Source organism: Corallococcus sp. AB049A (genome assembly GCF_003668885.1).
GTDB lineage: Bacteria > Myxococcota > Myxococcia > Myxococcales > Myxococcaceae > Corallococcus > Corallococcus interemptor.
In genome coordinates, this window is record NZ_RAWL01000004.1 from 1 (window position 1) to 57671 (window position 57671).

Annotated in this window: 41 protein-coding genes and 3 pseudogenes (1 of these 44 running past the window's edge); 31 read left to right on the forward strand and 13 right to left on the reverse strand. The window is 71.6% G+C overall.

What is annotated here, in order from left to right; genetic code table 11:
- Positions 1 to 22 precede the first annotated feature (22 nt).
- Positions 23 to 523, reverse strand: a complete 501-nt coding sequence (locus D7X55_RS00785; RefSeq protein WP_120548475.1) for a GNAT family N-acetyltransferase — start codon at positions 521 to 523, stop codon at positions 23 to 25.
- Positions 524 to 689: 166 nt separating this feature from the next.
- Here D7X55_RS00785 and D7X55_RS00790 point away from each other — a divergent pair, with 166 nt between their 5' ends.
- The 8 genes and pseudogenes from D7X55_RS00790 to D7X55_RS00820 form a co-directional block, all read left to right on the forward strand.
- The gene (locus D7X55_RS00790) at positions 690 to 6158 is read left to right on the forward strand and encodes a hypothetical protein (RefSeq protein ID WP_121721902.1); all 5469 of its coding nucleotides are present in this window, start codon (positions 690 to 692) and stop codon (positions 6156 to 6158) included.
- A 33-nt stretch (positions 6159 to 6191) separates the two neighbouring features.
- Positions 6192 to 7118: a CHAP domain-containing protein gene (locus D7X55_RS00795; protein ID WP_233609439.1), complete on the forward strand. Its 927-nt coding sequence runs from the start codon at positions 6192 to 6194 to the stop codon at positions 7116 to 7118.
- Positions 7119 to 7195: 77 nt separating this feature from the next.
- Complete coding sequence (locus tag D7X55_RS00800) at positions 7196 to 7606, forward strand: hypothetical protein (protein ID WP_233609440.1); 411 nt, start codon at positions 7196 to 7198, stop codon at positions 7604 to 7606.
- A gap of 71 nt (positions 7607 to 7677) precedes the next feature.
- Entirely contained in the window at positions 7678 to 7839 is a 162-nt protein-coding gene (locus D7X55_RS43195) for a hypothetical protein (RefSeq protein WP_158616210.1), read from the forward strand.
- Between the two features lie 12 nt (positions 7840 to 7851).
- Positions 7852 to 8025: pseudogene (locus tag D7X55_RS00805) on the forward strand (hypothetical protein); the annotation flags it as partial.
- A gap of 435 nt (positions 8026 to 8460) precedes the next feature.
- A complete protein-coding gene (locus D7X55_RS00810; RefSeq protein ID WP_120548472.1) occupies positions 8461 to 9471 on the forward strand; it encodes a hypothetical protein in 1011 nt (336 codons plus the stop codon).
- A gap of 50 nt (positions 9472 to 9521) precedes the next feature.
- Positions 9522 to 12023, forward strand: a complete 2502-nt coding sequence (locus tag D7X55_RS00815) for an Orn/Lys/Arg decarboxylase N-terminal domain-containing protein (RefSeq protein ID WP_120548471.1) — start codon at positions 9522 to 9524, stop codon at positions 12021 to 12023.
- A 157-nt stretch (positions 12024 to 12180) separates the two neighbouring features.
- A pseudogene (locus D7X55_RS00820) lies at positions 12181 to 12435 on the forward strand (DUF6444 domain-containing protein); the annotation flags it as partial.
- Here D7X55_RS00820 and D7X55_RS45620 read toward each other — a convergent pair.
- From D7X55_RS45620 to D7X55_RS00835, 3 genes and pseudogenes are all read right to left on the reverse strand, one after another.
- Positions 12360 to 12530 (reverse strand): annotated as a pseudogene (locus tag D7X55_RS45620) (head morphogenesis protein); the annotation flags it as partial. The pseudogenes D7X55_RS00820 and D7X55_RS45620 sit on opposite strands and share 76 nt — an antisense overlap.
- Before the next feature lie 167 nt (positions 12531 to 12697).
- A complete protein-coding gene (gene bla, locus D7X55_RS00830) occupies positions 12698 to 13354 on the reverse strand; it encodes a subclass B1 metallo-beta-lactamase (RefSeq protein WP_233609441.1) in 657 nt (218 codons plus the stop codon).
- A 167-nt stretch (positions 13355 to 13521) separates the two neighbouring features.
- The gene (locus D7X55_RS00835; RefSeq protein WP_233609442.1) at positions 13522 to 15969 is read right to left on the reverse strand and encodes a protein kinase domain-containing protein; all 2448 of its coding nucleotides are present in this window, start codon (positions 15967 to 15969) and stop codon (positions 13522 to 13524) included.
- Between the two features lie 168 nt (positions 15970 to 16137).
- Here D7X55_RS00835 and D7X55_RS00840 point away from each other — a divergent pair, with 168 nt between their 5' ends.
- From D7X55_RS00840 to D7X55_RS00900, 13 genes are all read left to right on the forward strand, one after another.
- Positions 16138 to 25677: a flagellar hook-length control protein FliK gene (locus tag D7X55_RS00840; RefSeq protein ID WP_121721905.1), complete on the forward strand. Its 9540-nt coding sequence runs from the start codon at positions 16138 to 16140 to the stop codon at positions 25675 to 25677.
- Between the two features lie 13 nt (positions 25678 to 25690).
- Positions 25691 to 26305: a hypothetical protein gene (locus D7X55_RS00845; protein ID WP_121721906.1), complete on the forward strand. Its 615-nt coding sequence runs from the start codon at positions 25691 to 25693 to the stop codon at positions 26303 to 26305.
- A 57-nt stretch (positions 26306 to 26362) separates the two neighbouring features.
- On the forward strand, positions 26363 to 27058 hold the full coding sequence (gene queC, locus D7X55_RS00850; protein WP_121721907.1) for a 7-cyano-7-deazaguanine synthase QueC: 696 nt from the start codon (positions 26363 to 26365) through the stop codon (positions 27056 to 27058).
- Entirely contained in the window at positions 27058 to 27663 is a 606-nt protein-coding gene (ddpX, locus tag D7X55_RS00855) for a D-alanyl-D-alanine dipeptidase (RefSeq protein WP_121721908.1), read from the forward strand. Before queC ends, ddpX begins: the two co-directional genes overlap by 1 nt.
- A 98-nt stretch (positions 27664 to 27761) precedes the next feature.
- On the forward strand, positions 27762 to 29000 hold the full coding sequence (locus D7X55_RS00860) for a serine/threonine-protein kinase (RefSeq protein ID WP_121721909.1): 1239 nt from the start codon (positions 27762 to 27764) through the stop codon (positions 28998 to 29000).
- A gap of 34 nt (positions 29001 to 29034) precedes the next feature.
- A complete protein-coding gene (locus tag D7X55_RS00865; RefSeq protein ID WP_121721910.1) occupies positions 29035 to 29847 on the forward strand; it encodes an alpha/beta hydrolase in 813 nt (270 codons plus the stop codon).
- 123 nt (positions 29848 to 29970) lie between these two features.
- Positions 29971 to 30600 (forward strand): methylthioribulose 1-phosphate dehydratase, encoded by a 630-nt coding sequence (locus D7X55_RS00870; RefSeq protein ID WP_120548462.1) that lies wholly within the window; start codon positions 29971 to 29973, stop codon positions 30598 to 30600.
- Positions 30597 to 31142 (forward strand): acireductone dioxygenase, encoded by a 546-nt coding sequence (locus D7X55_RS00875; RefSeq protein WP_120548461.1) that lies wholly within the window; start codon positions 30597 to 30599, stop codon positions 31140 to 31142. Before D7X55_RS00870 ends, D7X55_RS00875 begins: the two co-directional genes overlap by 4 nt.
- On the forward strand, positions 31139 to 31840 hold the full coding sequence (gene mtnC, locus D7X55_RS00880; protein WP_121721911.1) for an acireductone synthase: 702 nt from the start codon (positions 31139 to 31141) through the stop codon (positions 31838 to 31840). The genes D7X55_RS00875 and mtnC overlap by 4 nt, the downstream gene beginning before the upstream one ends.
- A gap of 21 nt (positions 31841 to 31861) precedes the next feature.
- Positions 31862 to 32746, forward strand: coding sequence for an S-methyl-5'-thioadenosine phosphorylase (locus tag D7X55_RS00885; protein ID WP_121721912.1), 885 nt, complete (start codon positions 31862 to 31864; stop codon positions 32744 to 32746).
- A 26-nt stretch (positions 32747 to 32772) separates the two neighbouring features.
- Positions 32773 to 33888 (forward strand): S-methyl-5-thioribose-1-phosphate isomerase, encoded by a 1116-nt coding sequence (gene mtnA, locus D7X55_RS00890; protein WP_120548458.1) that lies wholly within the window; start codon positions 32773 to 32775, stop codon positions 33886 to 33888.
- The gene (locus D7X55_RS00895) at positions 33885 to 34529 is read left to right on the forward strand and encodes a class II aldolase/adducin family protein (protein ID WP_120548457.1); all 645 of its coding nucleotides are present in this window, start codon (positions 33885 to 33887) and stop codon (positions 34527 to 34529) included. Before mtnA ends, D7X55_RS00895 begins: the two co-directional genes overlap by 4 nt.
- Before the next feature lie 105 nt (positions 34530 to 34634).
- Entirely contained in the window at positions 34635 to 37841 is a 3207-nt protein-coding gene (locus D7X55_RS00900; protein ID WP_121721913.1) for a tetratricopeptide repeat protein, read from the forward strand.
- Here the strand turns inward: D7X55_RS00900 and D7X55_RS00905 are convergent.
- Both D7X55_RS00905 and D7X55_RS00910 read right to left on the reverse strand, forming a co-directional pair.
- Positions 37823 to 38500 (reverse strand): hypothetical protein, encoded by a 678-nt coding sequence (locus tag D7X55_RS00905; protein ID WP_121721914.1) that lies wholly within the window; start codon positions 38498 to 38500, stop codon positions 37823 to 37825. The genes D7X55_RS00900 and D7X55_RS00905 overlap by 19 nt on opposite strands.
- Positions 38501 to 38779: 279 nt before the next feature.
- Positions 38780 to 39952, reverse strand: a complete 1173-nt coding sequence (locus tag D7X55_RS00910; RefSeq protein WP_121721915.1) for a metallophosphoesterase — start codon at positions 39950 to 39952, stop codon at positions 38780 to 38782.
- A gap of 159 nt (positions 39953 to 40111) precedes the next feature.
- Here D7X55_RS00910 and D7X55_RS00915 point away from each other — a divergent pair, with 159 nt between their 5' ends.
- On the forward strand, positions 40112 to 40759 hold the full coding sequence (locus D7X55_RS00915; RefSeq protein ID WP_158626293.1) for a TIGR02269 family lipoprotein: 648 nt from the start codon (positions 40112 to 40114) through the stop codon (positions 40757 to 40759).
- A 3-nt stretch (positions 40760 to 40762) separates the two neighbouring features.
- On the forward strand, positions 40763 to 41482 hold the full coding sequence (locus D7X55_RS00920) for a double-CXXCG motif protein (RefSeq protein WP_121721916.1): 720 nt from the start codon (positions 40763 to 40765) through the stop codon (positions 41480 to 41482).
- On the opposite strand, the gene D7X55_RS00925 is transcribed toward D7X55_RS00920, so the two are convergent.
- The 3 genes from D7X55_RS00925 to D7X55_RS00935 form a co-directional block, all read right to left on the reverse strand.
- Positions 41483 to 42019, reverse strand: coding sequence for an FHA domain-containing protein (locus D7X55_RS00925; RefSeq protein WP_120548451.1), 537 nt, complete (start codon positions 42017 to 42019; stop codon positions 41483 to 41485).
- Positions 42020 to 42104: 85 nt separating this feature from the next.
- Positions 42105 to 43739, reverse strand: a complete 1635-nt coding sequence (locus tag D7X55_RS00930) for a long-chain fatty acid--CoA ligase (protein WP_121721930.1) — start codon at positions 43737 to 43739, stop codon at positions 42105 to 42107.
- Positions 43740 to 43843: 104 nt separating this feature from the next.
- Positions 43844 to 44881, reverse strand: a complete 1038-nt coding sequence (locus D7X55_RS00935; RefSeq protein ID WP_120548450.1) for a 6-phosphofructokinase — start codon at positions 44879 to 44881, stop codon at positions 43844 to 43846.
- A 225-nt stretch (positions 44882 to 45106) separates the two neighbouring features.
- Between D7X55_RS00935 and D7X55_RS00940 the strand changes: the two genes are divergently transcribed.
- Entirely contained in the window at positions 45107 to 45868 is a 762-nt protein-coding gene (locus tag D7X55_RS00940) for a glucosamine-6-phosphate deaminase (RefSeq protein ID WP_121721917.1), read from the forward strand.
- Here D7X55_RS00940 and D7X55_RS00945 read toward each other — a convergent pair.
- The 3 genes from D7X55_RS00945 to D7X55_RS00955 all read right to left on the reverse strand — a co-directional run bounded on the left by D7X55_RS00945 (position 45832) and on the right by D7X55_RS00955 (position 47831).
- Positions 45832 to 46578 carry a lytic transglycosylase domain-containing protein gene (locus tag D7X55_RS00945; protein ID WP_121721918.1) on the reverse strand — a complete coding sequence of 249 codons (747 nt, stop codon included), beginning with the start codon at positions 46576 to 46578 and terminating at the stop codon, positions 45832 to 45834. The two genes, D7X55_RS00940 and D7X55_RS00945, sit on opposite strands and share 37 nt — an antisense overlap.
- A gap of 82 nt (positions 46579 to 46660) precedes the next feature.
- Positions 46661 to 47212: a hypothetical protein gene (locus tag D7X55_RS00950; protein WP_120548447.1), complete on the reverse strand. Its 552-nt coding sequence runs from the start codon at positions 47210 to 47212 to the stop codon at positions 46661 to 46663.
- Between the two features lie 19 nt (positions 47213 to 47231).
- On the reverse strand, positions 47232 to 47831 hold the full coding sequence (locus D7X55_RS00955) for a hypothetical protein (RefSeq protein ID WP_233609443.1): 600 nt from the start codon (positions 47829 to 47831) through the stop codon (positions 47232 to 47234).
- 361 nt (positions 47832 to 48192) lie between these two features.
- Here D7X55_RS00955 and D7X55_RS00960 point away from each other — a divergent pair, with 361 nt between their 5' ends.
- The 7 genes from D7X55_RS00960 (at position 48193) to D7X55_RS00990 (ending at position 56389) form a co-directional block, all read left to right on the forward strand.
- A complete protein-coding gene (locus tag D7X55_RS00960) occupies positions 48193 to 48834 on the forward strand; it encodes a carboxypeptidase regulatory-like domain-containing protein (RefSeq protein WP_233609444.1) in 642 nt (213 codons plus the stop codon).
- A 2-nt stretch (positions 48835 to 48836) separates the two neighbouring features.
- Positions 48837 to 49490 (forward strand): hypothetical protein, encoded by a 654-nt coding sequence (locus D7X55_RS00965; RefSeq protein ID WP_120548444.1) that lies wholly within the window; start codon positions 48837 to 48839, stop codon positions 49488 to 49490.
- 10 nt (positions 49491 to 49500) lie between these two features.
- Positions 49501 to 50817, forward strand: a complete 1317-nt coding sequence (locus tag D7X55_RS00970) for a hypothetical protein (protein ID WP_121721921.1) — start codon at positions 49501 to 49503, stop codon at positions 50815 to 50817.
- A 74-nt stretch (positions 50818 to 50891) separates the two neighbouring features.
- The gene (locus tag D7X55_RS00975; protein WP_121721922.1) at positions 50892 to 53696 is read left to right on the forward strand and encodes a hypothetical protein; all 2805 of its coding nucleotides are present in this window, start codon (positions 50892 to 50894) and stop codon (positions 53694 to 53696) included.
- Positions 53697 to 53925: 229 nt separating this feature from the next.
- Positions 53926 to 54480: a hypothetical protein gene (locus D7X55_RS00980; RefSeq protein ID WP_120552408.1), complete on the forward strand. Its 555-nt coding sequence runs from the start codon at positions 53926 to 53928 to the stop codon at positions 54478 to 54480.
- 107 nt (positions 54481 to 54587) lie between these two features.
- Complete coding sequence (locus tag D7X55_RS00985; RefSeq protein ID WP_121721923.1) at positions 54588 to 55481, forward strand: hypothetical protein; 894 nt, start codon at positions 54588 to 54590, stop codon at positions 55479 to 55481.
- A gap of 44 nt (positions 55482 to 55525) precedes the next feature.
- Positions 55526 to 56389 carry an alpha/beta fold hydrolase gene (locus D7X55_RS00990; protein ID WP_121721924.1) on the forward strand — a complete coding sequence of 288 codons (864 nt, stop codon included), beginning with the start codon at positions 55526 to 55528 and terminating at the stop codon, positions 56387 to 56389.
- A 3-nt stretch (positions 56390 to 56392) separates the two neighbouring features.
- Here D7X55_RS00990 and D7X55_RS00995 read toward each other — a convergent pair whose 3' ends face one another.
- Positions 56393 to 57671: the 3' portion of a hypothetical protein gene (locus D7X55_RS00995; protein ID WP_233609445.1), read on the reverse strand. Its footprint extends 524 nt past the window's final position; the window shows 1279 of its 1803 coding nt (coding positions 525–1803); its start codon lies off the right edge, out of view — the gene reads right to left on this strand; its stop codon occupies positions 56393 to 56395.

A 57671-nucleotide genomic window follows, 5' to 3' on the forward strand; every position in this document is an offset into this window, starting at 1 on the left:
GACTTGCCGGGCCGGTGGGGAGTCAGGCGGGCGGGGTGAGGTTCAGCGCGTACCAGCGGTCGCAGCCGAAGTGGCCGGTGCGGCCCATGGGGGCGCACAGCGGTTCGAAGCCGACCTTGCGGTAGAGCTTCTGGGCCTGATCCATGCCGGCCAGCGTCTCCAGGTAGCACTGCCGGAAGCCGGCGCTTCGCGCGAACTCCAGACAGTGTCTCAACAGGCGCTCGCCCATGCCGTGGCCCCGGGCGGTGGGGAGGAAGTACATCTTCCGCAGCTCGCAGACGTCCGGCGCTCCTCCGTCCAGCGGCGCGATGCCCGCGCCCCCCACCACCTGGCCGCCATGCTCCACCACGAAATACACGTGCCTCGGACGGCTGTAGGCCGCGCTCATCGCGTTGACCTCCGGGTCGTGGATCGCGAACCCCGGACCGTCCGCTCCGAACTCCGGCATCACCGCGCGGATGACCGCCGCCATCGCCGCGTCGTCCCGGGCCTCGATGGGCCTCAACGTCAGTTCCGTGCTCATGGCGCGCACGGTCCCATGACTCTCGTCCGCCGGCCAGCGGCGCCGGGTGTGCACCTGTGCAGCGCCCTGCACAACCGCCACGCGCCCGACGCACCCCGGTGGGTTTCAATCCCTGGCCGTTCCAGGGCATTCTCCGTGGCACGGTCGTTGTAGAGGGGGAAGTTCCATGTACTGTCCTGACTGCCGGCAAGAACGCCTGGGAAGCGCATCCCAGTGCGTTGTCTGTGGCAATCGTCTCGCCGCCCGCGAGCGCTCCGCCATCGAGGCCGAGCTCTCGCACGTCCACTTCCTCCTGGACGAGGTGCGCCGCTGGGACGTCCACGACGTGCCGCCCCACGTCGCCCGCCTCCTCTCCGAACGCTACGAGCGGCAGGCCCGCATCCTCCTCTCCGTCCTCACGGAGTCGCCCATCGGCGCTCAGGCTCCCGAGCCCGTCGCGGCCCCTGTCGAGGCTCCCGTCGCACAGAGCGTGAGCGCCGACGTTGAAGTGGCTGCTGTCGCGGAGGTCTCCGCTGCTGTCACCGACGCTGCCGTCACTCCGCCTGACACCACCGAATCCGCCGTCCGCTTCACCACGCTCGACCTGGCCGCGGCCCTGGGCATCTCTCCTCCGAACCCCGGTGCCCACGCGGCTCGCGCCCCCGCTGAGTCCCGCGCTCGCGCGGTGAACGCCGCGGCCCGCCGGCTGCCCCCGAATCCGGCCGAGCCGTTCATGGAGCCTCCCGCTCCCAACGGCCGCACCGCCCGGCTCGTGGAGAAGACCTCGACGTGGAGAAGCGTGTGGCGGCCGTTCCTCTACGAGAGCATCGCGTGGTTCATCGGCGCGTTCCTCATCCTCTCCGGCACGCTCTACTTCGTCTTCGAGTCGTGGGACGGGATGACGTCCGTCACCCGCTCGCTCACCGTCTTCCTCATGACCGTGGGCTACTCGGTCGGCTTCTCCGTGTGGGGCGGCTACCTCGCCCGCCGCGAGTCGCTGCGCAAGCCGGGCCACATCCTGGGCCTCATCGGATCCGCCGTGGCCCCGCTGGGTGGCGTCGCGCTGGGGCCCCTGGGCTTTGGTGAAGCGCTCCACCTGGACGGTGTGAGCCCCCTGTTGCTCGTGCCGCTGCTCTTCGTCTGGTCCGGCGCCGCCGCGTGGCTCGCCCGCAAGCCCATCGAGTCCTTCGACGCACCCTCCCGGCCGTTCATCCAGCTGGGCCTCGTGGGCGCCACGCTCATCATGGGCCTGGCCTCCCTGGCCGCGCGCATGGGCGCCCCGGCGGTGTGGCTCAACGCCCTGCCGTGCATCCTCTTCTTCCTGCTGTCGAGCAAGGCCACCGCCACGCCCCGGAAGGGCGGTGCGCTCGCCTTCGCCATCGCCGCGCCCCTGTTCCTCACGGCGATGTTCGCCATCCGGTTGCACCTGGCCCTGGGCGCCGCCGGCACCGCCGTTCCTCCTGGCACCTACGCGCCCTTCGCGGCGTTCCTGCTCGCCACCTGCCTGCGCTTCCGCACGCTCGATGAGAAGCGCGCCGCGGATCCGCTCGCGGTCCTCACCATCGCGCTCCAGGTGGCCTGCCTCGCGGGCGCCATCGTCGGCACCAAGCCCGCCTTCTTCTTCACCGCCGCCATCTTCACCGGCACGCTCGTGTCGCTGTCTCGCGGCCCGCTGAACCGCCTGCCGTGGCTCTACCCGGCGTACGCGGGCGCGTACTTCAGCTACGCGACCAGCGCGCAGCTGATTCCCCACGCGCTCACCCTGCTGCTCAATGCCATCAAGACGCGCATGGGCTACCCACCCTCGGCGCCGCTGCCCTTCCAGTACGGCGCGCTGACGGCCCTCCCGTTCGTGCTCGCGGGCCTGGTGCTCGCGTACTTCTCCCAGCGGCGCGGCGAGCGCACCGGTGACGCCCGCTCCCTGGGCATCGCGGATGTGCTGCTGCGCGCCACCACCTGGGCCGCGCCCGCGTTCGCGCTCTTCTCCCACCTGGGGCCTGACTCGCGGCCCTCCTTCCCCGCCACGCTCGCCCTGGCCGTGATGTCCCTGGGCGCGGGCCTGCTGTTCAAGCGCTTCCCGCTGTCCGCCGTGGGCTCGGTGCTCTTTGGCCTGCTGCCCTTCAGCGCCTTCCGCGTCTATGGCGCGGGCCCCGCGGCCGTCGTGTCCGGCGCCCTCGCCCTGGGCCTCGCGGTCCTCGTGTGGCGGCTCACGGACGAGCGCACGCGGCGCTTCATCTCCGCCGTGGTGGGCGTCATCGCGACGTGCGGGTTCGCCATCGCGCTCGGCACGACGCCTGTCACCGCACCCGTCGTGGGCATGACGCTGGGGGCCGCGGGCGTGCTGGTGGCCGCGTTCCAGTTGCGCGACGAGCGCTTCCTGGCCTACGGCGCCTTCCTCGCGGGCGCCATCCTGCCGAAGCTGGCCTCGGCGCATTCCTCGCAGGCGCTGGTCGCGGCGATGGTGGGCGGCTCGCTGGTGCTGGCGCTCCTGGGCGAGCGCGGTGGCCTGCTCAAGCGCTTCGGCGTGCCGGGCCTGCTGTACGCGGGGCTCGCGGTGCCGTGGGGCCTGATTGACATGACGTTCATGGGCCCCGTGTTCCTCACCGCCGCCGCGACGGTGGCGGTGGCCTCCCGCACCTTCCCGGGCGTGCGGCCGGTCGCGGTCGTGTTCGTGGGCCTCTCGCTGCTGCCGGACGTGCCCCACGTCTTCACGTCGTGGGGGCTGTCGCCGGGGCTGTCGCTGGTGCTGCTCGTCGCTGGTTCTCTGCTGGGCTCCGTCGTCGCCGCGCGCAAGGGCAGGAGCGCGAGCACCACCACGGCGGGAATCCTCGCGCTCATCCTGCCGCTGGTGCCGGTGGCGCTGGCTCCCCGGAGCGAGCAGTCCGTGTTCCTGCTGGGCGCGGCGCTGGCGGCGCTCCTCACCGCCCGCGCGCTGCCCGTGACACTGGGCATGCTGCTGGCCACCCTCGAGGCGCTGGGGGCACTGCACGCGTCCGGCCCGCTGCCCCTGCTGGGGCTCGCCGCGTTCCTCAGCGTCCTGGCCCTGCTGGACGAAGTGCCCGCAGTGCGGCGCGTCGCCGCGGGCGGCGAATCCTTCGTCAGCGTCTCCACGCTGGGCGCGATGGCGGCGCTGGGGTTCGCCTCCTTCGCGTGGCACGAGCACGCGCTGTCCACCAGCGCCATTCCGCTCGCGCTCATCGGGCCCGTGCTGCTGCCGCTGTTGTGGACGCGCGCGCTGCGCCAGCCCTTCGTCGCGGCGCTGATGGTGCCCTACAGCGCGTTGACGCTGGCGGCCTGGAACCTGCCCGCATGGACCGCGCTGCTGCCGCTGCTGCCGCTGCTCGTGGTGCGCGCCGTGGAGCACGTGCCCGCCGTGGCCTCGCTGCTCCTGCGCTCGCAGGACGAAGGCCCGCGCCATGAGCTGTCCAAGTGGATGCAGGTGGCGGTCGCGTGCCTGGGCGGATTGGTGCTGCTGGTGCCGGAGTACCCGCTCAGTCAGCGCACGGCCCTCTTCTGCGCCATCGCGCTGGTGCTCATGACGGGCCCGCTGCCCTCCGTGCGCGTCATCGCCGCGTCGCTGCTGCTGCTGTTCATCCCGGAATCGCGGCCCTGGGCCACCGGCCTGCTGCTGGCCCTGGCGCTGGCGGAGCACCACGCGCCCCAGGCACTGGCGTCCTTCTTCCGCGGCCCGCGTGACACGGCGCTGCGCGCCTCCGCCACGGGCTCGGCGCTGACCCTGGCGGCGCTGTCCACGCTGCTGTCGCCGACGCCGGGCGCGCTGACCGTGCTGGGCGCGGTGGTCCTGATGTCCGCGTTCCTGCTGTCGCAGCGCTGGCTGCTCACGGCGGCGGTGGCGGCGTTCGCGCTGGCGCCGCTGGGCCAGACGGCGGACCTGCCGGTGGGCACGTGGCGTCCGGAGGCCGGCGTGCTCGTCGCGGCCGTGGGCCTGGCCGCCGCGCTGCTGTCCGCGCTGTGCCAGTCCGGCGCCGTGCAGCGCAGGCTGACGGACGTCACCGCGCGCCTGACGCCCGGCATCGAGGGCACCTGGAGCGAGCCCCTGTGGGCCGGCGGCGCGGGCACCGTGGCGCTGCTCGTGGGCGTGCGGCTCCTGGACGCGGGCCCGGGTGCGCTGCCCCTGTCCGTGGCGCTCATCGCGGGCATCGCGTCGCTGACGCTGATGGTGACGCGCGAGCGCTGGATGGCGAATGCCGCCACGGCGCTGCTCGGCGCGGTGCTTGTCGCCGCCGTTCCTCCGCTGTGGGCTCCGGCGGTGCTGGCGGCCACGGGCCTGCTGCTGGCCGTCGTGGGCTTCGCGCTGGAGACGCGCGGCGTGGAGGTGGGCGCGGCGCTGCACCACAGTGGCGCGCTGCTGGCGCTGCTGTCGCTGGCGGGCCTGCGCTCGCTGAAGCACCCGGGCATGCCGCTGTGCGTGTTCTTCGCGTGGGTGACGGCGTGGGTGGTGGTGCTGCGCCGCCGCGACCGCGAGTGGATGGGGTGGCTGGCGTCGCTCTTCGCCGTGCACGCCTTCATCCTCCACTACGGCGCGACGCACTCCACCGGCCGGGGCGCGGAGTTCATCGTCCCGTACTTCGGCGCGGCGACGGCGCTGCTGGCCACGCTGGTGCTGTCCGTGGCGGGCAAGGCCGTGCGCGGGCGCATGGGGCGCGCGTTCTCCATCGTCGCGCTCACGGAGGTGCTGTTCGCGGTGCTGGCGGTGCGCCTGCCCGGCGGCGCGGCGCGCGAGGCGTGGGTGGCGTGCGGCGGGCTCGTGTTCCTGCTGTTCGCCCTGGTGCGCCACGCGGCGCGCGAGAAGGACGAAGGCGCAGCGTGGCTCGCGCAGGCGGTGGTGGCGGCGGGCTACTTCAGCGTGCGCTTCATCGGCCTGAACGCGAGCCCCGACGCCGCGGACAGCCTCGCGTCCATCTTCGGTGGCGCGGTCTTCATCGGCCTGTACCTCTTCGTGCGGCGCGAGGGCTCGGGCCTGGAGGTCTTCCGCCGTCCCGCCGTGGCGGGCGCGTGGCTCTTCCCGCTGGCGGGCCTGTTGACGGTGCCGTGGAGCCAGCCCTCCGTGGCCATCGCGCTGCTCGTGGGCTACGCGGCGCACTTCGCGGCGCTGGGGGCGTTCACGAAGCAGCGGGGCGCGGCGTCCACGATGTCCGTCGCCGCGTTCAACACGGCGCTGTACCTCGTATGGCTGAGCACCGGCTCCGGCGAGCCGCAGTTCTACGTCATCCCCGCGGGCCTCTCCCTGCTCCTGCTCCTGCGCGTCTTCCGCAAGAGCCTGTCCCGGGACGCCTACGCGCAGCTGCGCGCCCTGGCGGTGACGGGCATCTACGTGGCCGGTGCGTGGAAGCCGCTGCTCTTCAACGACGGCGGGGCCATGCTCCTGTGCGTGTTCCTCTGCCTGGTGGGCGTGGGGGCGGGCATCGCGCTGCGGATCCGCTCCTACGTGTACCTGGGCTCGGCGTTCCTGGTGACGGCGGTGGCCGCCAACCTGGTGCGCTTCGGCATGCGCGACCACCGCATCGGCGCGCTCTTCCTGTCGCTCCTGGGCCTGGGGGTGGTGGGATTCATGGTGGTGCTCAGCGCCCACCGCGCCGCCCTGCTCCAGAAGTACTCCCGGGTGCGCGACCTGCTCGCGACCTGGGAGGGATGATCGCTGTTTGACGTAAAACGAATCCGGGGTTGAATGCGCACGCGTTCACCCCCGGAGGACTTGTTGCTGCTGCGCCGTTCGTCGCTCGTCACCCTGATGTCGCTGGGCTGTCTGGTGGGGTGTGCGCACGTCCCGGACGGCGCGCCCCGTATGGCGGTGGAACTCCCGAACGGGGCGCCTGTCACGCGGCCTGCCGTTGAAACAGCAAGCGTCGCGCAGGTGGGCGCGGCGGGCGCACTGGGCGTGAAGGCGGAAGCGCCTCCGCCGCTGGCCTTCGTGACGCCGGAGGGCAGCGAAGGGCTGGCGGCGCTGCTGGAGGCGGATCCGCGACCGATGTCGGAGGAGGCGGGCGTCATCGCGGCGGCGCTGGAGGCCGCGGCGCTGCTCACCGGGTCCTCGCAGGGGCCGGGCGGGTTCTGGGACGAGCTGCTGCCTCCGCCGTCGAAGCAGGCGCGCGGCATCGTGGCGCGCGCGGCGCAGCTGGTGGGCGCGCGGCGGTTGGACCGCTCGGTGCCCAATGACTGTTCGGGGCTGGTGCGGCTGGCGTACCTGCAGGCCGGCATCGACCTGGTGGCGCACGGCTTCCTCGCGGGCGAGAACGCGGTGACGGGCATCTTCCGTCGCGCGCAGGCGGCGGGCGCGGTGCACCGGCTGAACCCGCGTCCGGGCGACCTGGCGTTCTTCAAGGAGACGTACGACCGCAACCGCGACGGCAAGCGCAACGACGGCATGACGCACATCGCGGTGGTGGAGGCGGTGGCGCCGGACGGCACCGTGACGTTCATCCACCGGGGCGGCAAGGGCGTGGCGCGCAGCCGCATGAACCTGGCCTTCCCCACGGTGCACCGGCTGAACTCCGGTGCGCTGCTCAACGATTTCATCCGACCGGCGAGCAAGGGGATGCGCGCGTACCTCGCGGGCGAGCTGTTCGTCGCGTTCGCTTCACCTGGAGGTTTGTAGTCTCACGGCAGTCCGTCGCAATGGCTCGCACCGCGAGCGCGTTTGAATCCCTGCGCGGGTGTGGCGTCATCTCTCGCATGAGATTGCCCCTGCTCCTGGGAAGCCTGTTGCTGTCGTCCGGCTGCATCGTCGCGGAGACGCGTCCCTCGCATCCGCACCGGCCGCCCCCGAGGCCGCCGCCCTCGCGTCCCGTGGCGATGGGGTACGACGAAGCGGTGCGGCGCGGCTTCGACCAGTGCCGCGCGCGCGGCTACCGCTGCGACTTGCAGGAGGCGAAGCTCACCGGCAACGACGTGTGGAAGGTGAAGTTCCGCGTGGACGGCCGGGGTGAGAAGGGCCACCTGCACCTGGACTACGACGCCTACTCGCGCAACCTCATCAAGGTGCACGACAAGGTGAAGGACAAGGGCGGCCGGGGCTGGGACGACGACGACTGGGACGGCCCGGGGCGTGGCAAGAAGAAGGGCCACGCGCGCCGGGACGACTGAGGCGCTAGGAGCCTGTCGCGGTAATCACTGGGTGCCTGCCCGGAAGGAGGCCCCCATGGTCAATGCCCGGCATGAGCAAGAAGTTCCGCCCCTGGAATGTGCAGCAGGACTACCTGCTGCCGCCGTCGCTGCTGGACTGGCTGCCGGAGCACCACCTCGCGCGCTTCGTGCAGGAGGTGGTGGAGGAGTTGGACTTGGGAGCCATCTACGAGGCGTACGAAAAGGAGCTGTGAGGCGACCCGCCGTACGGGCCGAAGATGATGGTGGCGCTGCTCTTGTCCGCGTACTGCACGGGGGGGACGTCGTCTCGGAAGATTGAGAGGAAGACGCAGGAGGACGCCCTGTACGGCAAGGGCAAGCGAGGCGACGAACTGCCCGCCGAGTTGCGGCGCGCGCAGACGCGGCTGCAGCGCATGTGAGAGGCCCGGCAGGCGCTGGAGGCAGAAGCCAAGGCCGCCCGGCAGGAGTGGGCGCTCCTCTGCGCTACCCACAACCTCCTCAAGCTCTTCCGCATGACGGCGGCGTAGCGGTCCGCCGCACCCAGCGGCGGACCGGCGTCTCTCGTCCGGTCTCGCCCCCAACCCCATTACCGCTACACACTCCTGGCGCGGCCGCCGACACCTGCCTCATGGCCTCCCGGCGCTCGGCGCGAGCGGGAGCCACTCTGCCCCAGGTCGCCGGCCCCCTGTCAGCCGCTCCCCACCCGAGCCCGCGTCCCGAGGACACGCACCCGCGTTCGGGGGGGACGCGGGCGCGCTCCCGCCTCGTGGCAAGTGCCTGGAGGCACGTCTCCCTCCAGCGGGCACAGCGCGTGCAAACCGCTGGCGCACCCGTCCTTCCCCGAGGAGCCCTCCATGAACGTGCTTGTCCCTCACTCCCAGGCGCCGCAGCACTCCGAGTTCGAGCCGGCCTTCTGCCAGGCCACGCATCGGATGACGAACCTCAACACCATCAAGGTCTCGTCCACCGAGCAGCACACGCAGGAGCGCCAGCAGCTCCTCCTGCGGCTCTCCGAGGCGTTCGAGCACCTCAAGCGCACCCTCCAGGCCGAGGACCTTCCCGCCTACTTCCGCACCCCCGCGGAGCGCGAGCAGTACCTGGCCTACCTGCGCAACCTGCGCGTGAGCTCCACGGTCGTCGAGGGCTTCTACTTCATCAACAACATCGAGGGCACCATCCAGCTGGGCTCCCACGTGCTGGAACTCGTGCGCAAGCAGTTCAGCGACGAGCAGGTGACGCTCTTCATCCAACTGCTCATCCTCCACGAGTGCGTCCACATCAAGCAGGGCCTGCTGAGCTCCAACTGGCGCGGCATCACCAACGCCTCCGTGGTGCTGGAGGACATGGACTACATCTGTGACTCTGTCTCCATCGCGACGGCCATCGCCTGGGACTCGCGCCTCAACGGCTTCAGCCGCGACATCGCGAAGAAGTGGAGTGACTTCCAGGTGCTTCAGCTGGGCATGTTCGCGCGCGTCTTCGACACGGGTGACGTCATGACGACCCTGGACGAGGGCTTCCTGCGGCGCCTGCTCATCTGGAACTTCCAGCACGTCCGCATTGGCTCGGCCCGCTCGGTGAAGGACGTCTTCGACCTCCTGGAGAAGAAGGTGTCCGTCGAAATCCAGGGGCTCGAGGGGGAACTGGATCAGGGCTTCTTCAAGGTCGTCCGGCGGGCCGTCCCGGACGCCGAGTGCTTCGTCTCCCACGGGGGAGACCTCTTCCGCTCCGTGTCCCGCAAGGATGTCTTCAACGTCCCGCGCATCGTCGAAGCGGTGATGCGCTACGACTGGGCCACTGTTCGCCGGGAGATGCTCTTCTTCGTGGAGCTCTACGGCCAGGCCTTCCTGATTCCACCCGCGTAGCGCCCCCTGCCGCCGCCGCGTCCCAACCGCCCTTCCCCGGGAGTGCACCCATGCGCCATCACGCGCTCATCGTCAGTCCAGACACCCGAGCCGACCTGCGGACCACCACGCCTGGAGCCGCCCTCCAGAGAATCATCGACCGCCTCCAGGAGCGCGGCTTCGAGGTGACGAGCTCCGCCACCCTGAAGGATGGCCGGGCCGGACTGGAGGCCTCCCAGGACTTCTCCGTCGTGGTGCTCGACTGGGAGCTCATCCGCGACGAGGCCCAGCGCATCGAGGCGCTGTTCCAGCGCCGCCGGAGCCTGGGCGCGCACTCGGCCCGGGCCCCGGAGGGCCTGCTCAAGGCGGGTCCGAGGGGGGAGTCCATGGATGCGCACGCCGTGGACGACGAGCTACTCCCCTATCTGAAGTTCCTCCCGGGCGCCCCGCCCGAGCCCACCGCGCCGATGGCGCTGCGTGCCCTGCGCTCGGAGGGCGGGGCGCTCGAGCACGGCCGCCCACTCCCGGAGACGTTCCGCGAGGGCTTCGTGTCCGTCGAGCTCCAGCGCATCCGGGCGCGCAACAAGGAACTGCCCCTCTTCATCTGGACGGCGCGCATCGACCTGGGAGAGCTGCCCCTCAACCTCCTGAAGGAGATTGAGGGCTACATCTGGAAGACGGAGGACTCCCCCACCTTCATCGCCGGGCGGCTGGAGGCGGCGAGCCGCACCTTCCACGAGCGCATCACCCCCTCCTTCTTTGGGGCGCTCACGAAGTACGTGACGGAGAGCAACTACTCCTGGCACACGCCCGGCCACATGGGAGGCATCGGCTTTCTCAAGTCCGCCGTGGGCCATGGCTTCCACGCCTTCTTCGGCGAGAACATGCTCCGCGCGGACCTGTCGGTGTCCGTCCCGCAGCTCGGCTCGCTGTTGGACCACAGCGCGGTGGTGGGGACGGCGGAGGCAGAGGCGGCGCAGACGTTTGGCGCCGAGCGCACCTACTTCGTCACCAACGGCACCTCCACATCCAACCAGATTGTCTTCCACGGCACCGTCAACCGGGGAGACGTGGTCCTCATCGACCGCAACTGCCACAAGACGTCCATGCAGGCCATCGTGGCCATCGGCTGCATCCCCATCTACCTCAACGCCACGACGAACGAGCTGGGCATCATCGGCCCGGTGCCCGCCTCCGAGTTCAGCCGGGAGAGCATCCGGCGGAAGATTGAGGACTGCCCCCTCATCCCCGCCGAGCGCAAGGAGCACGCCGCGCGCAACCTCCGGCTGGCCGTGCTCACCAACAGCACCTACGACGGCCTGTGCTACGACGCCGTCAAGGTCGAGCAACTGCTGGCGGACCTGGGCGTGCGCAACATCATGTTCGATGAGGCGTGGTCCTGCTACACGCGCTTCCACCCCTTCTACGCGCGGCGCCACGGCATGCTCGCCCCGGAGCAGGCCCCGAGTGACACGCGGCCGGATGCCCCCCGCGTCTTCGCCACGCAGTCGACGCACAAGGTGCTCACGGCCCTCTCCCAGGCCTCCATGATTCACGTGCGCAACGTGCGCGACGAGGAGGGCTTCCACGAGCGCTTCAACGAGGCGTTCATGATGCACACCTCCACCTCGCCCCAGTACACCATCCTGGCCTCGCTGGACGTGGCGTCACGGACGATGGCGCTGTCGGGCAGGAGCCTCGTGGAGGAGGCGCTCGTGGAGGCGCTCACCTTCCGGGACAACATGGAGAGCATCTCCGCGCGGCTGGCGGCCCAGGGCGACTGGTGGTTCCAGGTGTGGCAGCCGCCGGGGCAGGCGCAGCGCACGCTGAGGCAGCTCAGGGCCCAAGAAGACGCGAAGCTCAGCGAGGGCTGGTGCCTACACGCAGGGGAGAGCTGGCACGGGTTCCAGCCTGTCTCGCCCGCCGGGGAGGGCGCCACGCTGCTGGACCCGACCAAGGCGACCCTCTACACGAAGGACATCCCCGCCTCCGTGGTGGCCAACTACCTGCTGCGCGAGGGCATCGTCGTGGAGAAGACCGGAGCCACCTCGTTCCTCGTGCTGTTTACCCTGGGCATCACCCGGGGCAAGCTCGGCACGCTCGTCTCGGCGCTGTTCGACTTCAAGCAGGCCTATGACGAGAACCGACCGGTGGCGGAGGTGCTGCCGGACGCCGCGAAGACGCCCGCGGCGAGAGGCGGCCGGGTGGGCCTCAAGGACTTCTGCCGCGCTTTGAAGGAGATGCTGCCGCATGCCCTGCCGCCCGAGCAGCTCCCGTCCCAAGTCATGCTCCCCTCGACGGCGTACGAGCACATCGTCTCCAACACGCTGGAGCGGGTGCCGGTCAGCGAGGCGGCGGGGCGGGTGGCGGCGAAGATTCTCGTCCCCTACCCTCCGGCGATTCCCCTGGTGATGCCGGGAGAGCGCATCTCCCAGGAGGTCGCGGGGCTCCTGCGGGACTGTGAGCGCATCGCCAACGAGTTCCCGGGCTTCGGCATCGACCTGCATGGCATCGAGCCGCAGGTCGAGGCGAATGGGCGCACGCGCTACTTCATCCGCTGCGTGAGGACGTAGGCCGGCCCCCGCTCACCAGCGCATGTCCTGGCTCTCCTCGGTGACGACGGACCGTGCGGAGAGCCTGTACGTCCGCCCATAAGCGTTCAGGGGGATGCGCGGCTGAAGAAGGCGCAGGCCAGCAGCCGGCGGGAGGCCTGTCGCTCGCAGAGGCGGCGTGGGATATCGGACACTACATGCCGTGGCCGAGGTCGACCCCAAAGATGCGCGCATCGCGGAGTTCGAGCGTCAAGTCGAGGAACTGACTCGACTGGTGCACGAGTCGCGGGAGCAGTTACGGCGCAACTCGGGCAAGTCGAACCGGCCACCGTCGAGCGACACGCCGGGGCAGAAGGCAGAGCGGCGCAGGCGCGCGGCAAGCAGGGCCACGGCGTGGTCCATGCCTGCAGCGGTGCCGACGTCCAGGGCCTTGGCCACCGGCAGCCGGAGGACGTCCCCTGCGAGGGTGTCCGTCACCGCCCGCGCTTCGTGGATGAGGAGGAGGCTGTCAGCGGGAACTGTGCACATGGGCCACCTCCTGCGTCACCGACTCCACGGAACCGCGGCGCCTGGAGCGCACCTTGTTCGCCGTCTGAAGAGGCTCAAGCGCCAGTGGCCTCGTGCGGTGCAGTTCGTCATGGACAGCACTGTGCTGCGTTGGTTTCCACCGCTGCGCGCAGCTTCTGGCGACCTACTTAGCCCTTCGAGGTCTGCTTCAGCAGGGCCTCGGTGTGGTCGAGCAGCTCCAGCCCACCGGGCTGCTCGTGACCGGGGATGATGATGCGAGCGTTGGGGAAGTGCTCGCGCTCGCGCTGGAGGCTTGAGGGCCACGCGGCGACATCCGCGTCCTCCAGGTTGCCCAGGGTCTTCGCGCGGGCGTCCTTGATGAAGCAGCCTCCATAGAGGATGCCCGACGCCGGGTGCATGACGACGAGGTTGTCGGGCGAGTGCCCCGCGCCGGGGAAGAACACCGACAGTGGCCCGAAGTCCTGCGCATCCGCCAGCCGCTGGGAGGGCACGGGGTTGCCCTGCTTGCCCGCACGCAGCGCGGTGTCCTCGCGAGCGTGAACGGGGATGCCCTGCGCGTCGAGCGTGGGGATGCCGCCGGTCCGGTCCAGGTGGAAGTGCGTCACCACCGCTGCGCGCACGGGGTGGTGGAGTGTGTCGCGGGCCCAGGTGAGCAAGGCCTTGGAGTGCTCCGGAGTCCACCCGGTGTCGACGAGGATGGACGCGTCACCGTCCTCCACGAGGAGCCCGTTCGCGGTCACGCCCGCCCAGTCTCCGCCCGCTTCCGTGACATGCATCCACACGCCAGGCGCCAGGCGCCGCACCCGCACGTCCTTCGCGAGCACGAACTCCTCCTGGGATGGCGGAGGAGGCACGGAGGGAGCGGAGGCACAGGCCGTGAGGAGAAGCAGGAGGGCGGAGGTTCTGAGGGAAGTCATGGGGAGGGCGAGTGCAAGATGGATGCACGGCGGATCCGCGGCCCTCGTGACACACGCGCGTCCATGGAGCCACGTTACGGCGCGGTCTTCTTCTTCAGCTCTTCCAGGGCCCGGTTGAACGCCTGCGGGTTGCAGCCCTTGCCGCCGGGAGGATTCTCCGCCGCGCGCGTGAGGGCGGGCAGGGCGGCGGCGTCACCCAGGCTCGCCAGCCGCTGGGCTGCCTTCGTGCGCACGCCGCAGTCGCTGGACTCCAACGACCGGGAGTAGAGCCCCACCAGGTCCAGGCCCGCGGTGTCCTTCGCGTCCAGATAGCGCAGCGCGCCCCACTGCTTCACCGAGGGTGCTTCCCGGGCCAGCGACTCCAGACGGGAGCGCACCGTCGCGGGGGGCAGCGCCTCCAGGGCCCGGCGCGCGGAGAGGTCCTTCTCGTTGTTCCCGAAGTCCTCGGCCAGCCCGTCCATGAGCCGGGGCTCCGGTGCCTTCCGGCCCTCCTCGTCGAGGCCCAGGATGAGGCCGTGCTCCTCGTTGTGCCGGTTCAGCGCGTGCTTCACCACCGCGCGAAGCCGCGTCGCTTCCGCGTCGTTCGGCGCGTCGGGCGCCTCCAACCGCTGGAGCGCCTCCTTGGGCTTGTCGTCATCCAGCAGCCCGCGCGCCTGCACCAGCGGATCATTCGCGTGCACCATCCAGGCGCCACCCGCCAGCACCAGCGCCGCCAGAGCTCCCGCGGCGCCCGCCGCCACGCGCGGACGCTGCCGCAGGAACGCGATGCCCTGACTCGCCTTCGTGCGCAGGGTGTCCAGCGGTGACGGCTTCGTCCCGGAGTCGGGGATGCCCAGCGCCGCGCCGAAGGGTGAGCCCTCCGTCGCGCGCGTCACCCGGTACAGCTGCACCTTCTCGTCGCGGCCGGGCAGGGGGATGGCGCCGCAGGGCTCGGCGGTGGCCTCGGCGCGGTTGCGCACCATGTTCACGGCTTCGGTGAAGGTCACCTCGTCCGCGGCGGCCACGTGCTCCACCGCCTTCACGACCTCCATCGGCTCGCCGAGCACCGAGTCGTTCGTCACCAGCACCTCGCCCGCGTGCAGGCACACGCGGACGTGGAGCTGCTGCTCCTCCGGCACCGTCTGGTTGTAGCGCCACAGCGCCTGCTGCATCGCCATGCCGCAGCGGATGGAGGCGGAAGGGGCGCGGAAGATGGCCAGCAGCGCATCGCCGCGCTTCTGCACCAGCTTCCCGTCGTACTCGCGCACCAGCGGCGTCAGCAGCCGGTCGTGCGTGTCCAGCATCCGCGCGTTCTCCTCGTGCGTCTGCCGGCTCATCCGGTCGGTGAAGCCCTGGATGTCGGTGAGCATCACCGTCACGTTCTGCGCCTTCGCCACCCCCGCGCCGCCCGTCACCGCCGGGCCACCCGTCAGCCGGACCGTGCCGAACGCCGCCGTGCCCGTGCGCGGCTGCGCCTGCACCGGAGGCGCCGTCACGGAAGGGACCACCGGCGCCGGCGCCACGCCGAACGCCGCCGTGCCCGAGCCCGGACCCGGGGGCGCGGGGTTCACGCCGAACGCCGCCGTGCCCGAACCCGCGGGCGCCGCCGGATCCACCCCGAAGGCCGCCGTGCCGCTGGCGGGCGTCGTGTTCGCATGGACGATGGGCGTGCCCTGGCTGGGCGTGAACGCCATCAGCGCCGCGTGCGCCAGACCCAGCGCGTCCGCCAGCTCGTTCGCCGTCTGGGGACGCTTCGCCGGGTCCTTGTCCAACAGCCGCATCACCAGCGACAGCAGCCCTACGTAGCGCGACAGCTGCGGCGCCGCGCGGTCCAGCGGCAGCGGCGCGTGCGAGGCGTGCTGCGACAGGAAGTGGCGCGGCGTGGGGCCGTCGAACGGCAGCCGTCCGGACAGCACGCGGTAGGCCAGCACTCCAAAGGAGTACAGGTCGCTGCGCGTGTCCACCTTCGCGCCCACGGCCTGCTCCGGGGACAGGTACTCCGGCGTGCCCAGCACCACGCCCACCTGGCTGAGCGCGCTGCCCGCCTCCGGCTCCACCAGCCGCGCGATGCCGAAGTCCAACAGCCGCGCCTGTTCCCCGCGCGCGGACGGGGAGATGAGGACGTTCTCCGGCTTCAGGTCGCGGTGGATGATGCCCTTGTCGTGGATGGCCGCCAGGCCCTCCGCCAGCTGCTGGAGCAGCGCCAGCGCCCGGGGCGCGAGCAGCGGGCCGCCCTGGAGCGCGTCATAGAGGCTCTGCCCCTCCACGAACTCCATGACCAGGCACGCGGCGTCGCCGGACTGGCCGAAGTCCACGATGCGCACCACCGCCGGGTGCTCTACCGCCGAGAGGAGGCGGGCCTCGCGCTTGAAGCGCTCGGCCATGCCGGCCTGGGCGTGCAGGTCGTGGTGGAGGACCTTGATGGCGACCTTGCGGCCCAGGGAGACCTGTTCGCCCAGGTACACCTCACCCATGCCCCCGGAGCCCAGGGGCTTGAGAACCCGGAAACGACCATCGAGGACCAGTGCGTCGGGGGCCAGCACGGCGCGGCATATTGCACGGCTTCCCCATTGGGCGCATGACGTTCCTCCAGGACGGAATCGCCTGGACAACGCCTGGGTGCGCCGTGCCCCTCCGCCTGCCTCCCAGCCAAGGGTTTGCCTAAAAATTCCAGGGCTTAGGGGGCATGGTAGCCTCCCCACCCTCCACCGATGGCCACCGACAGCGAGTCCCCCAAGCCCGTCGCGCCCGCATCCGGCGCCGCCCCCGAGCTGCGCCTGCTGGATCGGCGTGCGTTCGTGGGCTTTCCGGCCTTGGAGGTCCAGCCCGGGCTGCGCATCGCCGACTTCGCGCTCCAGATTCCGGACGTCAGCTTCCCGTTCAACGTCAGCGCGGGCGCCACGCGCTACCAGCGCAAGAAGCTGCTCTTCGGCTTCCTGGAGCTGACGGTCGACGCGGACCTCGTCACGCGCAAGGTGGCGGAGCTGGCCGGGCGGCTCGCGGGCGTGGAGGAGCTGCGGCTGCACTTCCGCCCCGGCTACCTGGAGGGCCAGGGCCGGCTGCCCGCGCCGGAGCGCACGCCCTTCACCTTCAAAATCGCCTTCGACGCGGATGGGGACCGGCTGGCCGTCTACGTCTACGACGTGCGGCTGTATGGCTTCTCCGCCACGCCGTCGGTGCAGCTGCCGGGCCTGTTGTCGGAGGCCGTGGGCGCGCTGGGCCTCTTGCCGGACGTGGAGGTGCGCGGCGCCACCGGCTTCTCCACCCGCGTGCTGCCCGCGCTGTGTGAGCTGGCCGCGCTGAGCCGTGGCTACAAGGTGCCCACGCTGGACACCGCGCGCCTGTCCGCGGCGGAGGTCTCCAGCACGGGCCTGCGCCTGCGCTTCGCCGCCGGAGGGCTGCCCCCGCCCGCCGCGCCGGACGAGGAGCTGATGCTGGCGCTGGAGGGTGCCCGGGCCTTCGCGGACGCGGAAGGTCTGGTCGCGCAGGGACGGCTCGCGGAGGCGCGGCAGGCGTACCTCCAGGCCGGAGACGCGCAGGACGCGCACCCGTTCGCGGCGGAGCGGCTCTTGGCGCTGCTGGTCGCGGATCCGCAGGCGCACGACCTGGCCCTGGACGTGGCGGCCACGCTGTCGCGCCGTCGTGACCGCAGTCCTGCCGCGCTGTGGGGCGAGGCCGTGGTGCGCGAGCGCCGGGGCGAGGGTGCCCGCGCGGCCGAGCGTTACCTGGCGCTGTGCGCGCTGGCTCGGCGCACGTCGGAAGAGGCCGCCGCGTTCTTCGCCGCCGAGGCCGCCGCGCGCTCCTCGCGAGACACCGCGCCCCAGGTGGCGGTGAAGGCGCTGCATGAGCTGCTGGGCCTCAAGCCGGACCACCTGCCGTCGTTGAAGGCGCTGGCGCGCGCGTCGGACCAGGCTCGGGACCGGGCGGGTGCGGTGCGGGCGTACCGGCGGCTCGCGGCGCTGGCGCGCGATCCGTTGGAGGCCGCGGACGCGCACGTGCACCTGGCGCGGCTGTGCGCGCAGACGGAGGACGACATCGCGGGGGCCCGGCTGCACTGCGAGGCCGCGCTGCGCCTGTCGCCGGATCAACCGGACGCGCTGCTGTTGCTCGGCGAGCTGTGCCACCGAGGTGGTGAGCACCTGCGCGCGCTGAAGGCGCTGGACCGGCTGCGCGAAGTGTCCATGGCGCGCCATGAGCTGGACCGCGTGGGACAGGCGGACCTGCTCGCGGGCCGCGTGTGGGAAGAGGGCCTGAAGCAGCCGGAGAACGCGCTGCTGCGCTACCGCGAGGCGGTGTCGCTGCTGCCCGGTGAGCCGGAGCCGCTGTTCGCCTCCGCGCGCGTGGCGGAAGGCCTGGGCCGGTTGCAGGAGGCCCTGAGCGGCTACCAGCAGGCGCTGGAGCTGGCGGGGCCGGCGCCGCGCTCGGAGAGCGTCCGTCACGCCGCGCACGAGAGCCACCACGCGCTGGCGCGGCTGTCGCGCACGAAGCTGGGCGACCCGGCGCGGGCGCGCGAGCACCTGGAAGCGGCGCTCGCGTTGGATCCGCGCGATGCCGTGGCGCTGGAGGAGCTGATTCCGTACTTCCGCGTCACCGGCCGCTCGCAGGAGCTGGCCGAGGCGCTGGAGAAGGCCGCCGCGCTCAAGGAGGAGCCGAAGGCCCGCGCCGCGCTGTGGGCCGAAGCCGGTGAGCTGTACCGGGGCAAGCTCCAGCAGGCGGACAAGGCCGACAAGCTGCTCACGCTCGCGCTGGAGGCGGACGGCGACCACCGGCCCGCGCTGGAGTCGTTGCTGGCGCTGGCCGAGGCCCGCCGCGACGGCGCGCAGCTCACCCGGTGCCTGGCGGCGCTGGCGCGGCTGACGACGGAGCCGAAGGAGCGGGCGCAGAAGTACCGCCGCCTCGCGGTGGCCGCGCGCGACCTGGCGTTCGACCTGGACCTCGCCGTGCACGCGCTGCAGGAGGTGCTGCGCGCGGAGCCGGACGACCTGCCGGCGCTGGGCGAACTGTGCGCGTTGCAGCGCAAGCGCTCCGACCTGGCGGGCCTGGCCACGGCGCTGGAGGACCGCGCGCGCGTGGCCGAGGCGCAGGGCGACAAGCGGCTGGCGGCGGCGGCGCTGCGCGAACTGGCCGGCGTGCTGGAGGCGCGGCTGGGTCGCGTGGGCGACGCGCTGGTGGCGCTGGAGAAGGCCGCGCGGCTGGCGCCGGACGCGGCGGTGCTGCTGGACCTGGCGGACCTGAGCCTGCGCTGCGAGCGGCCCGAGCACGCCCGGCGCGCGCTGGAGTCGCTGCTGGCCACGCTGCCGCGCACCGCGGCGCCGGAGAAGCTGGCGGACGTGCGCGCCCGGCTGGGCCGCGCGTGTGAACTGCTGGGCGACCGCGAGGGCGCCATCGCCGCGTACGCGCAGGCGTTCCCGCTGCGGCGGCTGGACGACGTGCTCGCCACGCGGCTGGAGGCCCTCTACACGGAGGCCGGCGAGACGCAGGCGCTGGCCGAGCTGTGGGCCACGCGCGCGCAGGCGCTGGCGGGCGCGGACCGGGCGGAGGAGGCGGCGCCGCTGTTCCTCCAGAGCGCTCGTGCCCTGCTGGAGCGTGGAGAGAAGGCCGCCGCGCTGATGCGCCTGGCCTCCGCGCTGGAGGCGAGCCCCGAGGGCCCGCTCGCCGCCGAGGTGCTGGAGGCGCTGGCCGAGCTGGAGCTGGAGCGCGGCGAGAAGCTGGAGGCGGCGCGGCTGTACGCGCGGCGGGCCACGCTGGTGCCGGATGCCCGGGCGGGCGCGAAGCTGCTCTTCCGCGCGTCGCTGCTGGCCGCGGGCACGAGCCGCGAGGAGGCCTTCCTCGCCGACGCGCTGGAGCGCGACGCGACGTTCGCGCCCGCGCGCATCCGCCGGGGTGAGCTGCGGCTGCCCACGGATGCCCGCGCCGCGCTGGAGGACTTCGAGGCGGTGCTGGGCCTGCCGCCCGCGGACGTGGATGCCCCGCGCGAAGCGGAGCGCGTGGCCCTCACGCGCAAGGCCGCCACCGCCGCCGTGCGCGCCAACCGCACGGACGCGGCGCGCCGGCTGCTCGCGGAGTTCTGCGCGCGCGTGCCGGAGGACCTGGACGCGCGGCTGGAGCTGGCCGCGCTGCACCGCAAGGCCGGCGCCCGCGAGGCCCTGGCGGACCTGCTGGTGGAGCTGTGGCCGCGCCTCTCCGGAGACGCCCGCCGTCAGGCCCGCCGCGAGCTGGCCGAGCTGTGCCTCGCCCTGGGCCGCGCGAGCGCGTCCGCGGATTCGCTGCGCAGCCTGCTGGCGGAGGAGCCGCAGGACGCGTGGGCGGCGCAGGCGCTGCTGGACCTGCTGCCTCCGCCCGGCACGGGCACGCCGGAAGAAGAGTCCGAACGGCTGGAGCTGCTGGGCACGCTGGTGTCCGCCGCGTCGGGTGAGGCTCGCGCCGAGCTGCTCGCGCGCCGGGCCACGCTGCACCGGAGCGCCGGCCGTATGGGGCCCGCGCGCGATGACTGCGCCCAGGCCGCGAAGCTGTCGCGCCGTCCCGCGCCGCTGCTCCTGATGCTGGCGGAGCTGGCGCGCGAGGCGTCGGATGCGCCCGCCGAGCTGGATGCGTGGCGCCGCGCCGTGGCCGCCGATGCCACCCTGGGCGCCCGCGCCCGGGAGCGGCTGCTGGCCCTGGCCACCGTGCTGCTGGAGAAGGACGAGCGCGCCTCCGCCGGGGATGCGCTGCGTGCCGCCATCGCGCTGGAGCTGCCCGCCGACGCGCGGTGCGATGCCTTCTTCCAGCTCGCGGAGCTGGCCCGCCGCGACGGCAAGCCCGCCGACGAAGCCGCCGCGCTGGCCGAGGCCGCGCGCCAGGGGCCCACCGCCCGCCGCGTGGAAGCGCTGCTCATGCGCGCCACGCTGCTCGAAGGGCAGGAGGACCGCGAGGCCGCCGCGAGCGACCTGGAGGCCGCGCTCTCCCTGGCGCCGCGCCACGAGGAAGCGACGCTCGCGTTGCAGCGCGTGCTGCGCGACCTGGAGGACTGGGCCCGGCTCGCGGAGTTGCTCGCCGCCGAGGCGCCCCACGCGCAGCCCGCCGCCGCCGCGTCGCTCTACTCGGAACTCGCGAGCCTCTACCTCGACCGGTTGGGGCAGGGCGCGCCCGCCGAGTCCGCGCTGCGACAGGCGCTGCGGCTGACCCCCGCGGACGCGTCGGTGCGCCGCCGGCTGGTGTCGCTGGTCGCTGACCGTGGCGAGCTGCTGGAGGCCGCGGGCCTGCTGGAGGCCGCGGCGGAGGACGCCGACGCCGCCGAGGCCGCTGCACTGCTGCGCGAGGGTGTCACCTACGCGCGGCAGGCCCAGGAGCTGGACCGGGCGCTGGCCCTGGCGCGTCGCGCGCATCAGCGCGTGCCCGCGAAGGGCGAGGACCTGGCCACGCTGGCGGACCTGCTCTACCTGCGCGGCGCGGTGCGCGAAGCCCTGCCGTTGCAGGAGGCCCTGGTCCAGGCGGCGGACTTCCGCGCGGCCCCGGAAGCGGCGGAGGCCACCAGCCTGCGCCTGGGCGACCTGGCCGAACAGTCCGGCGACGTGAAGCGCGCGGTGGCCGCGTACCGGTACCTGCTCACGCAGCGTCCGCTGTGCGAGCGCGCCGTGGAGCGGCTGTCCGCGCTGCTGGAGCGCGATGATCCGCGCGGTGCCTTCGAGGTGCGCGTCGCCCACGCGCGCGTGCTGGCGCCGTCCGAGGACACCGTCGCGCGGCTGGTGGCGCTGGCGGAGCGGGCGCGCGAGGCGCTGGCGGACGCGGCCATCGCCGCGTCGCTCCTGTCGCACGCGGCGCAGATGGCGAAGGAGCCCCTGCCGCTGCGCCGCCGGCTCGTCGCCCTCTACCGTGAGACGGGCCGCACGTCGGAGCTGCTGGCGGAGCTCCAGCCGGTGGCCGCGCTCAGCCTCGAAGCGGGAGACGTGGACGCCGCGCTCGCGGCCTGGGACGAAGAGTCCCGGCTCGCGGAGTCGCTGGGCCGCGCGGACGAAGCGCTGCGGGCGCTCGCGAACGCGCGGGACCTGCTCGCCGACGAGGAGCGCAACGCCGAGGCCGCCGCGTGCGAGCGCCGCCGCGCGGAGCTGCTGCGCGACGTGAAGCTGGACCTGAACGCGGCGGAGGCCTCGCTGGAGCGCGCCTTCGGATTGGCCGCGGAGCTGGACACCGCCCGCATGGGCGCGGCCCTGGCCGAGCGCCGCGACGACGCTGCCGCCGAGGCCCGGTGGTGGGAGCGCGGGCTGCCCCGGATGACGGGCACGCGCGAGGGCGCGGCGGTGCTGCTGCGCCTGGCCCGCCTGCACCTGGGCGAGCTCGCGGACGCGCCGAAGGCAGAGGGCTTCCTGCGCCAGGCCCTGCGTCAGGACCGCTGGCTGAAGGAAGCCGAGGACCTGCTCGCGGAGCTGCTGGAGCGCGACGGCCGGCTCGCGGAGCTGGCCGCCTGGTACGAGGAGTGCGCGGAGTCGGAGCTCGACGCCGACCGTCACGCGGCGCTGCTGTACCAGGCCGCGGTCCTCTACCGCGACCGCGCGGACAAGCCGGAGGCCGCCGCAGCCGCGCTCATCGCCGCGCGCGCCGCGAAGCCGGACGACCTCAACCTGACCGCGCAGGCCGCGGAGCTGCTGCACCAGGTGCGCCGCCCCGCGGACGCCGCGGAGTTCGACGCCATCCTGTTGGAGGCGGACCCCTTCCGCGAGCCCGTCTTCACGCGCCACCGCGCCTTCCTGGAGGAGAGCGGCGAGCGCCAGGCCCTGGCCGAGCTGATGCTCCGCCGCGCCGAGCGCCAGACGCCCGCCGAGGCCGCCGCGAGCTACCTCGCCGCCGCGAACGCCTTCCGCGAAGAGGGCGCCCGCGAGCGCGCCATCCTCTGCGAGGACCGTGCCTTCGAGCTGGACCCCGCCAACGCGGAGGCCTTCCAGCACGTGCGCGAGCGCGCCGCCGGAGACGTGCGCCGGCTGGCGGACCTGCTGGGTCAGCGCGCGGAGGCGGTGACCCCCGACGAAGCGCTGCCCCTGCTGCGTGAGCGGGCCCAGCGCCTGCTGGACGCGGGCGAAGCGCTCAAGGCCGCCGAGGCCTTCGACGACTACCTGGGCCGCGCGGGCGGCGACGTGGATGCGCTCTGCGCACGCGCGGAGCTGGCCGCCCAGGGCGGAGGCCCCGCCGCCGCGCAGCCGTACGACCGCCGGGTGCTGGCGCTGGGCGGTGACTCGCTGCCGGTGCCGGTGCGCGTGCGCACGTGGCTGCGTTTGGGCCATGCGTCGCTCGCGTCGGGCGCGTTCCACGACGCGGCGGATGCCTTTGAAGCCGTGGTGTCGCTGGAGCCAGAGGGCGCGCGCGGCGGTGAGGCGCTGTCGCTGCTCGCGGAGGTGCACTCGCGCACGGGCAACGGCCCTGGCCTGTACCGGGCGTCGTTGCAGCTGGCGCGCAGGGCCCAGGACGCGGCGACGGAAGAGGTGCTGCTGCGCCGCGCGGCCGACCTCTTCGATGATCCGCGCGAGGCCATCGACGCGCTGGTTCCGCTGGCCCGGCTGCGCCCGGCGGACGCGGGCGTCATCGACCGTGCGGTGGAGGGCCTGCGCGCCCTGGGCCGCCACGGCGACCTGCTGGGCATCTACGAAGCGGGCGCGGAGGCCGCGGGAGGCTCGCGCGCCGCGGAGCTGCTGCTCGCCGCCGCATCCGTGGCGAACGAGTCGCTGTCGGACGCGGACACGGCGTGGGCCCTCACGCGCCGCGCGGCGGAAGCGGATCCTGAGAACCCGGCCGCCCTGCGCGCGCTGGTGGACGGCCTGCGCGCGCGCAAGGAGTCCACGGAGCTGCTCGCCGCGCTGGAGCGGCTGATTCCGCTCACGGACGACGCGGACGAGTCCGCCGTCCTCCGGCTGGAGTGCGCGGCGCTGGCGAAGGACGCGGGCCGCGAGGACGCCGCGCGCGACGCGTTGGAGGCCGTGGTGGCGCGGGGCGCTTCCGGTGCTGGCTACGCCGACGCGCTGGAGGCCCTGGAGCCACTGCTCGGTGACGCGCACGCGCGCCGCGCGGAGGTCCGTGTGGCCCGCGCGGAGCTCGCGTCGGGCGAACAGCGCGTGTCCCTGCTGGTGGCCGCCGCGCGCGCCTTCGAGAAGGCCGGCCTGCTGGAAGACGCGCTGAAGGCCGCGAAGTCCGCCGTCGCCACGGAGCCGGATCTGCGCGCCGCGCTGCTCGTCGCGCACCTGCACCGTGCGTCCGGAGACGCGCCCCGCGCGGCCCGTGCGCTGCTCCAGGCGGCCCGGCTCGCCGCGCCGGAAGAGCGTCCGCCGCTGCTGCTGGAGGCCGCCGGCCTGTGGGAGAAGGCCGGAGAGATGGGCGAGGCGCTGGAGGTCGTCGAGCGCATCGCCACCGACGCACCGGAGATGCTGTCCGCGTCGGAGCTGGCCGAGCGCTTCGCCCGCCTGGGCGCCTTCGCGCGCGCGCTGGACGTGGGCTTCGCGCCCGCCATGGCCGCGGGCGAATACACCGACGCGCTGGCCATGGCCGCGCAGGCGGGCGACGTGCCCCGCACGCGCGTGGCCCTCTGGGCGCTGTGCGCGATGCCGGACGCGGACCCCGCCCACGCCGCCGCGCTGGCGGACGGGCTGCGCGAGGACGCGGAGTGGGAAGGCCTGCTGGAGCTGGCGGCCCTGTCCCACGAGCGCGACACCGCCTTCGCCGTGGCGCTGCGCGACGAGGTGCTGCGCGCGCGTCCCGCGCCGGTGCTCTCGCGCCTGCGGGCCCTGGCGGAGCTGACCGGGGAGCCCGGCCTCGCCGCGCGCCTGATGCTCCTGTTGCCGGAGCTGGGCCTGGAGCCGGAGTCCCTGGCCGAAGCGGTCCTCACCCAGGTGCGCGCGCTGCCGGAGCCCGCGCGGCTGGAGTCCCTGGCCTTCGCCGCGGACGGCTGGCCCGCGCGCCGCGAGGAGCTGCTGCGCGAGCGCTACACCCTGGAGCGCGAGCTGGGCCGCCTGGAGTCCGCCGAGCGCACGCTGGCGCTCATCGCCCAGGACACCCAGGACGCGAAGGCGCGCGCGCTGCTGCACCTGGAGCGCGGTGAGCTGCTGCAAGGCCCGCTGGCCCAGCCCGCCGAGGCGCGCGAGGCCTTCGAGGCAGCCCTCGCCGACGACGCGGACAGCCTGGCCGCCGTGCACGCGCTGCTCGCGCTGGTGGACGAGGCGCGCGAGTCCACGGTGTTCCTCACGCTGGCGGACACCCTCGCGAAGCTCGCGGGCGCGGACGCGTGGGCGCCGTACCGCGAGCGTCTGGCGGACGCCTACGAAGCGCAGCAGCGCTGGGCCGAAGCGGCCACGCAGCTGGAGCAGCTGCCGGCCACGGACGAGCGTCTGTCCCGCCGCGTGAAGTTCGCCGAGGCGCGCGGCCTGGTGGGCGAAGCGCTGCGGCTGCGCGAGCGCCTGACGCAGGACCCCGCCGAGCTGGAGGTCATCCTCCGCGGCTACCTGGACGCGCAGCTCGTGGGCCCGGCGGTGCGCCTGGCGGAGCGGCTCGCGGACGCGCAGCAGCTGACGCCCGCGCTGACGCGCTGGGTGACCGAGCGCTTCTCTCCGACGCCGGACGGCGCGGTGCTCGCGGTGCGCTTCTGGCCCGCGCTCCTGCGTGAGAAGTGGCCGGACGTGGACGGCTGGACGCTCTACGCGGAGGCGCTGCACGCCCTGGGACGTCCGGAGGCGGAGCGCACGGACGGCATCGGCGCCGCGCTCGTGGGCAGCGACGCCCCCGCGCCGCGCGCTCCTGTCTCCAAGCTCGCGCGTCCCGAGCAGGACTTCCAGCACCCGGAGCCGGACGGTCTGGTGCCGGTGTCGGAAGCCAGCCTCGCGCGGCTGCACGTCGCGCTGAAGCCGGTGCTCGAAGCGCTGGGGGCCGAAGCCGTGCGCGTGTCCGTGGATCCTCGCGGCGGCGTGGAGGCGTACCTCACGTCGCCGGACGCGCTGGTGCTGGGCGCGGGCGCGCTCGGCTGCTTCGGCGCGGTGGAGCTGGGCTGGCTGTGCGCGCTGGCGCTGGCGCTGGGCTCCGAGGGCGTGGAGCTCACCCGTCCCGGCGCGGTGCTGGCGTGGGAGGACGCGGCGGTGGCGGCCTGGCGCGCGATGCCCGCGTCGCTGGCGGCGGGGCGCGTGCTGGCGCGGCTGGACTCGGACGTGCGCGGCGGTGACCCGGCGGGCGTGGATGTGGGTGCGGTGCTCTCCCGCAGCGAGGCCTTCCGCCAACTGGCCCTGGCTTCGCTGGACGCCTAACCTGGGACGCGTCATGCACCTGAGGCGACTGGCAGTGGCGCTCTTCCCCGCGGCGGCCGTGGCCGTGGCGGTGGGCTGTTTCTCCGACCCCGTCTACCCGGGCAACCAGGTGATGGGGACGTTCCGCTTCCAGGCGAAGCTGGACGCGGCGCGCACCACGTGCGACGCGGGCTCGCGGGACTTCGCGCAGCTGGACGACGCGGGCACCTTCACCTTCGAGGGCACCTTCTCCCGCGACACCGACGCGGGCACGGGCTTCTTCACCGTGCAGGGCTTCTCCCGAGACGCCGGCTACACCGGCCAGAGCGTGTCCTCCACCCACCGCGCCATCGCGCGCCGCGACTCGTGCGGCACCGGCTGCGAGGACTCCGAAATCGAGGAGGCCATGAACGTCATGCTCCTGAGCGACAGCCAGGCGCGCAACGTGGCCCGCGACTGCAAGCGCCTGGATGGCGGCGTGCCGGAGGGGGACATCCCCGCGCCCACGGAGAACGGCTACGACGTGTCGCTCGCGTGCGGCACGCTCACGGACGTCTTCCTGCCCAGCAAGAGCGGGAGCGCGAGCTGCAAATGCAACCCGTCCACCTGCACCACCGTGTACACGGTGAGCGGCGACCGCATCGACTGAAACACCCGGGCCCTGGCCCCGTCGTGTAGTGTGCGCCGCCCCGAAGTGGAGGATGGAATGGCGAAGCGTGCGGTGGTGCTCCTGTCCGGAGGCCTGGACTCAACGACGTGCCTGGCGATGGCGAAGGCGGACGGCTTCGAGCCGGTGTGCCTGTCCATCGCCTACGGACAGCGCCACTCGGTGGAACTGGAGCGGGCCAGGAAGGTCGCCGCCACCATGGGCGTGCGCGACGTGCGCGTGGTGACGGTGGACTTGAGGCAGGTGGGCGGTTCCGCCCTCACGGACGACATCCCGGTGCCCAAGGACCGCACCGAGGACGCCATGTCCCACGACGTCCCCGTCACCTACGTGCCCGCGCGCAACGCGCTGTTCCTCTCCATGGCGCTGGGGCTGGCGGAGGTGGTGGGCGCCACGGACCTCTACATCGGCGTCAACGCGGTGGACTACAGCGGCTACCCGGACTGCCGCCCGGAGTTCATCCGCTCCTTCGAAGCCATGGCCCAGCTGGCCACCAAGGCGGGCGTGGAGGGCGCGACCTTCAAGGTGCACGCGCCGCTGTCCGGCCTCACCAAGGCGCAGATCATCCAGGCCGGCGTGAAGCTGGGCGTGGACTACGGCATGACGCACTCCTGCTACGACCCGGACGCCCAGGGCCGCGCGTGTGGCCGCTGCGACAGCTGCCTCCTGCGTGCGAAGGGCTTCCAGGAAGCGGGCGTGCCGGACCCCACCGTGTACACGGACGGGGTGCGCTGATGCTCCCGGCGGCGGGCCTCACGCTGACCCTGGCGCTGCTCGGAGGCGCGCCCAAGGCGGAGCTGGTGGACGCCACCACCGTCATCCCGGACCTGGTGCTGGACCTGCGCTACGCGACGAAGGACAACTTCCTCAAGCGGCAGGTGTACCCGGACGGCGCGCGGTGTCTGTTGTTGCCGGACTCGGTGAAGCGCCTGAAGCAGGCCGCGGACGTGCTGCGCCCCCAGGGCTACCGGCTGAAGGTCTACGACTGCTACCGGCCGCGCGCGGTGCAGTACGAGATGTGGAAGATATTGCCGAAGCCCGGCTACGTGGCGGACCCGCGCAAGGGCTCCAACCACAACCGGGGCGGGGCGGTGGACCTGACCCTGGTGACGAAGGACGGGGCGGAGGTGGAGATGCCCACCCCCTTCGACGACTTCACCCCCGCGGCGCACCACGGCTACACCGGCGGCACTCCTGCTTCACGTGAGCACCGGGAGGTGCTGCGCAAGGCCATGGAGGGCGCCGGCTTCAAGCGCAACCGGATGGAGTGGTGGCATTACGACCTGCCCGGCGCTACGAAATTGCCGGTGCTGGACGTGCCCTTCACCCCTGCGGGGTGACGCCTGGCTGCCTGCCGGCCCAGTGGTTTCGCGCGGTTGCGTCAAGGACTGCGCGTAAGTGGGCGCGCGCGGGGAGTGCCTGCTATTCCTGGCGTCCCATGAGTCAAACGCTCGCGCTCGGCCTGGAAAACACGCTCATTTCTCCGAACTCGGGGGCGCAGCAGCTGGCGCCGACACTCACGCCCGGTGGGTCCACGACCCAGCGGCGCAACACGGTGCTGCCGCGCGTGGAGTGGAAGGGCGAGCAGCCCAGCGTGATTCCGCTCCAGCGCGAGCGCTTCGAGGAGGTCCGCCCGCTGGGGCAGGGCGGCATGGGCGAGGTGGTGCTCATCCGCGACCACGACATCGAGCGGGAGGTCGCGCTCAAGCGGCTGCCTCCGGGCGCGGACCTGGACCGCGTGCTGCGCTTCGTGGAGGAGATCCGCACGGTGGGCATGCTGGACCACCCGAACATCGCGCCCGTGCACGACGTGGGCGTGGATGAGCAGGGCCGGTACTACTTCCTGATGAAGCACCTGAAGGGCGAGACGCTGGAGTCCATCATCGCCCGGCTGCGCAAGTCGGAGCTGGACGCGCTGGTGCGCTATCCGTTCCAGGTGCGGGTGCAGATCTTCCTGGGCGTGCTGCACGCGGTGTCGTATGCGCACGGCAAGGGCTTCATCCACCGCGACCTCAAGCCCGCGAACATCATGGTGGGCCCCTTTGGTGAGGTGACGGTGCTGGACTGGGGCCTCGCGCGCCGCATAGGAGCGTCCGCGTCCAGGGCACTCCCGGCGGGCGCGCCCACGGACCTGCACTCGGCCCGGCCGCTGCACACGGAGCTGGGCTCCGTGGTGGGCACGCCGCTCTACATGTCCCCGGAGCAGGCGCGCGGCGAGCACGACACGATGGACGCGCGCAGCGACGTCTACACCCTGTCCGTCCTCTTCCATGAGCTGCTGTCGCTGTCGCACTACCTGGAGGGCATCCAGTCCGTGCCGGACATCATGACGGCGGTGCAGACGCGCACGCTGGACATGGGGTCCATGCACAAGAACAGCGCGCAGGGCCCGGTGCCCGCGGAGCTGATGTGGTTCGTGAAGAAGGGGATGAGCAAGGACCCCAAGGACCGCTTCGAATCCGTGGACGACATGGTGAGCCAGCTCCACGCCGCGCTGGAGGGCCGCATCCACGTGCAGTGCCAGCGCACGATGCTGAAGAAGACCCTGCACCAGGGCCTGCGCATCGCGGACCGCAACCCCGTGGCGCTCACGGCGGCGGGCGTGGTGGGCGCGGGCCTGGTCATCGCGTCGGCGGTGAACCTGGGCCTGTCGCTCTTCGGCGCGCTGTTGCACTGAGGCGGACGCGGCGCCGGTGTGATGGAGTGGCGGCGTGCAACGCGTCCGTCGCCCCCTCATGGCCTTCGTCCTCATCATTGGCATGCTGTACTTCGCGCTGTGCGCCATCGCCTTCGCCGCGCAGCGCTCGCTCATCTACCCCGCGCCCCGCACGGAGCCCTCGAGCCTGAGAGACCGGCCCGGCTTCGGCGTGGTGCCGCTGGCCAACGGCCTGAACGTGGACCGCTTCTATCTGCCCGCGCCCCCGGGAGCGCCCACCGTGGTGCACTTCCACGGCAACGGCGAGCAGCTGCTGGGGCAGCGGGGCTTTGGCCAGGCGCTGGGAGACGTGGGGCTGGGCTTCCTCGCGGTGGAGTACCCGGGCTACGGCGCGTCGCCGGGCAGCCCGACGGAGGCGGGGCTGTACGCGTCCGCGGAGGCCGCGCTCCAGTTCCTGCGCGAGCAGGGCGTGAAGCCGGAGGACATCGTGCTCAGCGGGCGCAGCCTGGGCACCGGCGTCGCGGTGGAGATGGCCCGGCGCGGCTACGGCGCGCGCATGGTGCTGGTGTCCCCGTACACGTCCATGGTCGCCATGGGCCAGCGCACGCTGCCGTTCCTGCCCGCGTCGCTGCTGATGCGGGACCGGTACCCGTCGCTCGACAAGGCGAAGGACATCCCCATCCCCGTCCTCATCATCCACGGCGAAGAGGACGAGGTGGTCCCCGTGGGCATGGGCCGCACGCTGGGCCAGCGCTTCCCGCATGCCCGCGTGGTGACCGTGCCGGGCGCCCACCACAACGACGTGCTGGAGGGGAACGGTCAGCAGGAGTTCGCGCGGCTGGCCACGTTCGCGCTCGACGGCACATGAACCACCGGGGAACCGTGTGACGTCCTGCGTCGCGTTCCCTTGCGCCTACCGTCGACCCCCGGATTATGCTCCGTGTCATCAACGCGATGTTTCATCGCGTCCTCACGCTCCCCCGAGGGATGGATGAACGTCGACCCGGTCCCCGCCGCGACCCTGTCCGAAGCGGCCCGTGAAATCGTCGAAGTGGGCCGCTTCCTGAGCGTGCGCAACTTCGTGCCCGCCACCAGCGGCAACTTCTCCCGCCGGCTGGATGCCCGCGCCTGCGCCGTCACCCGCTCCGGCGTGGACAAGGGCGAACTGGTGGAGGCGGACATCCTGGTCGCGGACATCCACGCGCCGCCGCCCAAGGGCTCCTCCGCGGAGACGCCGCTGCACCTGCAGCTGTACCGGGACCGCCCGGAGGCGCAGGCCGTGCTGCACACGCACTCCGTGGTGGCCGCGCTCCTGTCGAACCTGCGCCTGCCGGAAGGCGAGCTGGTGCTCCAGGACTTCGAACTGCTCAAGGCCCTGGGCGACACGCGCACGCACGAGACGGCGGTGTCCATCCCCATCTTCCCCAATGATCAGGACATCCCCCGGCTCGCGGAGAAGGTGACCGCGATGCTCGCGAAGCGCACGGACCTGGTCGCGTATCTCATTGCCGGCCACGGGCTGTACACCTGGGGCCGGAGCATGGCCGAGGCGCGCCGCCACGTGGTGGCGCTGGAACACCTGCTGACGTACGAACTCGAGAAGATGAAGGTGCGGCGATGAGCAAGCTGATTGTCTACAACGACCACCAGCCGGAGACGCCGCTGGGCGTCTACACCGAGCCCGAGGACATCCGTCGCGAGCTGAGGCCCGCGGGCGTGCGCTTCGAGCGCGTGAACGCGTCCGTGGACCTGCCGGACGGCGCGGGCCAGGAAGAGGTCCTCGCGGCCTACAAGCACATCGTGGACGCGGAGATGAAGGCCCACGGGTACAACACGGTGGACGTGGCGCGCATCAAGCCGGACGCCCCCAACGTGGAGGCGGCCCGCGCGAAGTTCCTCTCCGAGCACGCCCACACCGAGGACGAGTCGCGCATCATGGTGGAGGGCAGCGGCTGCTTCTACCTGCACGCGGGCGACAAGGTCTTCCAGGTGGAGTGCACGCGCGGCGACCTCATCAGCGTGCCGGAAGGCATGAAGCACTGGTTCGACATGGGGGCGAAGCCCCGCTTCGCCGCCATCCGCTTCTTCATCCGCCCGGACGGCTGGGTGGGCCACTTCACCGGCGAGACCATCGCCGAGCGCTTCCCGAAGTACGCGCCGTGAGTGCTCCCAAGGCCGTCGTCACGGACATCGAAGGCACCACCAGCTCCATCGCCTTCGTGAAGGACGTGCTCTTCCCCTTCGCCCGGAAGCACCTGGCGGAGTACGTCGCCACGCACGGCCAGGAGGCCGCCGTGCGCCAGTGCCTGTCTGACGCGCGCACGCTCGCGGGCGAGCCGGCACTGGGCGACGTGGGCACCGTGGCCCTGCTCCAGCGCTGGCTGGATGAAGACCGCAAGGCCACGCCCCTCAAGACACTCCAGGGGCTCATCTGGGCGGACGGCTACGCGCGCGGTGAGCTCAAAGGCCACGTCCACGCGGACGCGGCGAAGGCCCTGCGCGAATGGCACGCCAGGGGCCTGCGTTTGTATGTCTATTCCTCCGGCAGCATCGCCGCGCAGAAGCTGATCTTCGGCTACAGCGTGGAGGGGGACCTGACGCCGGTGTTCTCCGGCTACTTCGACACCACCACCGGGCCCAAGGTGGAGGCGCCGTCGTACACGAAGATTGCCCAGGCGCTGGAGCTTGCGCCCGGTGACATCCTGTTCCTCTCCGACAACACGGCGGAGCTGGACGCGGCGAAGCAGGCGGGCCTGCGCACCGCGGCCCTGGACCGGGGCGAGGTGGCCCTGCCGCCGGGCCACGGGCACCCGGTGTTCCATGACTTCACGTCGCTGAATCCGTTCGCGCACGTGTCCTGAAATCCCTAGCGGAGTCTTCCCATGTCGAGTTCCAACAAGCCCGTGCTGGGCATCATCGGCGGCAGCGGCCTGTACCAGATTGACGGCCTGACGGACGTCTCGTGGCGCCGGGTGTCGTCGCCCTTCGGCGAGACGTCGGACGAGTTCTGCTTCGGCCGCATCGGCGACCAGCCGGTGGTGTTCCTGCCGCGCCACGGCCGCGGGCACAAGATTCCGCCGTCGGAGCTGAACTTCCGCGCCAACATCGACGCGCTCAAGCGCAGCGGCGTGACGGACATCCTCTCCGTCTCCGCGGTGGGCAGCCTGCGCGAGGACCTGCCGCCGGGCACCTTCGTGGTGGTGGATCAGTTCGTGGACCGCACGTTCGCGCGCACGAAGAGCTTCTTCTCGCAGGGGCTGGTGGCGCACGTGTCCATGGCGAAGCCCACGTGCTCGCGCCTGGGCGATGCGGTGATGGCCGCGTGCGAGGGCCTGGACCTCAAGGTCGTGCGCGGCGGCACGTACCTGGTGATGGAGGGCCCGCAGTTCTCCACGCTGGCGGAGAGCAAGCTGTACCGGCAGTGGGGCTGCGACGTGATTGGCATGACCAACATGCCGGAGGCCAAGCTCGCCCGTGAAGCGGAGATCTGCTACGCGAGCGTGTCGATGGTCACGGATTTCGACTGCTGGCATCCGGACCACGACGCGGTGACGGTGGACCAGGTCGTCGCCGTGCTGCTGGGCAACGCGGGCAAGGCGCGCGGGCTGGTGAAGAACATCGCGCCGCTCGTGAGCCAGCACACGGCCCTGTGCAAGGCCGGCTGCCAGACGGCGCTGGAGCACGCCATCATGACGTCGCCCGACGCGCGCGACCCGGCCATGGTGGAGAAGCTCTCCGCGGTGGCGGGCCGCGTCCTCAAGCGCTGAACGCACGGAACAAGGAAGACACGGCGATGAAAGTCCAAGGCGTTCCGATGCGCTCCATCTGGGTCGAGTCCGACGGCTGGAGCGTCGGCGTCATCGACCAGACGCGCCTGCCGCACGCGTTCGTGAAGGTGAAGCTGTCCACGGCGGATGAGGCGGGCCACGCCATCCGCAGCATGCTGGTGCGCGGCGCGCCGCTCATCGGCGCCACGGCGGCGTACGGCGTGTGCCTGGCCATGCGGCAGGACGCGTCCGATGGCGCGCTGGAGAAGGCGCTGACCATGCTCCGGGCCACGCGGCCCACGGCGGTGAACCTGCACTGGGCGCTGGACGGGATGCGCCAGGTGCTCGCGCCGCTGAAGCCCTCCGAGCGCGTGGCGGCGGCCTACAAACAGGCGGCGGCGCTGTGCGACGAGGACGTGGCCATCAACCGCGCCATCGGCGAGCACGCGCTCAAGCTGTTCCAGGAGGCGTGGGACAAGAAGGGCCGCAAGGGGCGGCTCAACGTCCTCACCCACTGCAACGCCGGCTGGCTGGCCACGGTGGACTGGGGCACGGCGCTGGCGCCCATGTACCTGGCGCACGACGCGGGCCTGCCGCTGCACGTCTGGGTGGATGAGACGCGCCCTCGCAACCAGGGCGCGGTGCTGACGGCGTGGGAGCTGGGACAGCACGGCGTCCCGCACACCGTCATCGCGGACAACGTCGGCGGCCACCTGATGCAGCACGGGGAGGTGGACCTCTGCATCGTCGGCACGGACCGCACGACCGCGCGCGGGGACGTGGCGAACAAGATTGGCACGTACCTCAAGGCGCTGGCCGCGAAGGACAACGGCGTGCCTTTCTATGTCGCGTTGCCTTCGCCCACCATCGACTGGACCCTCCAGGACGGCGTGAAGGAGATCCCCATCGAGCAGCGCGAAGGCACGGAGCTCAGCGACGTGACGGGCCGGCTGCCTTCGGGGGACATCGCCACGGTGCGGATTACGCCGCCGGGCAGCCCCGCCGCGAACTACGCCTTCGACGTGACGCCCGCGCGGCTCGTGACGGCGCTCATCACGGAGCGCGGCGTGTGTCCGGCCACGGAGGAGGGGATGCTGTCGCTCTTCCCGGAGCGGCGCGCCCCGCGGAGCGCGGCGAAGTGAGCGGAGCCGGAGGCCACCAGGCGCTGCGCGAGGCGATGGTGGCCACCGCGCGGCGCATGAACACGTCCGGGCTGAACCAGGGCACGTCCGGCAACCTGAGCCAGCGCGTGGAGGGCGGCTTCCTCCTCACGCCCTCCGGGATGAACTACGAGACGATGACGCCGGAGGACCTGGTCCTCATGCGCTTCGACGGCTCGCATGAAGGCCCCCGCAGGCCGTCCACCGAATGGCAGCTGCACCGGGACATCCTCCAGGCCCGGCCGGAGGTGGGCGCGGTGCTGCACGCGCACAGCATGTTCAGCACCACGCTGGCGTGCCTGCGCCGGGGCATCCCCGCGTTCCACTACATGGTGTCCGCCGCGGGCGGCACGGACATCCGGTGCGCGGAGTACGCGACGTTCGGCACGCCGGAGCTGGCGCGGCACATGATGGTGGCCCTGGAGGGCCGCAAGGCGTGCCTGCTGGCCAACCACGGCATGGTGGCCGTGGGCGCGGACCTGCCAGCGGCCTGGAAGCTGGCGGTGGAGGTGGAGACGCTGGCCGCCATGTACTGGCGGGCGCTCCAGATTGGGGAGCCCGTGGTGCTGGACGACGCCGAGATGGAGCGCGTCTTCCAGCAATTCCGGGGGTATGGGCAGTAGGAAGTGCGTCGCGCACACGTTCCTGCATGATTCCGTGGGTCCCTGCCTCTAAGTCGGGAAGGGGCGGCCCGGGTGGGTCATCCCCGGTCCTCAGGAGGAGTCGGCATGCGGTGGGTTCTCGGGTGCATGGTGATGATGGCACTGGGATGTGCCTCGCTCATGCCGGCGGGGCGCGAGCCCACGGACCCCCGGCTGAAGGACGCGCTCCAGGCCTTCGAGCTGGCCGCGACGCTCTACGACGAGGGCCGGTACGCCGAGGCCCTGGCGCCCGGTGAGCAGGCCGTGGCGCTGCGGGAGTCCGTGCTCGGGGCGTCGCACCCGGACGTCGCCTACTGCCTGAACCTGCTGGGAGAGCTGTACCGGCTCCAGGGGGACCTGGCCCGGGCGGGCGTCCTCCACGAGCGCGCGCTGGCCATCCGGGAAGCGGTGGTGAACGACGACGCGGCGAAGAACGTCACGGTGGCCCGGCTGCTCGGCTTCGCCGCTTCACCCATGATGGAGCCGGACCGGCAGGCCGGCGGTTTCTACGACCACGGACACGCGCTGTCCCGCCGGACGAACAACCTGTTCAGCATGGACAAGCGCCGCCGCATGGGCGCGTTCGCCAGCCAGGAAGCGGTCCTCAGCGAGAACCAGTCCGCCTACGCCGAGTCCCTCAACAACCTGGCCAACCTCTACCAGCAGCAGGGGCTCTACAGCCGCGCGGAGCCGCTCTACTCGCGCGCGCTGGATCTGCGGGAGACGGTGCTCGGCAAGCATCACCTGACCGTCGCGGACTCGCTCAACAACCTGGCGCTGCTCTACCGGGAGCAGGGGCTCTACCACCGGGCGGAGCCGCTCTACGTGCGGGCGCTCGGCCTGCGGGAGTCCGCGCTGGGCAAGGAGGATCCGCTGATCGCGGACACGCTGGACACGCTGGCCACGCTCTACCAGGACCAGGGGCAGTACGGCCGCGCGGAGCCGCTGGGCCTGCGCGCGCTGTCCATCCGCGAGTCCGCGCTGGGCAGGACGCACCCGCTGGTGGCGGACTCGCTCAACAACCTGGCCAATCTCTATCAGGACCAGGGGCTGTATGACCGGGCGGAGCCCCTGTACGCGCGCGCGCTCGCCATCCGGGAGGCGGCGTCCACCCCGAGCGCGTCGGACCTGGCCACCGCGCTCAACAACCTGGCCACGCTCTACCAGGCGCAGGGGAAGTACGCGCGGGCGGAGCCGCTGTACGCGCGGGCGCTGGGCCTCTGGGAGAAGGCTTTCGGCAAGAAGCATCCGCACGTGGCCGCGCTGCTCAACAACCTGGCCACGCTGTACCGGAAGCAGGGGCGGTACGGCCAGGCGGAGGTGCTGTATGCGCGCGCGCTGTCCATCTGGGAGGCCGTGCTGGGCCACAACCACCCGGACGTCGCGGGGTCGCTCAACAACCTGGCCAACCTCTACCGGGACCAGGGGAAGTACAGCGAGGCGGAGCCGCTGTACGCGCGCGCGCTGGCCATCCGGGAGGCCGTGCTGGGCAGGAACCATCCGGACCTCGCGACATCGCTCAACAACCTGGCGCTCCTGCGTCTGGCGCAGCACCGCGTGGACGAAGCGGTGCCCCTGTTCACGCGGGCCTTCGGCGTGTCCGAGCAGCGCCTGCGCCGCGAGGCGCTCGAGTTCTCCGAGGCGCGGCTGTCCAGCTTCCTCCAGCACCTGCGCGCGGACGAGGAGCAGCTCTACGCGCTCGTGCGAGCGCACCCGGACTCCGCGGACATCCGGCGGTTGGCCTTGAGCGCCGCGCTGCTGCTCAAGGGCCGCTCCGTGGAGGAGACCGCGGACATCTCGCGCGCGGTCTACCGGAGCCTGGGCGCGGCGGAGCGCGGCACCTTCGAGAAGCTGCGCAAGCTGCGCACCCAGCTGGCCAGCCTCTCGCTGCACGGGCCCGGCGCGCTCACGCCGTCCGCGTATCAGCAGCAGCTCATGGCGCTGACGGCGCAGGGCGACGCGCTGGAGGCGACGCTCGCCAGCCGCTCCGCGCCGCTGCGCGCGTTGGCCGCGCTGCCCTCGCCGGATGACATCGTCGGCCGTGTCGCCAAGGCCCTGCCGGGCGACGGCGCCCTGGTGGAGTTCATCACCTACGAGGACCGTCCGCTCGTGCCGGGGACCCGTGAGCCCCAGCTGCGGTGTCTGGCGTTGGTGCTGCTGCCGCGCGGGGACATCCGCGCGTTGGACCTGGGGCCCGCGGCGCCCATCGAAGCGGCGGCCTCCAGCCTGCGGGACGCGCTGGCCCGCCGGGACGCGGCGTTCGAGGACCCGGCCCAGGCGCTCTACCGGCTCGCCTTCCAGCCGCTGCTGCCGCTGTTGGGGAAGGCCCGCCGGCTCTTCCTCTCACCGGATGGTCAGCTGGCGCTGGTGCCCTTCGCGGCGCTGCACGACGGGAAGCAGTACCTGGTGGACGCCTACGACTTCACCTACGTCACCTCCGGAAAGGACCTGCTGCCGCGTCCCCAGCAACCGGCGCCCGCGTCCTCGGTGGTGGTGCTGGCGGATCCGGCCTTCAACACGGGCATGCAGGCCACCACGGGAAGCGCGCCCGTGGTGGCTGAGCGTTCACCTTCGCCTTCCCTGCGGCGCGAGGACCTGGTGGCGCGCGACTGGGCGCCGGTTCCGCTGCCGGGCTCGCGCGAGGAGGCGGAGGCCATCCAGCGGCTGTTCCCGCAGGCGCAGCTGTTCCTGGGGTCGAAGGCGACGAAGGACCGGCTGCTGCACCTGCGCACGCCGGGCATCCTGCACCTGGCGACGCACGGCTTCTTCCTGGAGGACGCCGCCGCGCCGGAGAACACGCGGGCGGTCGCGACCTTCGGAGCGCTGGGAGAGGATCCGCAGGCCGCGCGTCCGCCGGATCCGCTGCTGCGCTCCGGCCTGTTGCTGGCGGGGGAGACGGCGAAGACGAGCGCGTCCGACAGCACGCTGGTGACGGCGCTGGAGCTGGCGGGCCTGGACCTGTGGGGCACGCAGCTGGTGGTCCTGTCCGCATGTGACACGGGCCGTGGCGCGGTCCGCCGGGGCCAGGGCGTCTACGGTCTGCGCCGGGCCTTCCTGGTGGCGGGGGCGGAGACGGTGGTGATGAGCCTCTGGAAGGTGGACGACGCGACGACGCGCACGCTGATGGAGACCTACTACCGCCACCTGCTCGGAGGCGAAGGCCTGGCCACGGCGCTGCGCGAAGCGATGCGGGAGCTGCGCAAGGCACAGCCCCATCCGCACTACTGGGCGCCCTTCATCGCCATGGGGCGCGACACGCCGCTGCGGCTGCTGGATCAGGCCGGCGGAGGGTAGATGTCCTCGAGGATTCCGGAGCGCTCGGGGTACAGTTGCTCGAACGCGGCCAGCGCCTCCGGGCCGCCGTCGAGCGCGCGCATGTACTCGGACCAGGCCTCCGCGAAGTCCTCCGTGTAGACGCCGGAGTCGTTGAAGCTGTCCTCCGTGTAGTCGTTGAGGTGGTTGCCGTCCGCCGCGGCGGCCTCCGCCCAGCCGTCGGGGATGGGAGGGGGCTCGCCCCTGAGCCTCTCGAAGAAGCCGGACAGGAAGCTGTCGTTGGCATCCTCCACCTGGCGGCCGATGAGGTGGCCAATCTCGTGATGGAAGATGTCGTCCGTCACGGTGGCTTCGCCGTCATAGAACGTGATGGTGCCGTCTCCAGCCCGCGCGGCGGCGTTGTCCGGATCCGGATCCTTCTTGATGACGACGCGCTCGAGCGAGCCCCGCAGGTCCTCCGGCGTCTCGCTGTACGAATCGACGAGCTGGCTCAGCACGTTCGCCGCGTCCACGTCACCGCCCCGCTCGATGGAGACGGTGAACGTGTCGTCACCGACGCGCACGGCGTAGATGTCGTTGTCGCCGAAGGGCACGGGCACGGGCGTGATGGAGACCTGCTCCGTCTTCCCGTCCGTGTTGGTGAAGGGCACCGTGTTGCCCGTCTCCAGGGCCTCCGTCACGGCGGCGCGGCGGGGGTTGATGAGCTTCCCGAGGTCGCCGGGCCCCAGGGGCGGAAGCGGGGGCAGGAGGGGCTTCGCGGGGCCGGACCGACTCGAAGCCGCTGGCGCCCTGGAACGCGCGCACCGCCGTGTTCTGGATGGGAGCCTTCGTCGGGAGCGCGGCGGGGACCACGGGCTTCGGGGCCGGAGCCAGCGTGAGGGGGCGGGACAAAAGCTTCGTGAGCATGGGGCAGTCTCCTTGCCCCCCTGTACGAAATGCTCCCGGACCCGGTTACACCCTCAGGCGCTTCGCAGCGTGAGCAGGGTCACCTCGGGCGGGACGCCGATGCGGAAGGGGAGCCAGTGCCCCGTGCCGCCGGAGACGTAGAGGTGGCTGTCGCGGAAGCGGTAGCGGCCCAGCATGTGCTTGAAGGCGAAGCCGAACAGCGGCACTCCCAGGAAGGCCACCTGTCCGCCGTGCGTGTGGCCCGCGAGCGTGAGGCGCGCGCCGCGCTCGGCGGCGTAGGGGAAGAAGTCCGGGTGGTGGGAGAGGCAGAGCACCACGTCGTCCGGGTGTCCGTCCTTGAAGGCCATCTCCGCGGAGTGCTGCCAGCGCCGGTCGCGTCCAGCGCGGCTGGGACCGGACATGGGGAAGTCCACGCCCACCACGCGCACGCGCTGACCGCCGTGCTCCAGCACGTGGGTTTCATCCACCAGCAGCCGGACCGGAGCGCCGCGCTCGGCCAGCTGCGCGTAGCCGCCCAGGACTTCCTCCAGCCCGCGCCAGTGCTCATGGTTGCCGAGCACCGCGAGCATGCCGTGGCGGGCCGTCGTGGAGGCCAGCGCGGCCATGGTCTCGTCGATTTGATTCACGTCGTCGATGAGGTCCCCGGTCATCACCTGGAGGTCCACGCCGGCGGTGTTCATCACCTCCACGGCGCCGCGCAGATATTCGGGGGAGATGAACGGGCCCACGTGCACGTCGGTGATCTGCCCGATGCGGAAGCCGTCGAGCGCGGCGGGGAGGCCGCGCAGCTTCACCTCCACCTCGCGCACGGTGAAGCCCAGGCTGCCGTTCACGACGCCCACGGCGCTGGTGCCCATGGCGAGGATGGGCATGGCCTGACCGGCCTTCATCAAGAGGTCCCGGCGTCCCAGGTCCACGCCCGAAGGCGCGGCCTGCTGACGGCGTTCCCTGCGCAGCTTGAGGATGAGGAACGGAGGGCCCATCAGCATCACCATCAGCGCGGCGATGCTCCACACGACGGCGAACAGCTTCACCGGCACGAGCAGCGGAGGCGTGTGATGCAGGCCGTAGCCGGTGACGGCGGGCACGGTCCACGCCGCGAACGCGAAGACGGACAGGCCCACCAACACGCCATGGCGCCAGCCCCGGGTGACGGCGGGCAACAGCCTGCGCAGCACGAGATACGCGCCCAGGTAGACGAACAGCAGGACCAGCAGCCTTCCCATGGTGTGCGCGCTCTCGGTGTCGTGAGGAGCCCCCAGGATAACGGACCCCCTGACCGCGCGCCGTGTCCCGGCACCGGGCTGCTCGCCTCCTGGGCTTCACGGAACTTAACGTGTAATAGCCGCAAAATGAGACGAACCTCCGGAGGCGGTCTCCGCGTCGTGTGGCTGTGGCTGGTGTTGCTGCTGGGGTGTGCCTCCGCACCCGTGCGAACGGAGTGTGAGGCCAGCCACGAGGACCAGTGCCTCACGCAAGTCTGCGAGGACGACGTCTGCGCGCTGTTCCGGTGCGAGGACCTGGCACCCAAGCGCATCGTGCGGACGCGAGGGGCGATGCCCGTGGCGCCCATCTTCGTTGCGCCCGGCAGCGGGCCGCAGCGGACGTGGGGAAGTGCGCAGGGCCTGCCAGGCGATGCCGTGCCCGTCATGGTCTTCCGCTGGCACCGGCGGGAGAAGCTGCCCAGCGAGCTGCGCCGCGAAAAGGCGCTACAAGAGTGGGCGAAGCGGCCGAAGGAGCGGCACCACATCTTCCCTCAGGCGTTCAAGAAGCACTTCGAGGACAAGGGGATTGAGATCCACAAGTACGTCTTGATGATCGATGCGGAAGTTCACGCACGCATCCATCGTGGCGCGTTGGGCGGACCCTGGAATCGAGATTGGAATACCTTCATCGAACTTCAAGGAGTCGAGGCTGACATTCCGGATCATTTCGCGCACGCCGCATGGATGATTCGAAAATATGAACTTTTCGGTCTTCCGATGACGTATTGGCAGCAGGTCGACCTGCTGCCCGTGCCCTTCGAGGATTGAGCCATGCGCTATTTCGAAGTTCGTGGCCCGCCTGACGGTGTGGAACCGCAATGGAGCGGTGAGTACCGGGCCGAGCACCGATGGCACCTGTCCGGCGTTGACTGTCCCAGGTTCGGCCCCTGGGCATGGATGGATGCCTTTCCATCCGTGGACCTCTCCTCTTTGCAGGAACCGGTGCTGGCCGAGTCCAAGGGGCCTATGTCCGTCGCGGAGTACAGCCGGCTGGTGGCTCTCATTCGCCCCTTTGTTCCTCCTGAGCTTCCCATCAGAGCAGGGGGCTCGTTCGGGCCCATGGTTGGAACGGCAAGAGGAAGGTTCGGTCCGATCACCTGCTGGCCCACATGGCGGGTGCTCCTCCGCGAGGACGCGGTGGACCTGCTCAAGGCCGAAGGACTGCGGGGCATCATCGCGGTCCGCATGGAACTCCGGTCCCGCCGCAGCACGATGCCCGCGCTCTACGAACTCGAAGCCCGGCCCCTGGCCCGGCTGCATCCCGACTGCATCGGCGAATTCAAGACGCCCGCGTGTGAGCTCTGCGGCAAGCCGGAGTCGTTCTCCCTGCCGCCGAAGCGCTGGCTGCTGCGGTCTTCGATTCCGGAAGGGCTCGATGTCTTCGGCATCGACGGAGCCAACCCGCGCGTCGTCAGCGAGCGCTTCGTCGAAACCGTGCAGCGCCTGGGCCCCAGCGACGTGCACTACCGCGAGCTTCCCGCCGCCGACTGATTACATCCCTCCACCCGGGCTCGCGAGCCGCAGGTGTGAGTGCAGGGTCTCCGCTCGCAGGTACAGGAACTGCGCATCCCCGAAGGCCAGCGCGTCCCCATCCGCCAGCATCCGCTCCTCGCCTTCGCCCAGCGCCGCGGCGTTCAGCCAGGTTCCGTTCATGGACCCCAGGTCCTTCACGGAGCACGTGCCCTGCGCCGCGTTCCAGCGCAAGAGCGCGTGCTGCTTCGACACGGACGGGTCATGCACCATCAACGCGCACCCCTCCGTCCGCCCCACCCGCAGCTCCTGCCCGTCCCGCTCCGGCCCCAGGAAGTGGACCTCCAGCGAGTCGAACGCCTGGAGCATGACGAGCAGCCGGTCCACCAACCGCGACCGGTGCGCCATGCCCACCGTGCGCGCCTCCGCCAGCCGCAGCGCCACCTGCTGGAACACCGGCTCCGGTGGCTGCTGGATCAACACCACCGGTCCGGAGGCTTGCAGGAACGCGTGCACGGGCGCGTACGCGAACGGGCGGAGCTGTTGAACGGAAGGCATCACGCCCCCACGTTACCCCCAGCCCCGCCGGTGCGCGAGCCGCCGCACTCCCAGTGTCGGGTGCACGGCGATTCCATCCATCACTTCAGGACGCGACAGACGCCTTCATCAAGTGGTCGCCGTAATCCTCCCGCAGCTTCATCTTCAGGAACTTCCCCGTCGACGTGCGCGGAATCTGCTGCACGAAGAGGATGTCATCCGGCAGCCACCACTTCGCGAACTGCTTCTCCAGGTGCGCCGTCAGCTCCGCCTTCGTCGCCTGCTGTCCCGGCTTGAACACCACCGCCGCCAGCGGGCGCTCGTCCCACTTCGGATGCCGCCCCGCGAACACGGCAGCCTCCAGCACGGACGGATGCGCCATCAGCGCGTTCTCCAGCGCCACGGAGCTGATCCACTCGCCGCCGGACTTGATGACGTCCTTGCTGCGGTCGGTGATGTGCAGGTAGCCCGCCGGGTCGATGGTCACCACGTCGCCCGTCTTGAACCAGCCGTCCTTCGTGAACCGGTCCTTGCCCTCGTCGCCGTAGTACGACGCCGCCACCATGGGCCCGCGCACCTCCAGCTCACCCATGGCCTTGCCATCCCACGGAAGAATCTCTCCCGTGTCGCTCACGTGGCGCGTCTCCACGAACGGCACCGAGTACCCCTGCGACGCGTACGCATCCAGCTGCGTCTCCGGCGACGCCGTGTGCAAATCCCCCTTGAGCCGCGCGAGCGTGCCCACCGGGTTCATCTCCGTCATGCCCCACGCGTGCAGCACGTTCTGCCCGTGGCGCTTGCGGAAGCCGTCAATCAGCGCCGGCGGCGCCGCGGAGCCGCCAATCACCATGTGCCGCATCCGGCCCAGGTCCCACTTGCCCGGCTCGCGGTCCAGCTGCGCCAGGATGCCCAGCCAGATGGTGGGCACGCCGCCCGCCACCGTGACCTTCTCGTTCTGCATCAGCTCCAAGAGCGACTGCGGATCCAGGTGCGGCCCGGGCAGCACCTGCTTCGCCCCCGTCAAGAGCGCGTCGAACGGCAGGCCCCACGCCGCCGCGTGGAACATGGGCACCACCGCCAGCACCGTGTCGGACTCCTTCAGCCCCAGCACCTCCGGCAGGCAGCACACCAGCGTGTGCAACACGATGGAGCGGTGGCTGAAGAGCACGCCCTTCGGGTTGCCCGTCGTGCCGGACGTGTAGCAGAGCATCGCCGCGCTGTTCTCATCCAGGCGCGGGAACTCGAACGCGGGCGGCTCCGCCGCCAGCAGCTTCTCGTAGTCCAGCCGCCCCTCCGGCACCGGCCCGTCATCCGGGATGACGATGACGTGCTTGAGGCTCCCGGCGGCCTTCTCGAACTTCTCCACCAGCGGCAACAGCGAGCGGTCCACCACGATGACCGTGTCCTCCGCGTGGCGCGCGATGTAGCCCAGGTCGTTGGGGTGCAGCCGCAGGTTGAGCGTGTGCATCACCGCGCCCATCGCCGGCACGCCGAAGTACACCTCCAGGTGCTGGTGGTGGTTCCAGCTCAACGACGCCACGCGGTCCCCGGGCTTCACCCCCAGCCGCGTGAGCGCGTTCGCCAATTGGCAGACACGTTTGTGGAAGTCCGCGTACGTGTAGCGGTGCAGGGACTTGTCCGGCTTGCGGCTGACGATCTCCTGCGCGCCGTAATAGGAGCGCGCGCGCTCCAGGAAGTGCGTCAGGGTGAGCGGGAAGTCCATCATGCGACCGGTGAGCATCGACACCATCCCTTCGGGAGAGGGGGAAGGGCCGGATGCTAGCGGATGCACGGCGCCATGCCCGCCACTCGCGGTGGGGGCAGGCATGGCGCACTACGTCAATGTCAGCCGAAGAAAACCTGCGCGACCTTGAAGAACTCCTCGGGGACGCGCTTGAGCTCGCGGGTGGCCTCGGCCAGCTCCTCGCTGACGATTTCGTTGCCGCGCAGGGCGGCCATCTTGCCGAACTCGCCGCGAGCGACCATGTCGCACGCATGCACGCCAAACCGGGTGGCGAGCACGCGGTCGTGCGCCGTGGGGGCGCCGCCGCGCTGGATGTGGCCGAGCACGGAGACGCGCGTCTCGAAGCCGGTGCGCCGCTCAATCTCCGCGGCGACGATGTTGCCCACGCCGCCCAGGCGCGGCCGGCCCGCTTCGTCCAGCGCGCCCGTGGTGACCAGCTGTTCGTTCTGCTCCGCGGACAGCTTGATGCGCGTGCCCTCCGCCACCACCACGATGGAGAAGGTGCGCCCGCCCGCGTTGCGGCGCACCAGGTGCTGCGCGACGGCCTCCAGGTCCGCGGGAATCTCCGGGACGAGGATGACGTCCGCGCCGCCCGCGATGCCCGCGTAGGTGGCAATCCAGCCAACGTGCCGGCCCATCACTTCACAGACGATGACGCGCTTGTGGGACTCGGCGGTGGAGTGCAGCCGGTCCACGGCCTCCGTGGCGATGTGGACCGCGGTGTCGAAGCCGAAGGTGAAGTCCGTGCCGTTGAGGTCGTTGTCGATGGTCTTCGGCACGCCGACGATGCGCAGCCCCTCCTGGGACATGCGCGTGGCGGCGGACAGGGTGCCCTCGCCGCCAATGGCGATGACGGCGTGGATGCCGTTGCGCTCGATGGCGCGCTTCACGCGCTCCAGGCCGTTCTCCACCTTGAACGGGTTGACGCGCGAGGTGCCCAGGATGGTGCCACCCCGGTGGAGGATGCCGGAGGTGGTCTCCCGCGTGAGGCGGAAGTGGTTGTCGTCCAGCAGGCCCTTCCATCCATCACGCAGGCCCATCATCTCGAAGCCGTGCTCGCTGGCACGGCGGACGATGGCGCGGATGACCGCATTGAGGCCGGGGCAATCACCCCCGCCGGTGAGCACGGCGACTTTCATGTGACAGGTTCTAGCGCGACCCGGCCTCCGCGCGTGAGAACGGATTGCAGGGAACGCCCGGGGGACAACCTTCCCGGTCCCCAGGCGTGCGGGGGACCAGGGCTGTCAATCGCGGGCGCTGTTCACGTGTAATTCCCGGAGGCGGGCGTCATGCCGCGCGGCGCCACGTACGCAGGGGCTGGGGGGCTGAGCGGCCGGGGCAGGGCGGCATATGCTGGCCGGCACATGAACCTACGGGTGTTCCAGACGGAACAGGAGGCGGCCTCCTCCTGCGCGGCGCGCATCGCCGAGGCCGTGCGTCACTCACCGGAGCTGGTGCTGGGGCTCGTCACGGGGCGCTCGCCGCTCAACGTGTACCGGAACCTGGTGGAGCTGGCGGGCCGGGGGGCGCTGGACCTGTCGCGGGCGACCACGTTCAACGTGGACGAGTTCCTGGGGCTGCCACCGGAGGACGCGGGCAGCTTCCGCGCGTACATGGACCGGCACCTGTTCCGGCATGTGAATCTGTCAACGGAGCGGATCCACTTCTTCGACGGGTGCGCGCCGGACGCGGAGGCGGAATGCGCGCGCTATGACGCGGCGCTCGCGGCGGCCGGGGGGCTGGACCTGCTGCTGCTGGGCGTGGGGCCCAACGGGCACATCGCGTTCAACGAACCCGGCGAGGTGCTGACCGCGACGAGCCACCGCGCGCGCCTGTCGCGGGAGACGCGGCTGTCGCACGTGATGGCCTTTGGGGATGATCCGTCCAAGGTGCCCATGGCGGCGCTGACGCTGGGCATGGCGGCGGTGCTCCAGGCGCGCAAGGTGGTGGTGCTGGCCTTCGGCGTGAACAAGGCCGCGGCGGTGACGGAGATGGTGCACGGGCCGCTCACGCCCCGGTGCCCCGCGTCGTTCCTCCAGCTCCACCGCGACGCGGAGCTGTGGCTGGACACCGGCGCGGCCAGCGGCCTTCAAGGGCGCAGGCTGGTGGACGCCCGGGGTGCCTGACCCCATGTGACTTGATTGGCGAGCCTCGCGGGGGGCTTGCTGCTGGCGGCCGGACGGGACGCGGGCTTCGCGGGGGCTTTCGCCTTCGGTGCGGCGGCCGGGCGCTTCGCCGCGACGGGCGCCTTGGGCTTCGTGTGCTCATAGGCCGCGAGCACCTTGGCCACGTAGAACTCCGTCTCCCCGTTGTGCGGCACGCGCCCGTTCACCGACCCGGGCCCCGCGTTGTACGCGGCCACGGCCAGCCGCACGTCGCGGAAGCGGCGCAGCTGTTCGGCCAGGTAGCGGCCGCTCCCGTCCACGGTCGTCGCAGGGTCGAAGGGGTCCTCCACCCGCATCAGCGCCGCGGTGTCCGGCATGAGCTGCCCGGGCCCCATGGCCCCCGCGGGGGAGATGCGGTGCACCCGCGTCTCCGACTCCACCTGGATGAGCGCCCTCAGGAGCCCCGGCGGAATCCCGTGGCGGCGCTCCGCGTCCGCGATGAGCGGCTCCAGCGGCGGATGGTCATCCAGCACGCACGCGGGCCGGTGCGCCACGTAGGCCCCCAGGGCGCGCGCCTTCGTCTGGAGGAAGGAGAAGGACAGGGGCGACACCTGCGTCTCGCCCAGCCAGGCCACGCCCAGGTTGAGCAGCACCACGGGCACCAGCGCGCACGGCACCAGCCACGCCCATCCCGGAATCTCGATGCCGCCCGCGGCCCGCTTGCGTCCCACCCTCCCCACTTAAGGGCGCTCCGGGTCCCCGTCCAGCTTCCGGCCCGTCCCGGCGTCCTTCCGCCGGGACGGGGAGACATCTTCAGAACAGCAGGCCGAAGTAGTTGGCGCTCGCCTTGGCGCCCACGCAGACCTGGACGTCCGCGGTCCACGCCTGCGTGGGGGGCGCCCCCGTGGCCTGGAAGCGGAACTCCAGCTCCTCCTGCCTGGCCAGGTCCAGCACGTCCACCGGGCCGCTGCTGGTGAGCTCCAGCGTGTTCGTGGGGCTCCCGCTGCCGGTGCGCCGGAACTCGCCCAGCACCACGTACTCCAGGGAGCCCGGCTTGCGCACGGCGAGGCTGGCGCGCTCGATGCCGCTGATGTCCGTGCTGGCGGTGGCGTTGAAGAGCTTCAGCCGCAGCTCCGTCTCCACGTCGGCGTCCTCGGGCAGCGCGCTGGCGAAGTCACCCAGCGGAATCGTGAAGGACTGCTCCACGGACCCGGCGATGGGCGGCGAGGCGGGGAAGGACAGGTCGTTCTCGGTCTTGCAGATGCGCTCGGCCTCCACCTCGACGGTGAAGAGCGAATCACAGCCCGTGCCCATCAGGGCCACGGCGCCAGCGAGCAGGAGGGTGCGGAAGGATTGCGTTCGCATGGTGGATGGGGCTCCTGGCTCAGAAGAAGTAGACGATGAAGCCCAGCTTCACCGACGGGATGGTGGCGCGCACGTGCAGCGGTCCGGACGTGACGCTGTCGTCGCCGGAGGCGTCCTGGATGAGCGGCGTGGGGTCCGGCACGGTCATCGCCACGTAGCTCAGGCCCACGTTGAGGAAGAAGCTGAAGCGGCTCTTCGTGCCCACCTCCAGGCCCAGGCTGCCCGTCACGTAGTTGTAGGTGACGTCGCGGATGGCCTCCGACGCGGCGCTCGGCTCACGGCCCAGCCAGTCCAGCACCTCGCTGTACTCCGAACCGAAGTAGTGCCCGGCCTCCGCGTTGATGGACGGCGCGATGAAGGTGTCCATGGGCAGGATGCTCAGGCCACCGCGCACGCCGACGCTGAGCGTGTTCGTGGTGGGGCCCGCGTGCAGCCGCAGCCAGTTCGTGGGGCGCACCACCGCGGACAGGCCGATGCCGTGCGGCGCGCCCGCGTCCAGCAAGAGGCCCACCTTGTGGGGCGCGTCGTCCTGGGCGAGCGCCGGGGTGGCGGTGCCCAACACCGCCAGGCACCCCAGGGCGATGCCGGAGGAGAGAAGAGAAGGGTGTCGTCGTCTCAAGGAAGGGGAGTCCATCGTCATGACGAAAGTTCCACGGTGAATGCCGGCCCAGCGGCCATTCTTCGCGGAAGGCGAGGGGGAAATGAAGCGGTTCACGCAAAACCCGTACGGGCTTTCCGGGGTGCCGCGACACGCGGTGAGACGACTGCCCGGTTCCCGACACGCTGCGTGGTCCATCGTGACCTGGAAATGCGTGCAATCCCTGTCAAATCACTGACGTCCTGTTCAATCCACTGGGTGATGTGCAGCCAAAACCACCCATGCGAGCGTATGATGGAGAGACACGGCGGCATGGCGTCGCGGGCCGGGAACCGGGGGGCCAAGGATGCTCGACGAAGTCGATCTGCGCATGAAAGCGTGGGTGGGACGCATTGCCACGGATGCGCCCGTGTACCTGGGCGTGCCTGACCGTGAGTCCCTGGAAAAGGGTGTCTGTCTTTACCTCCTGGAGCTGGGGCCCGCGCCCCTGACCCGGGCGGGGAAGCGGGCCGGCCTGCAGTTCACCGTCTGCTATCTGGTGACGGTGGGCGCGGAGACGCCCGAGCGCGCGCACCGGCTCCTGGGAGACCTGGTCTTCGCGGCCATGAGCGACAAGGAATTGGAGGTGGACCTGAGCCCGGTGCCAGCGGCGCTGTGGGCGGGTCTTCGCTCGGTGCCGCGGCCCGCGTTCCGGCTGCGGGTGCAGGTGCGCAAGGAGCAACCCCTGGCGGAGGTGCGGTGTCTGTCATTGGTGGGCGGGGCGTCCAGGCAGGCCCCCCTGCTGGGGCAGGTGGTGGGCCCCGGTGACGTGCCCATCCCGGACGCGTGGGTGGCGCTGCCCGCGCTGCACCTGAGCACGCGCACGGACGCGCAGGGGCACTTCCACTTCCCCCGTCCGGCGCACGGAGAGACGTTGGGCCGGCTGGAGGTGCGCGCGGAAGGGGAGCTGCTGTCGGTGGAGTCGGAGGGGCTGGCCACGGGGACCTCGCCGTGGATCATCCGGATGCCGGTGAAGGAGGAGTGACGATGGGCGCGGGTCCGCCAGCCGAGGCCGTGCAGGCGCGGCCTCGCGAGCGGCGGCACCTGGCCTGGGTGCTGTCCCTGGCCCGGTGGGTGAAGACCTGGGCGGAGCGGGTGCTGGCGGAGCACGCCGCCGCGGTGGCGAAGGCAGCGGTGGTGCCGGGCGGCGCGCGGGTGCTCTCGCTGCCCCTGCGCGAGCCGGCCGTGGTGCTGCTGCCGGTGCCCCTGTGGCCTCCCAGGGAGGCGCCCGTGATTCCGGAGGCGCCCACGCCCCGCTTGAACACGCTGCGGTGCATTCCAAGCGAAGGGGACGTGCCGGAGGCGGAGCCCGGCATGGCGCCCCGGGTGCCCTTCGGGTTCGGCCCGGAGGACCTGCTCCCCGTGGAGCCGGGGGCGGTGGTGGCCCCGCCGCCCTCGCTCGCGCTGCTGCTCCAGTCCGCCGCGCTGCCGGACAAGGACCCTCCGGCGCGGGCGGTGACCTCGTTTCCCAGGGACCCGGCCCGGGAGCTCATCGTGCTCCTGAAGGAATCGCTGCAGACGCCGGCCCCGCCCTCCGTGCCCTGGTCGGAGCCGGTGCCCTCCTCGCTGGGAGAGCCCGCCGACGCGGAGGAGATGCTGCGCCAGTGCGAGCGGTTGGAGCTGGAGCCGCCGGTGGAGTAGCCAGGGGGCTATGCTGCCCGGCGAGATGGCCGAGCGGTCACGTCCCAGCGCCGTGCTTCCAGACCTCACGGGGGCGGACGTCGCGCGCCAGCTGGAGGGCCGCGCGGAGACGCTCGCCGCGGCTCGGCGGCCGCACGCGGAATTGGAGATGGTGCTGTCCGGACGGCGGTGGCGGCGCGCGCTGCTCCGGCGTCCGGAGCTGGTGCCCGCGCTCGTGGCCGGAGCGCAGGCGGTGCGGGAGGCGCTGGAGCGCGTCCAACGCCGGGCGGCGCAGGAGGCCTGGCCGGACGACCTGCCCGTGTGGAAGGAGGCCCGGGAGCTGTCCGCGCGCCGCGAGCGGCTGACGCGGCTGGCCCGGCGCAGGCTGGACGTGTTGACGGTGGCTCCGGAGGGCCTGTCGCTGGAGGACGCGCTGACGCGGCTGGATGCGCTGGTGCGCCAGAAGATGGCCTGGACCCTGAAGCCGGGCGAGGTGCTCGTCTTCGATGACGACACCCCGCGAAGCTCGGACTCGAGCCTCGTGCCCAGGGCCCTGAAGCAGGAGGTGTCACCCCGGCTGATGTTCTCCTGGGGCGGGCTGACCGCGCTGTGCTTCCTGCTGTTGCTCGTCGCTCCCAAATCAATGGAGGTCCCGCTGGTGGCCGGCCTGGTGACGGGGACCGTGGGCCTCCTGTTCTCACAGGTCCTGCGCGGGGGCCGGCTCCGGCTCACCAGCGAGCGGCTCATCTGGGCGCCGCTGTTCGGCGAGCCGCAGGAGGTGCGGCTGGGCTCCATCCCCCCGGACGGCTTCCGGCTGGCGCAGGACGTGGACCTCCAGGTGGAGGGAGACCGGCGGCTCCATGCGCGCTCCGTGCGCGGTGCCACGGAGATCGCGCTGCTCGTGGAGCTGCACCGCCAGCCGCCGCTGCGTGGCGCGGCCCGGGCGGGCGTGCGGCTGGACTCCGTGGCGGTGTTCCCCGCGAAGCTGGGCCCGCGGCAGGGCTTCTGTGTGCTGGGGCCCCAGGGACTCTCCTTCATCCCGGAGGGGAGGGGCCCCCAGGCCCTGACGGCCGTCACCGGCAGGCCGACGGCGCTGCGTGGCTTCGAGTCCGACCGGGTGCTGGACGCGCTGCGCTGGCTGCCGGAGGCGGAGTTCGACGCCTGCGTGACGCGCGTCGTGGAGGCCACCGGAGGCACGGCCTGGGCCCGCCTGGACGCGCGCTACGTCCCGGGCCCGCCGGTGTGGCAGCGCATCGCCATCCAGCACGGAGGCCAGACGCTGACCGGCCGCGTGCGGTGGGACCAGCAGGATGCCGCCGAACGGCTCCTGCGCGACTGGCCCCGCTGAAAGGCGTTTCCAACCAGGCAGCGTCCTTCGCTGCGTACACACAGGGCTCCAACCCCCGTTCCCCGAGAGACATCATGAAAGCCAGACACCCGGACGTGCGCCGGTTCTTCCAGCGCACCGCGTCCGCCGCGACGCTGTTGTTGGGCCTTGCCATGGGCAGCCCGTCCCAGGCGCAGCACTTCACCGTCTTTGAAAGTGGCCAGGTGCGTCCCCTGGCCCTGTCCCCCAACGGCCAGTGGCTCTACGCCGTCAACACGCCCGACAACCGGTTGGAGATCTTCCAGGTGGGCAGCAGCGGCCTCACGCACAAGGGCTCCGTGCCCGTGGGCCTGGAGCCGGTGGCCGTCGCCGCGCGCACCAACAACGAGGTCTGGGTGGTCAACCACCTGTCCGACAGCGTCAGCATCGTGAAGGTGGACGCGAACGGGCAGGGCGGCAGCGTGAGCCGGACGCTGCTCGTGGGGGATGAGCCCCGCGACATCGTCTTCGCGGGCACGGGCAGGAAGCGCGCGTTCATCACCGCCGCGCACCGGGGACAGAACACCGGGTTCGACCCGCGGCTGACCACGCCGGGCGTGGGCCGCGCGGACGTCTGGGTGTTCGACTCGGACAACCTGGGCACGACGCTGGGCGGCACGCCGCTCACGCGCCTCGGGCTGTTCGGTGACACGCCTCGCGCGCTCACGGCTACTCCGGACGGCAGCCGGGTGTACGCGGCGGCGTTCCACTCCGGCAACCGCACCACCGTGGTCCACGAGAGCCTGGTGCCCAACGGCGGCGAGTCCGTGGGCGGCGTCCCCGGCCCCAACGTGAACCACCAGGGCATCCCCGCCCCGGAGGTCTCCGTCATCGTGAAGTACAACGGCCAGGATTGGGTGGACGTGCTCAACCGCCCGTGGACGGATTACGTCCGCTTCTCGCTGCCGGACAAGGACGTGTTCGCCATCTCCGCCAACGCGAACCCGCCCGTGCAGGTGTCCGGCGCGGCGGGCACCTACGCGGGCGTGGGCACCATCCTGTTCAACATGGCCGTCAACCCGGTGAGCGGGAAGGTCTACGTGAGCAACACCGAAGCGCGGAACGACCTGCGCTTCGAGGGCCCCGGCACCCTGACGGGCAACACCCTGCGAGGCCACCTGCACGAGAGCCGCATCACCGTGCTGGGCGGCCCCAGCGCCCCCACCGTCACGCCCCGCCACCTCAACACGCACATCAACTACGCGGCCTGCTGCGCGCCCACGCCCAACGCGGAGAGCGAGAAGAGCCTCGCGCAGCCCACGGGCATGGCCGTGACGTCCGACGGCGCCACGCTGTACGTCGCCGCGTTCGGTTCATCCAAGCTGGGCGTGTACGCGACGTCGCAGCTGGAGGCCGGCACCTTCACGCCCTCCACCGCGAACCAGGTGACGCTGACGGGCGGCGGGCCCACCGGCCTGGTGCTGGATGAGGCCCGGGGCCGCGCGTACGTGCTGACCCGCTTCGACAACGCCATCTCCGTGGTGGACACCGCGACGAAGACGGAGGTCGCGCACCTGCCCATGTTCAACCCGGAGCCGGCCAGCGTGGTGCAGGGGCGTCCGTTCCTCTACGACGCGCGCAACAGCTCCAGCCACGGTGACTCGTCCTGCGGCAGCTGCCACATCTTCGGCGACTTCGACAGCACCACGTGGGACCTGGGCAACCCGGATGGTGACGTGAAGGTGAGCTACAACCCGGTGGTGCCGGTGCTGCCGGAGTTCGGCACGGACCCCACGTTCGGGCAGGACACGTCCTTCCATCCGCTGAAGGGCCCGCTGTCCACGCAGAGCCTGCGCGGCATGGCCAACCAGGGCCCCATGCACTGGCGCGGCGACCGCACGGGGGGCGACAGCGCTCCCAGCGTGCAGCCCAACGGCGGCACGTTCGACGAGGTCGCGGCGTTCAAGCAGTTCAACCCCGCGTTCAAGGACCTGCTGGGCCGCAGCTCGCAGCTGACGGAGGCGGAGATGCAGAAGTTCTCCGACTTCATCCTCCAGGTCGTCTATCCGCCCAACCCCATCCGCAAGCTGGACAACTCGCTCACGGCTTCGCAGCAGGCGGGCAAGGACTTCTTCACGAACACCACGAGCTTCTTCCAGGGCTCGTGCGAGTCCTGCCACCGCGTGGACGTGAACGCGAACCCGGGCGAGGGCCCCTTCAAGGGCTTCTTCGGCACGGACGGCCGCAGCTCGTTCGACGCGGAGCCGCTGTTCCCCAAGGTCCCGCACCTGCGGAACATGTACCAGAAGGTCGGCATGTTCGGAGCGGCCTTCCCCTTCGGCAACACGCCGGCGGATCCGTTCCTGGGGGACCAGGTGCGCGGCACGGGCTTCAACAGCGACGGCGCCATCCCGACGCTGTTCCTCTTCAACAGCGGCTTCGACTTCCACCCCGTCTTCAACCAGGTGGGCATCCCGGACACGCCGGCGGGCTTCCAGGCGAAGAAGGACATGGAGGAGTACATGTTCGCCTTCGAGACCAACCTGGCGCCCATCGTCGGCCAGCAGGTGACGCTCACCGCGACGAACGCGGCGGTGGTGGGCTCGCGCATCGACCTGTTGATGGCGCGCGCGGACGCGGGCGAGTGCGACCTGGTGGCGAAGGGCCGCGCGGGCACGACGGAGATGGGCTTCCGCTACCTGGGCAGCGGGCAGTTCAAGGCGGACCGTGCGGCGCTGCCGCTGGTGCCGTCCGCGTCGCTGCGCTCGGGCGTGGCCGCGAGCCAGGGCGTGCTGACGTACACGTGCACGCCGCCGGGCTCCGGTCAGCGCGTGGGCATCGACCGGGACCTGGACGGGTTCCTGGACGGGGATGAGCGCGCCGCGGGCACGAATCCGGCGGACCCCGCGAGTCATCCGTAGCAAAGCAAGACATCGGAGGGGCGCTTCGTGATGTCGCCGGGGAGCTCAAGGGCTTCTCGCGACTTCACGAAGCGCCGCGGCTCCCGGACGCCACGCATGGCACGAACGTCCAGGGGTGGCGCTGACACCGCTTGGGGATGGGCTGGCCTTTCAAAAACACGTCATGGGAATAACTCCGGACGCGGACGTAACAGCAGGGCAACGCCCACCCTTTGAGAGGTTTCACAACATGATGAAGCGACTGTCCCTGTTCGCGGCACTGACCCTCCTGTTGACGACCCCGGGCTGCGGCCCCGCCGATGAGGTGGGTTCCGAATCCGGGTTCGGGCTCGCGCAGGTGGAGCAGGAGGCGACGCAATCCGCGGGCACCACGTCGGAGGAGCTGCCGCCCATCAACTGTCCCAGCAGGATGGTGGCCTACCAGTTCGGGTGCAGTGGCACCGGCTGCGACAACGTGTCGATGGGCTGCCGGGACATTCCCAGCAGCGCCGGGGTGGGCGTCACGAGCTGGACGCAGGCGTTCTCCGAAGAGACCCAGACACCCACCGTCTGCCCTACAGGCTACTGGGTGACAGGCGTGTCCTGCACGGGAGGCTTCTGCGACAACGTCTCGTTGCAGTGCACGCGTATCACCGGGCCCACCGCGGTGGACTGCTTCTGGTCTGGCTGGATCTCCGACGAGACCGCCCCCTTCCAGGCTCCCGAGAACTACTTCATCCGGGGCGCGAAGTGCCGGGGCTGGTACTGCGACGACATGAGCTTCCAGTACTGCAGAATGGGCTGATTCCCGGCGGACCCAGCCCAACGCCATCGCGCGAGCAGCGACGCAGGCGGCCCGGGCCCCCGTGGCCCGGGCCGTCCGTCGTCAGATACAGTTCCGCCTGAAACGCCATGGCCTACCGTGAACTTGCAGCCGCGCTGAGCGTGAGTGCCCTTGTGGGGCTCGCGCTTTCCATCCCACTCGCATCGCTCGCGGTGACTCCAGGCGTGTCGCCCCTCGCTTGCGTGGGCTTCGCGCTCGGCGCAGGGGCCTCGCTCGCGGTCGTGGGGTTCGCGGCGTGGCGTGACACAGGCCTTTTCTGCAAGCACATGTGCATCGCGAGTCTTTTCGCGCTGGGGGCCTGCGGGTTCGGCTGGCTCATTTCGGATGCTGGCGAAAAGCCGGTCCTCGCCACCGCGATAGCCGGGGCGGTGCTCGCTTTGCTCCTCGTCGCTCAAGAGGCGTTACGGCGGCGCAGTGGGCCGGTGCCTCACATCCTCCTGTCCCAGCCGCAGGCAGGACAGGTCTTGGAGTACGAGGGCATTCATCTCGCCTTCACGCAAACGCCTGTCCTGAGCTCCGGGCGGAGCAGCCGGGTCAGCCTCGTGCTGGAGAACTGCTGGAGCGGACCTCGCGACGTGAGGGTGGAGTTCATTCCGGAGGAGGGCCCCTCCCAGGACCCGCTGCGAGTCGTCCGCCACGTCGGGACCCGGCTGGAGGGCGCGGAGGTGCGCCGAGCCGATTTCGAGGTGCAAGCTCCCGCGGGGATTCAGGGCACATACGTGCTGAGGGTGCACATCACGGTGCAGGGCCTGCGGGGCCGGAGAATCCGGGCCAGGCGCGCCCTCGAATTCCAGAACCGTGTCTCCGAGGGGAAACAGGCCGCGTATCTGCTCGCGGGCACATTCATCTGGGGCGGAGGATTGCGCTTGCGGATGCAGGCGGAGCCGACGGGAGCGCAGACGGCGGGTCCGTGGCAGGACACCGTGACCTGGCACCGGAACGGTGAAGAGCCTCGGCACTGAGGGGCAATGCCCGGCTCCGGGGGTGATGCGCACCGTCACACCCCATGACCAGCGAAGAAACGCAGAGGGGACGCATCTCCGGCAGCTTCCTCACCACGCGCGACGGCACGCAGCTGTACTTCAAGGACTGGGGCCCGAAGGACGGACAGCCCGTCGTCTTCTCGCACGGCTGGCCGCTCACGTCCGACGCCTTCGAGGACCAGATGCTGTTCCTGTCCGAGCGCGGCTACCGCACCATCGCCCATGACCGCCGGGGACACGGCCGCTCCTCCCAGCCGTGGGACGGCCACGACATGGACACCTATGCGGACGACCTGGCGGAGCTGACGTCCGCGCTGGGGCTGCGCAAGGCCGTCCACGTGGGCCACTCGACGGGCGGCGGCGAGGTGGCGCGCTACATCGGGCGCCACGGCACCGGGCGCGTGGCGAAGGCGGTGCTCATCAGCGCGGTGCCGCCCATCATGCTCAAGACGGACTGGCACCCCCATGGCCTGCCCATGAAGGTCTTCGACGACATCCGCGCGGGCGTGCGCGGGGACCGCTCCAGCTTCTACAAGGAGCTGAGCCTCGCGTTCTACGGCTTCAACCGGCCCGGCGCGAAGGTGTCGGAAGGGCTGCGCGAGAGCTTCCTCCTCCAGGGCCTCATGGGCAGCCTCAAGGCCGAGTACGACTGCGTGAAGGCCTTCTCCGAGACGGACTTCCGCGCCGACCTGGCCCGCATCGACGTGCCCACGCTGGTGCTGCACGGCGATGATGATCAGATCGTCCCCATCGACGGAGCGGCGCGCCTCAGCGCCACGGCGGTGAAGGGCGCGGCGCTCCAGGTCTTCCCGGGGTTCAGCCACGGCATGTGCTCCGTCAACAAGGACGTCATCAACGAAGCACTGCTGGCCTTCCTCAAGGGCTAGGGCTCACAGGTCCAGGATGAGGCTCAGCTCTTCGTCAGCGGCCTCGTCCGTCTGGACGGCGGCGTCGCTGTCATCCGAGTCATCCCCGTACCGCGACCAGCCGGCCACCGCCGACGCGCCAATGCACGTCATCTGCCGGGGCGCGGCGCCGACGCCGTCCGCGTCCTGGTCGCGGTAGAGCATGGTCCACTGGTAGCGGCCCGTGTCCGCGTCGTCGCAGTCGTTGCCCACGGCCTGGAGGAAGTAGGGCAGGGGCAGCATCTTCCCGGTGCAGAGGCGCTGCTGGGGAATGGGCGTGGTGAAGCCGTCCCCATCGCGGTCCGCGTGGGCCGCCACCAGCTCCTGCCAGCGCGTCGCGTCCTGCGCGTCGCAGTCCGTGCCCGTGGCGGACCAGGGGCTGGGGACCTGGCCACCGGTGCAGAGGACCGTGGACGCTCCCGCCCCCACGCCGTCTCCGTCCGTGTCCGCGAAGGCCGTCACGTCCCGGAAGGCCGCGGCGTTCGTGTCGTCGCAGTCCAGGCCCGACAGCGCCTGGGTGGCGTAGCCCGGGGGCAGGGCCGTGCCCGCGCACAGCTCGCCGCTCTGGGCCACGGTGTACGTGTCGCCGTCGGCGTCGCGGTGGGTGAAGCCCAGCATCCGCCACACGGTGGCGTCCTGGGGCGCGCAGTCCGTGGACGACGTGGAGTAGCCCGGGGGCACCGTCGCGGCGCCACAGAGGGAAGTCGCCACGCCGGAGCCCACGCCGTCCCCGTCCGCGTCCGCGTGGACGCTCCAGGCCCGGAACACCGTCGCGTCCGCGTCATCACAGTCATCCTGGCGGACCTCCGAGGAATAGCCCTGGGGAAGCCAGAAGCCGCTGCACACCTCGCCCGTCGCCGGGGACAGGCGGCCGTCGCCATCCGCATCCCGCGAGGCGTAGGCCAGGGGCTGCCAGCGGGTGCCGTCGCCCGGCGCGCAGTCGCCGCCCCGGAAGGTCTCTCTTGGCGAGGACTCACCCGGCCCCTTGCAGAGGAGCAACGGCGCTCCGTCGCCGTAGCCGTCCCCGTCCGGATCCGGCCAGCGCTCGACCAGGACCGTGCGGTTCGCGTAGCGGTCGTCGCAGTCCTCCGGGCCGGACACGGTGGCGTAGCCCGGCGGCAGCGCTTCGCCCGAGCACACCGTGCCCTCCCGCGCCACGGTGAAGCCGTCCCGGTCCTCATCCCGGTGGCTGAAGGGGAGCATCCGCCAGAAGCGTGTGTCCCCGGGCGCGCAGTCCCCGGAGGTGAGCACGTAGCCCTTGGGA

What these genes read in the sequence shown, in the direction of transcription:
- D7X55_RS00785 (WP_120548475.1), bottom strand. Translation starts at nt 523, where the DNA reads ATGAGCACGGAACTGACGTTGAGGCCCATCGAGGCCCGGGACGACGCG.
- D7X55_RS00790 (WP_121721902.1), top strand. Translation starts at nt 690, where the DNA reads ATGTACTGTCCTGACTGCCGGCAAGAACGCCTGGGAAGCGCATCCCAG.
- D7X55_RS00795 (WP_233609439.1), top strand. Translation starts at nt 6,192, where the DNA reads ATGCGCACGCGTTCACCCCCGGAGGACTTGTTGCTGCTGCGCCGTTCG.
- D7X55_RS00800 (WP_233609440.1), top strand. Translation starts at nt 7,196, where the DNA reads ATGAGATTGCCCCTGCTCCTGGGAAGCCTGTTGCTGTCGTCCGGCTGC.
- D7X55_RS43195 (WP_158616210.1), top strand. Translation starts at nt 7,678, where the DNA reads ATGAGCAAGAAGTTCCGCCCCTGGAATGTGCAGCAGGACTACCTGCTG.
- D7X55_RS00810 (WP_120548472.1), top strand. Translation starts at nt 8,461, where the DNA reads ATGAACGTGCTTGTCCCTCACTCCCAGGCGCCGCAGCACTCCGAGTTC.
- D7X55_RS00815 (WP_120548471.1), top strand. Translation starts at nt 9,522, where the DNA reads ATGCGCCATCACGCGCTCATCGTCAGTCCAGACACCCGAGCCGACCTG.
- D7X55_RS00840 (WP_121721905.1), top strand. Translation starts at nt 16,138, where the DNA reads ATGGCCACCGACAGCGAGTCCCCCAAGCCCGTCGCGCCCGCATCCGGC.
- D7X55_RS00845 (WP_121721906.1), top strand. Translation starts at nt 25,691, where the DNA reads ATGCACCTGAGGCGACTGGCAGTGGCGCTCTTCCCCGCGGCGGCCGTG.
- queC (WP_121721907.1), top strand. Translation starts at nt 26,363, where the DNA reads ATGGCGAAGCGTGCGGTGGTGCTCCTGTCCGGAGGCCTGGACTCAACG.
- ddpX (WP_121721908.1), top strand. Translation starts at nt 27,058, where the DNA reads ATGCTCCCGGCGGCGGGCCTCACGCTGACCCTGGCGCTGCTCGGAGGC.
- D7X55_RS00860 (WP_121721909.1), top strand. Translation starts at nt 27,762, where the DNA reads ATGAGTCAAACGCTCGCGCTCGGCCTGGAAAACACGCTCATTTCTCCG.
- D7X55_RS00870 (WP_120548462.1), top strand. Translation starts at nt 29,971, where the DNA reads ATGAACGTCGACCCGGTCCCCGCCGCGACCCTGTCCGAAGCGGCCCGT.
- D7X55_RS00875 (WP_120548461.1), top strand. Translation starts at nt 30,597, where the DNA reads ATGAGCAAGCTGATTGTCTACAACGACCACCAGCCGGAGACGCCGCTG.
- D7X55_RS00885 (WP_121721912.1), top strand. Translation starts at nt 31,862, where the DNA reads ATGTCGAGTTCCAACAAGCCCGTGCTGGGCATCATCGGCGGCAGCGGC.
- mtnA (WP_120548458.1), top strand. Translation starts at nt 32,773, where the DNA reads ATGAAAGTCCAAGGCGTTCCGATGCGCTCCATCTGGGTCGAGTCCGAC.
- D7X55_RS00900 (WP_121721913.1), top strand. Translation starts at nt 34,635, where the DNA reads ATGCGGTGGGTTCTCGGGTGCATGGTGATGATGGCACTGGGATGTGCC.
- D7X55_RS00910 (WP_121721915.1), bottom strand. Translation starts at nt 39,952, where the DNA reads ATGGGAAGGCTGCTGGTCCTGCTGTTCGTCTACCTGGGCGCGTATCTC.
- D7X55_RS00920 (WP_121721916.1), top strand. Translation starts at nt 40,763, where the DNA reads ATGCGCTATTTCGAAGTTCGTGGCCCGCCTGACGGTGTGGAACCGCAA.
- D7X55_RS00925 (WP_120548451.1), bottom strand. Translation starts at nt 42,019, where the DNA reads ATGCCTTCCGTTCAACAGCTCCGCCCGTTCGCGTACGCGCCCGTGCAC.
- D7X55_RS00930 (WP_121721930.1), bottom strand. Translation starts at nt 43,739, where the DNA reads ATGCTCACCGGTCGCATGATGGACTTCCCGCTCACCCTGACGCACTTC.
- D7X55_RS00935 (WP_120548450.1), bottom strand. Translation starts at nt 44,881, where the DNA reads ATGAAAGTCGCCGTGCTCACCGGCGGGGGTGATTGCCCCGGCCTCAAT.
- D7X55_RS00940 (WP_121721917.1), top strand. Translation starts at nt 45,107, where the DNA reads ATGAACCTACGGGTGTTCCAGACGGAACAGGAGGCGGCCTCCTCCTGC.
- D7X55_RS00950 (WP_120548447.1), bottom strand. Translation starts at nt 47,212, where the DNA reads ATGCGAACGCAATCCTTCCGCACCCTCCTGCTCGCTGGCGCCGTGGCC.
- D7X55_RS00965 (WP_120548444.1), top strand. Translation starts at nt 48,837, where the DNA reads ATGGGCGCGGGTCCGCCAGCCGAGGCCGTGCAGGCGCGGCCTCGCGAG.
- D7X55_RS00970 (WP_121721921.1), top strand. Translation starts at nt 49,501, where the DNA reads ATGCTGCCCGGCGAGATGGCCGAGCGGTCACGTCCCAGCGCCGTGCTT.
- D7X55_RS00975 (WP_121721922.1), top strand. Translation starts at nt 50,892, where the DNA reads ATGAAAGCCAGACACCCGGACGTGCGCCGGTTCTTCCAGCGCACCGCG.
- D7X55_RS00980 (WP_120552408.1), top strand. Translation starts at nt 53,926, where the DNA reads ATGATGAAGCGACTGTCCCTGTTCGCGGCACTGACCCTCCTGTTGACG.
- D7X55_RS00985 (WP_121721923.1), top strand. Translation starts at nt 54,588, where the DNA reads ATGGCCTACCGTGAACTTGCAGCCGCGCTGAGCGTGAGTGCCCTTGTG.
- D7X55_RS00990 (WP_121721924.1), top strand. Translation starts at nt 55,526, where the DNA reads ATGACCAGCGAAGAAACGCAGAGGGGACGCATCTCCGGCAGCTTCCTC.